Source organism: Mesorhizobium sp. WSM3879, assembly GCF_002294915.1.
Taxonomy (GTDB): domain Bacteria; phylum Pseudomonadota; class Alphaproteobacteria; order Rhizobiales; family Rhizobiaceae; genus Mesorhizobium.
This window is the reverse complement of sequence record NZ_NSFZ01000004.1, coordinates 442173-497851: the sequence shown is the minus strand read 5'-3', so window position 1 is coordinate 497851 and position 55679 is coordinate 442173. Positions and strand designations below refer to the sequence as shown.

The window sequence follows — 55679 nt, the reverse complement described above, 5'->3', positions numbered from 1 at the left end:
CGACGGCGAGTTCGGGTGCCGCCATTGCCGTCCGAAACACCACCGGCGACGGCGGCCGGTCTCTCAGGATGAAATCGGCCGATGCCGGCGCTATCCTGCGCTTCCTCAACATTTACGAGCATATGGAGGGCGGGGCCATCACGCTGTCGCTGGCGGGCGACGCCGACGGGCCAATGAAGGGCCAGGTCGACGCCAGCAATTTCTATGTCGTCAACGAGCCGAAGCTTGCGTCGATCGTGTCGACCAGGCCGGCCGGCGACACGCGCAGCCTCAACCAGGCGGTCAAGGCCAACATCGACACCTCAAGGGTGCAGTTCGAGCGCGGCTATGCCGAGATCGACAAAGGCTCCGGCTATCTCAGACTGGCAAACGGTTTGTTGCGCGGTCCGCGCATAGGCACCACTTTCCAGGGCACGCTCTACGACCAAGACAACAATATGGACATGACCGGCACCTTCATGCCGGTTTATGGGCTGAACCGCATCTTCGGCGAACTGCCGCTGTTCGGCCCGCTGCTCGGCAACGGCCGCGACCGCGGCCTGATCGGCGTCACCTACCGGCTGCGCGGCAACGCCAACAAGCCGACGCTCAACATCAATCCGCTGTCGGTGGTGGCGCCGGGAATTTTTCGCTCAATCTTCGAGTATCGGTGATCAGGCCGACTAGATCGGCCGCACCAGAACGTGCTTCTTCCTGCCGAACGAGAGCTTCACCACACCTTCCGCGCCCAGGTCCTCAAGCGTCACCATGCGCCGGTCATCCGTGACCGCCTGGTCGTTGAGGCGCACGGCGCCGCCCTGGACATGCCGGCGCGCTTCGCCATTGGAGCCGGCGAGTCCGGCGGTCACGAACAGCGACAGGATTCCGATGCCGGCCTCGAGATCAGCCTTGGCGACGTCGATGCTGGGCAGCGTGTCGGCGAGCGCGCCTTCCTCGAAAGTCTTGCGCGCGGTCTCTGCAGCCGTTTCGGCCGCCGCGCGGCCATGCAGCATGGCGGTGATCTCGGTGGCGAGAATCTTCTTCGCCTCGTTGATCTCCGAGCCGCCGAGCTTTTCGAGGCGCGCGACCTCGGCGAGCGGCAGTGTCGTGTAGAGCTTCAGGAAGCGCCCGACATCCGCATCCTCGGTGTTGCGCCAGTACTGCCAGAACTCGTAAGGCGACAGCATATCGCCGTCGAGCCAGACAGCGCCGGAGGCCGACTTGCCCATCTTGGCGCCCGACGAGGTGGTGAGCAGCGGCGTTGTCATCGCAAACAGTTGCACGCCTTCCATGCGATGACCGAGATCGATGCCGTTGACGATGTTGCCCCACTGGTCGGAGCCGCCCATCTGCAGCCGGCAGCCGACGCGCTTGTAGAGCTCGACGAAGTCGTAAGCCTGCAGGATCATGTAGTTGAATTCGAGGAACGACAGCGACTGCTCGCGGTCGAGCCTGAGCTTCACGGAATCGAAGGCCAGCATGCGGTTTACGGAGAAATGCCGGCCGACATCGCGCAGGAAATTGACGTAGTTGATCTCCATCAGCCAGTCGGCGTTGTTGACCATCACCGCGTCGCCGGCGCCGCTGCCGAATTTGAGGTATGGCGCGAAATTGCGGCGGATGCCGACGAGATTGCTCTCAATGTCCTCAGGCGTCAGCAGCTTGCGCGCCTCGTCCTTGAAGGAAGGATCGCCGATCATCGAGGTGCCGCCGCCCATCAGCGCGATCGGCCGGTGGCCGGTCTGCTGCAGCCAGTGGAGCATCATGATCTGGATCAGCGATCCGGCATGCAGGCTCTTCGCCGTCGCATCGAAGCCGATGTAAGCGCTCACCGTTTCCTTGGCGAAGAGCTGGTCGAGGCCGGTTTCATCCGAAATCTGGTGGATGAAGCCGCGCTCGCTCATGATGCGCAGGAAATCGGACTTGAAGGCGGACATCTTTTCTTCCCGGAGGTCGCACGGCATTTGGCCGAGCTTGACGTGAAGGGGCGCGTTTAGCATCCAAGCGCGATCAGCAAAAGTGGTTTCCGGTTTCGCGTAGGATCGCGCTTCAAGAGGCAAACAGGCGATCAGCGACAGTGGCTTCCGGTTTCGCGCAACACCGCACTTCAACCGGCAAACCGGCGATCAGCAAAAGTGGCTGGGGGCTTTGCGTGCTATCGCCTTGCCATGAGCCGCATCCTTGCTTCGCCCCTTTTGCTGGCGTAATGAGGCGCCCGCGCAAGGGCAGCACGCCCCGAGGCGCCGCGACGGGGCTATCCCGCAGATCAGATCGGACAAGCTCCCGCGATGAACAGGAACTATCTCCTCCTCTTTCTGTTCAGCATCCTGATGACCGTCAGCGGGCTGGCAAGCCTGCCGCCGGTCGACCGGGACGAATCCCGCTTCGTCCAGTCGACCAAGCAGATGGTCGAGACCGGCGACTATATCGACATCCGACTGCAGGATGTGACCCGCTACAAGAAGCCGATCGGCATCTACTGGCTGCAATCGTCGGCCGTCGTATTGAGCGGTGAGGGGGCCGAAGCGCCGATCTGGGTCTATCGACTGGTTTCGATGCTCGGCATTGCGCTCGCCGTCGTGGGCATCGGCTGGACCGGTACAAAACTCTTCGGCGCCAATGCCGGCCTTGCCGCCGGCCTCATGATGGCCGCCATCTTCGCCACCGCCTTCGAAGGCCGCGACGCCAAGACCGACGCCATGTTGCTCGCCTGCTGCGTGGCCGCGCAGGGCGCGCTGGCGCAGGTCTATCTGGCCGCGCGCCGCAAGGAGCCGGTTGCCGGCCACCTCCCATGGATCTTCTGGATCGCGCAGGGACTGGGAATTCTGATCAAGGGTCCGGTCGCTCCGCTGTTGTCGCTGCTGACGGCCGGCGCGCTGTTCGCCTTCGAACGCGACTGGCGCTGGCTTTTGAAGCTGAAGCTGGTGCGCGGCGTTGCAATCGTGCTCGTCATCGTGCTGCCCTGGATCATCCTCATCAGCTGGAAGAGCGGCGGCGCCTTCTTCCAGGAGGCGGTCGGCAAGGACATGCTGAACAAGGTGGCGCAGGGCGAGGAATCGCATGGCCTGCCGCCGGGCTTCTATATGCTCACCTATTCGCTGTTCATGTGGCCTTTCGGCCTGATCGCGGTCGGCGCCGGGCTGCAGGCCATCAACCGCTTCTGGGACGACCCGCGCCTGCGCTTCTGTCTCGCCTGGTATATCCCCTTCTGGCTGGTGTTCGAGGCGATCCCGACCAAGCTGCCGCATTATGTGCTGCCGGCCTATCCCGGCATGGCGCTGCTGATCGGCTGGCTGCTCACCTTGCCGGAGGATAAGGCCAATGCGCCGCTCAAGCGCTGGCAGAACTGGCTGTGGTGGTCGACCGCCTTCGGCGTCGTCGTCGTGTCGATCGGGCTAGCCGCAGTATGCATAGGCGCGCCGCTCTATCTCGCAAAAGCCTTTTCCTGGTGGAGCATTCCGGCGGCAATCGCCGCGCTCGTGACCGGCTATCTGGCTTTCCCGCGCCAATTGCAGGTGCCGCTCGAACGCATCGCGGCGATCGCGATCGGCGCGGGCGTAACGTTCAGCCTGCTGTTCGGCGTGATTGCGCCGTCGCTGAGGCCGATCTGGCTGAGCCCGGCCATCAAGGCAGCCGTCGATGCCAACCGTCCTTGCGACACCACGGTGCTCGCCTCGTCCCCCTATCACGAGCCGAGCCTGGTGTTCCTGGTCGGGACCAAGACCGTGCTGACCGACGTCGATGGCGTGGCAAAGCACCTGCTGGCCGATCCGACCTGTGCGCTGGGACTGGCGCCGGTCAAGGAGGAGCAAAAGCTAAACGAGCTGCTTGCCGGGCAGGGCAAGTCGGCGAAGCGACTGACCGAGATCGACGGGCTCAACTATTCGTCAGGAGACAAGCTGGCTCTCGGCCTTTATCGAGTGGCCCAGTGAGGAATAATGTCGGAGCTCGAAGACCCCTATAGAGCCATGTCCGCCGTTTCTCTTTACCGCCGTTCGCTCGGCAACTTCCTCGACACGACGCGCATCGTGCAGCGGCGTTTTGCAGTGCGGCCCGCGCGCTATCCCGAGATTCCCTGGCTCGTCTGGGTCTCTGCATGGCTTCTGCTGGCCATAGCCATTGGCCTCACCCTGGACAGCGCCGCCGGCAGGATGCGCGGCGGGTGGACGCCAAGCTTCGTCCGATTCACCGACTTCTTAACGGATTTCGGCCTGGGCGGCTGGTATCTCATCCCCGCGGTTCTCTGCCTCGTCGCCGCCAACCTGACGGACTGGCGACGGCTTTCCAGGTCGTCGCGTCTGCTCGTCTACAATTGGACCTGCTTCGCTTTCCTGGTGCTTTGCGCGGTTAGTCTTTCCGGGCTGGCCGTCAACTTACTAAAATACGGCATCGGCCGGGCCCGGCCGCTCTATTTCAACGATTACGGGGTGCTGTCGCTGCATCCCTTCGCCATGGATGCGCGCTTCGCCGGCTTTCCGTCCGGCCATGCTACGACGATGGGGGCGGTGTTCGGCGTCCTCTTGCTGCTGTTTCCAAGGCGCTGGCACATCGCGCTTGCGGCCACGGCCTTGATCGCTTCGACGCGCGTCTTCGTCGGCGCGCATTATCCGAGCGACACAGTGGCCGGCTTTGGGCTCGGCCTTGCCTTTGCGATCGCCGCAGGGTTGGTTTTCGCGCGGCTCGGTTTCATCTTCCGGCGGCCGTCGTCGACCAGACCCGTGCCCAAGCGCACGTTCCGGCTGCTGTCTTCCAGCGGATCCAAGGACAAAACATCGCTGGCGAGGCGGAGCCGCGAGCAATTGTCGGCTGACCGCCCGTAGAGCTATTTGGTCTAAGGATTGCCCGAAATCTACCTCAGCCGCTTCGGCCGTGGATCGGCGAGCTCGCCGGCCAGACGCCGGTCGAGGTAATCGGCGCATTCGTCGATCAGCAGTTCGGCGTGGTTGGCGAAGAAATGGTTGGCGCCGGAGATAGTCTTCTGCGTGATGGTTATGCCCTTTTGCGTGTGCAGCTTGTCGACCAGCGTCTGCACGTCCTTGGGCGGCGCCACCTTATCGGCATCGCCATGGATGATGAGGCCGGACGACGGGCAGGGTGCCAGGAACGAAAAATCGTAGGTGTTGGGCTGCGGGGCGACCGAGATGAAGCCCTCGATCTCGGGCCGGCGCATGAGCAGCTGCATGCCGATCCATGAGCCGAAGGAATAGCCCGCGACCCAGCAGCTCTTGGAATCCGGATGCAGCGACTGCACCCAGTCGAGCGCAGCGGCCGCGTCCGACAATTCGCCGGTACCGTGGTCGAACTCGCCCTGGCTGCGGCCAATGCCGCGGAAATTGAAGCGAAGCGTGGTGAAATCGCGCTTCTGGAACATGTAGAAGAGGTCGTAGACGATCTTGTTGTTCATCGTGCCGCCGAATTGCGGGTGCGGATGCAGCACAATGGCGATCGGCGCGCTCTTTTCCTTGGAAGGCTGGTAACGGCCCTCCAGGCGACCAGCCGGACCGGCGAAAATGACCTCAGGCATAAAATACTCCACGTGGCATACGAAGGCGCGAGCCCGGACTCTTCCTTTGGCCCATTCTGTGGCCTTGACGCCGGGCAAGCGTCTTCCTAGAAGCTAGTTTAGAATTGTTCAAAACTGGGTGCCGAGAACGCATTTTCTCGGCCGCCCGCGCCGCAAGCCGGGTAAATAGGACGGCTCGCCTTGCAATTTCAAGGAAATAACGCGCTGTCCTCGCGGAATGGCTGCTGACAGGATCGACTGAAGGAAAATGGCCGCAACTCGCGCCTATCTCGACTACAACGCCAGCGCACCTCTCATTGCAGAGGCGCGGTCGGCTATGGTCGCGGCGCTCGATGCCGCCAATCCGTCGTCGGTTCACAGCGAGGGCCGCGCGGCGCGGCGGCTGATCGAGGATGCCAGGCGTGACGTGGCAAGACTGGTCAATGCCAGGCCCGAGCACGTCGTGTTCACCTCCGGCGCGACGGAGGCCGCATCGACGCTGCTTGCTCCCGACTGGCAGATGGGGCGCGGCTCTGTCCGCATCAGCCACCTCTATGTCTCGGCCGCCGATCATCCCTGCATTCTGAATGGCGGGCGGTTCTCGGCGCCGCAGGTGACGAGGATCGGCGTCGATCGAGACGGCATTGCCGATCTCGAGGCGCTGACTACGGCGCTCTCCGCGCATGACAAGGCTGCGGGCCTGCCGCTGGTGGCGATCCATGCCGCCAACAACGAGACGGGGGTGATCCAGCCGATCGGACGCATCGCCGAGGTCGTCAAGGAAGCGGGCGGCGTGCTGGTCGTCGATGCCGTGCAGGCGGCAGGGCGGATTCCGATCGACATGTCAGCCGGTTATGCCGATTATCTGATCCTTTCCTCGCACAAGATCGGCGGCCCGAAGGGCGCCGGCGCCATCGTCGCCCGGGCCGATCTGATGATGCCGAAGCCGCTGATCAATGGCGGCGGCCAGGAAAAGGGCCATCGCGCCGGCACGGAGAATCTTCCCGGCATTGCCGGTTTTGGTGCCGCGGCGCGGGCAGCACTCGCCGGCCTGGAAGACATGGAAGCGGTCGCGCGCCGTCGCGACAAGGTCGAAGCCATCGTGCGGGAGCTCGTCCCTGATACGGAAATCTTTGGAGCGGCCGCGCCAAGGCTTGCCAATACGACATTCTTCGCTATTCCCGGCGTCAAGGCCGAGACGGCGCAGATCGCCTTCGATCTCGCCGGTGTTGCGCTGTCGGCCGGTTCCGCCTGCTCGTCGGGGAAAGTCGGGCCAAGCCACGTGCTGAAGGCGATGGGCCACGGCGAGAGCCTTGGCGCCTTGCGCGTCTCGATTGGCCGCGCTACCGGCGCCGAGGAGATCGAGGCGTTCCGCGCGGCTCTGGCGGGCATAGCCGCGCGTCGGGCTGGAAAAGAAAAGGCTGCCTGACGGCGGCAAGGCATCGGACAAGAGATCCCCGGAGGCTCTTGAAATCCGGTGCTCGAAAAACGAATTCAGGCCATCCGGCCTGGTAGAGCCGTGCGTTTCGTTTGGACGGGTGAATTTCCGGCCGGAACGCACTATATGGAGCTTACTCCGCAGCCGAGTCCTTCCCCGGGCGCGTTTCTGCGGTGCCATAGTTTGAAAACTGCCGGGCCTTGACCCCGGCGTGGATGGAGAACGCTTATGCCTGCTGTGCAGGAGACGATCGATCGAGTCCGAAAGATCGACGTCGACCAGTATAAATACGGATTCCAGACAGAGATCGAGATGGATAAGGCCCCCAAGGGCCTGAGCGAAGACATCATTCGCTTGATCTCCGAGAAGAAGGGCGAGCCGGACTGGATGCTGGAATGGCGTCTGGGCGCCTATAGGCGCTGGCTGACGCTGGAAGAGCCGACCTGGGCGCGCGTCCACTATCCGAAGATCGACTTCCAGGACATCCACTATTACGCGGCGCCGAAGAGCACGCCGGGACCGAAGTCGCTGGACGAGGTCGATCCCGAATTGCTCAAGGTCTACGAGAAGCTTGGCATTCCTTTGAAGGAGCAGGAGATCCTCGCCGGCGTGCAGAAGACCGACGCTTCGGAGCTGGAGGAGGCCAACGACAACGTCTACAAGTCCGGCCGCGTCGCGGTCGACGCCGTGTTCGATTCCGTCTCGGTGGTCACCACCTTCAAGAAGGAGCTGGCTCAGGCCGGCGTTATCTTCTGCTCGATTTCGGAAGCGATCCGCGAGCACCCTGAGCTGGTGCAGAAATATCTGGGCTCGGTCGTGCCCACTTCCGACAATTTCTACGCCACGCTGAACTCGGCCGTGTTCACCGACGGCTCCTTCGTCTTCGTGCCGAAGGGCGTGCGCTGCCCGATGGAGCTGTCGACCTATTTCCGCATCAACGAGAAGAATACCGGCCAGTTCGAGCGCACGCTGATCATCGCCGAAGAAGGCGCCTATGTCTCCTACCTCGAGGGCTGCACGGCGCCGCAGCGCGACGAGAACCAGCTGCATGCCGCGGTAGTCGAGCTGATCGCGCTCGACGATGCCGAAATCAAATATTCGACGGTGCAGAACTGGTATCCCGGCGACGCCGAGGGCAAGGGCGGCATCTATAATTTCGTCACCAAGCGCGGCGATTGCCGCGGCCATCGTTCGAAGATTTCGTGGACGCAGGTCGAGACCGGCTCGGCGATCACCTGGAAATATCCGAGCTGCATCCTTCGCGGCGACGATTCCAGCGGCGAGTTCTATTCGATCGCGGTGTCGAACGGCTATCAGCAGGTCGATAGCGGCACCAAGATGATCCATCTCGGCAAGAACACGTCGAGCCGCATCATCTCCAAGGGTATTGCCGCCGGCTTCTCGCAGAACACCTATCGCGGCCAAGTCTCGGCGCACCGCAAGGCGACCAACGCCCGCAACTTCACCAACTGCGATTCGCTGCTGATCGGCGACCAGTGCGGCGCGCACACCGTGCCCTACATGGAAGCCAAGAACGCGACGGCGAAGTTCGAGCACGAGGCGACGACGTCGAAGATATCCGAGGACCAGAAGTTCTACGTGATGCAGCGCGGGATTCCCGAGGAAGAGGCGATCGCGCTGATCGTCAACGGCTTTGTCAAGGACGTCATCCAGCAGCTGCCGATGGAGTTCGCCGTAGAGGCGCAGAAGCTGATCGGCATCAGCCTCGAGGGTTCGGTCGGCTGACCGCAGAAGATATTCAGGAAAAAAATATGCTTGAGATCAAGAATTTGCATGCCCGCATCGTCGAGGACGGCACGGAGATCATCCGTGGCCTGAACCTGACGGTCAAAGCCGGCGAGGTCGCCGCCATCATGGGCCCGAACGGTTCGGGCAAGTCGACGCTGTCCTACATACTCGCCGGCCGCGAGGACTACGAGGTCACCGAAGGCGACATCCTCTACAACGGCCAGTCGATCCTCGAAATGGATCCGGCCGAACGTGCCACCGCCGGCATCTTCCTCGCCTTCCAGTATCCGATGGAGATACCGGGCGTGGCGACCATGGAATTCCTGAAAGTCGCGATGAACGAGCAGCGCAAAGCGCGCGGCGAGGAGCCCCTGAAGGTTCCGGAATTCCTGAAGCGCGTGAAGGACGCCGCCGCCTCGCTCAACATGGACATGAACATGCTAAAGCGGCCGCTCAATGTCGGCTTCTCCGGCGGCGAGAAGAAGCGCGCCGAGATCCTGCAGATGAAGCTGCTCGAGCCGAAGCTCTGCGTGCTCGACGAGACCGATTCAGGCCTCGACATCGACGCCCTCAAGATCGTCGCCGATGGCGTCAACGCGCTGCGCTCGCCGGAGCGCGCGATCGTCGTCATCACCCACTACCAGCGCCTGCTCGAGCACATCGTGCCGGACAGCGTGCACGTGCTCTACAAGGGCCAGGTCATCAAGTCGGGCGACAAGTCGCTGGCGCTCGACCTCGAGACCAACGGCTATGCCGGCGTGATCGGGCAAGCCGCGTGAGATGGGGCCAAGTGAGGCAAGAGCAATGAACATGCACGCACAGCCCCAGCGGACATTGGCCGAAACGGCGCTGATCGACGCCTTCGGCGAGCGGCTGTCGCTGCTGCCCGGCGACGGCGCGGTGATGGTCAAGCGCGACGACGCGATCGAGGCGATCAAGCACGGCCTGCCGACGCGCCGCGTCGAATCCTGGCATTATACGGACCTGCGCCGGCTGCTGACCTCGGTGCCGGCCTTCGAGGCCGGGGACATCGCAAAGGCGTTCGATCCGGTCCTCGACGGTTCGGCCGTTCTGCCGGTGCTGAACGGCGTTTCGAGCGCCAAGGCGCCTGCGATCGAAGGCGTCACGGTGCAGCGCCTGTCGGAGAAGCTCACCGACGGCAGTATCGCGCCGGGGCTCGATCGCTATGGCGCCGATGACGCAATCGGCGCGCTGAACACGGCCTTCGTCGCCGACGGCTATTTCGTCGACATCGCCGACGGCGCCGAGCTGGAAAAGCCGATCGAGCTGCAGAACCTGCAGGCCGGCGGCCAGACGCATGTGCGGCTCCTGGCACGTGTCGGTGCCGGCGCCAAGGCAATCATCGTCGAGCGCCAGACGAGCGAGGGCGGCGAGGCCGCGCTCGTCAGCTCGGTCAGCCAGCTCGTGGTCGGCGACGGCGCCGAGGTGACCTGGCTGATCGTGCAGGAGCAGCCGGACACGGCAACGCACCTTGCTCAGTTCAAGGCGCATATCGGCAAGGACGCCAAGCTGACGCTGTTCGTGATGAACGCCGGCGGCAAGCTGGTGCGCCAGGAAGTCGTGGTCAGGACGACTGGTGAGGGCGCCGATTTCAAGCTGCGCGGCATCAACCTTCTGGCCGGCGACACGCATACCGACACCACCATGGTGCTCGATCATGCCGTGCCGCACACCGCCTCGACCGAAGTGATCCGCAACGTTGTGACCGGCAAGGCGCGGGGTGTCTTCCAGGGGCGCATCAACGTCCACCAATACGCGCAGAAGACCAACGCCAAGATGGCGTGCAACACGCTGCTCCTATCGGACGAGGGTGAGTTCTCGACCAAGCCGGAGCTGGAAATCTTCGCCGACGACGTCGTCTGCGGTCACGGCGCGACGGTCACCGAGATCGACCACAACCATCTGTTCTATCTGATGGCGCGTGGCATTGACGAGAAAGCGGCGCGCGGCCTTCTGGTGAAGGCTTTCGTCGCGGAAGTGATCGAGGAACTGGACGACGACGCGCTCGTCGATGCGCTCGAAGCGCGGCTCGACGCCTGGTTTTCGACGCACGGGTAGCGCTTTCCCCTTCTCCTACTTGGGAGAAGGTGGATTGGCGCGGAGCGCCAAGACGGATGAGGGTTGCTGGACGAAGTGAGGCGAAGCCTCGAAAGACCTTGTGATGGACCAGAAGATCGAAACCGCTCCCTACGACGTCGAGGCGATCCGCCGCGACTTCCCGATCCTGTCGCGGCAGGTCTACGGCAAGCCGCTGGTCTATCTCGACAACGGCGCCTCGGCGCAGAAGCCGCAGGTGGTGCTCGACACGATCCAGCACGCCTATTCGCAGGACTACGCCAATGTCCATCGCGGCCTGCATTTTCTGTCGAATGCCGCGACCGATGCTTATGAGAAAGCACGCGAGACGGTACGCCGCTTCCTCAATGCGCCGAGCACCGACAACATCGTCTTTACCTCGAACACCACCTCGGCGATCAACACGGTCGCCTATGGCTACGGCATGCCGAGGATCGGCGAGGGCGACGAGATCGTGCTCTCGATCATGGAGCACCACTCCAACATCGTGCCCTGGCATTTCATCCGCGAGCGGCAGGGCGCGAAGCTTGTCTGGGTGCCGGTCGACGATCTCGGCGCCTTCCATATCGAGGAATTCGAGAAGCGGCTGACGAACCGCACAAAACTCGTCGCCATCACCCATATGTCGAACGCGCTGGGCACGGTGACGCCGATCAAGGAGATCGTGCGCATCGCGCATTCGCGTGGCATTCCCGTGCTCGTCGACGGCAGCCAGAGCGCCGTGCATATGCCGATCGACGTGCAGGACCTCGATTGCGACTTCTTCGTCTTCACCGGCCACAAGGTTTACGGTCCGTCCGGCATCGGCGTGCTCTACGGCAAGAAGCACATGCTGGAAGCGATGCGGCCCTTCATGGGTGGCGGCGAGATGATCGAGGAGGTGACGGAAGACATCGTCACCTACAACGAGCCGCCGCACCGTTTCGAGGCCGGCACGCCGCCGATCGTGCAGGCGATCGGGCTGGGCGCCGCGCTCGAATATATGGAAAAGGTCGGCCGCGAGCACATCGCGGCGCATGAGGCGGACCTCAAGAATTACGCGCACGAGCGGCTGCGCACCATCAATTCGCTGCGCATCTTCGGCGACGCGCCCGGCAAGGGCGCCATCATCTCGTTCGAATTGCAGGGCATCCACGCCCATGACGTGTCGATGCTTATCGACAGGCAAGGCGTCGCGGTCCGCGCCGGCACGCATTGCGCCCAGCCGCTGTTGAAACGCTTCGGCGTAACCTCCACATGCAGGGCATCGTTCGGCATGTATAACACCAGGGCCGAAGTCGACGCTTTGGCCGATGCGCTGGAAAAGGCGCGAAAGTTCTTCGGGTGACGAGGATGGACGATGTGAGCACCACCGCAGAGACCGCGCCGGAAACGGCCGGTAACGGCCTCGTCTCAGCCTCGGCGATCCCGGCCGACGAGTTGGCGCGGCTGACCGACGATATCGTCTCGGCGCTGAAGACGGTCTACGATCCGGAAATCCCGGCCGACATCTACGAGCTCGGCCTCGTCTACAGGATCGACATCGAGGACGACTGGACGGTCAAGATCGACATGACGCTGACCGCGCCGGGCTGCCCGGTGGCCGGCGAAATGCCGGGCTGGGTCGAGAACGCCGTCGGCGCCGTGGAGGGTGTTTCGGGCGTCGAGGTCAATATGGTGTTCGACCCGCCGTGGACACCCGACCGGATGTCGGAAGAGGCGCAGGTCGCGGTCGGGTGGTACTAGCCAGCGACCCACTAAGGTTGGCTGGCTTGCAGCAAAGGTGAAACTTCACCATCTTAAAGGCAGACTCATTCCGCGGGCCTTGAACCCGCGCGAACGTGGAGAACGACATGGGACGCTTCGCCGTCATCACGATGACCGACAAGGCCGCGGACCGCGTGCGTGAGATCGTCGCTACGCGCGACAACGCGCATGGAATCCGCCTTGGCATCAAGAAGGGCGGCTGCGCCGGGATGGAATACACGGTCGATCTGGTCACCGAGCCGAACCCTAAGGACGATCATATCGAGCGCGACGGCGCGCACGTCTATGTCGCGCCGGAAGCGGCGCTTTTCCTGCTCGGCACCGAGATGGATTTCGAGCAGACGACGCTGCGAACCGGCTTCACCTTCAGGAATCCGAACCAGAGTTCGGCCTGCGGCTGCGGCGAATCCGTCGAGTTGAAGCCGGCCGATCTCAAGGCGCTGGCGGAGGCGCGCGCTTCAAGCGCTGCTTAGGTGAGCGCCGAGGCATATCGCTGGCGATGTGCCTGCTGTGACCAGGAGTTCACCGGACTTCCCACCGATATAGCCTTTGGCGCACCGGTGAATCCAGACGCGCTTGACGAGGTAGCTCGGTCGACCTTCCGCAAGAACGACGATTTTTGCGTGGTGAGCTACGCCACGGGGCAAACAGACCGCTTCATTCGTTGCCTGCTGCCCTTGCCCGTACCTCAGTTGTCCGAAGAGTTCTGTTTCGGTGTTTGGATGTCCGTCTCGGAAAGAAGTTGGAATGTCTATCGAGCCGGGTATGATAGCGGCCTATATGAGGACGAGCTCTGCTTCGGGTATCTGATGCACGACATTCCTGAATATCCGAGCTCGATGCACCTGCATGCCAATGTTGTGTTTCAGCCCGGCAATCTGCGTCCCAGGGTTTTTCTGCATGATGCAGACCACCGTTTGGTCGCCGCGCAGCGCGAAGGGGTAGATGTGACACAGATCGAGCGCTGGGTTGCGCTAACCCATCGCCCTTAGATGCAGGCTTAGTTCACCCACAAGCCGGTGCGCTTGTGCCAGTCGGCGATCGATTCTTCGGGATAGAGCTCGAACACCTTGTCGTTCCTGCCGATCGCCGGTTCGACCCAGCTCGCCTTGTATTTCAGCATCAGATGCACCTTTTCCGGCGGCTTCGGCAGGTCGCTGTCGATCGCCGAGGCGAAGGGGTGGACGAGGTCCGGCCAAGTCGGGTCGTAGACCCAGAGCGCGGCGCCGCATGTCTTGCAGAAATTGCGCTCGCCGGTCGAGACCTCGCAGTGCGGATGCTCGTCGTCCTCGATCTCAGCGCGGTAGACGCCGAGATTGGGCTTGCCGGTGACCTTGAGCGTTTGGTTGTTGGCGCCGAGATTGATGGCAAAACCGCCGCCGCCCTGCTGCTTGCGGCAGATCGAGCAGTAGCAGAGCATGAACGGCACGGGCGTATGACTTTCCACCTCGAAGCGGACGGCGCCGCAGCGGCAGGAGCCTTTGAGCAGGACAGGCATGGCGCGAACCTCCATTTCATGTCTCAACCTGTCAGCATGCTGTTGGTTGCTGCGATGACAAGGCCCATGCTGGATGAGATGATTGCGGCATGGACAATGACCGCCTCGAAGAATTGTTCGAGAGCCTGGGGCCGATCAGCATCCGAAAACTGTTCGGCGGCAAGGGAATCTATTGCGACGGCGTCATCGTCGCGGTGGTCGTGCGCGGCGAACTGATGCTGAAGGCCGACGAGGAGACGATCCCCGAATTCGAGGCCGCCGGCTGTAGCCAATGGACCTATACCGGCTCGCGGCACGGCAAGGAGGTGGCGATGCCCTATTGGAGCGTTCCCGACAGCGCCTTCGACGATCCCGACGAAATGGCGGTCTGGGCGCGGCGCGCTTATGAAGCGGGGCGGCGCGCGGGCAGATAAGGCTTACAGCGCCTTCGCGATCTCCGCCGCCAGCCGCGCATTGTTTTCGACCAGCGCGATGTTGGTCTTGAGGCTGCGGCCGCCGGTGAGCTCCAAAATCCACGACAGGAGGAACGGCGTCACGGCTTTGCCGGTGATGTTCTGCGCTTCGGCCGCCTTTTGCGCGGCCTGGATGTAGCCGTCCATCTCGGCTGCCGGGATCTCGTCGTTCTGCGGCACCGGATTGGCGACCAGTATGCCGCCGCCGAGGCCGAGCGCCTGCCGGATATGATAGAAATGCGCGATATCTTCAGGCGCATGCAACGTCAGCGGCGCGCGGAAGGGCGATTGCCTGGACCAGAAGGCCGGCATGGTCTCGCAGCCATGGCCGATGACTGGCACGCCGCGCGTCTCCAGCACTTCCAGCGTCTTTTCGATGTCGAGGATCGCCTTGGCGCCGGCCGAGACGACGACGACCGGCGTGCGCGCCAGCTCGTCGAGGTCGGCCGAGATGTCAAAACTCTTTTCGGCGCCCTTGTGGACGCCGCCGATGCCGCCGGTGGCGAAGACCTTTATGCCGGCCATGTGCGCGGCGATCATGGTGGCGGCCACGGTGGTGCCGCCGGTGCGCTTTTGGGCGACGGCAAAGCCGATATCGGCACGCGACAGCTTCATGGCGTCGCCGGTCATGGCAAGCGATTCGCGCTCGCCATCGGAAAGGCCAATCTTGATGCGGCCATCGACCACGGCGATCGTCGCCGCCACCGCGCCGCCATCGGCGATGATCTGCTCGACCTTGGCGGCCATCGCGCCATTGTCGGGGTATGGCATGCCGTGCGTGATGATGGTGCTTTCCAGCGCCACCACAGGCCGCCCGGCGGCAAGCGCCTCCACCACTGGCGGATGAATGTCGATGAAGGGGCGGGCGGTTTCGGGCGTCATGTCCGTTCTCCACTCCGGAGAAAACACTCCGGCAAGATAGTTTTGTGGCCCTATGCCACCACCCGTGCCTCGGGCACAAGGGCAAGCGCCTGGCCGAAACTGCCGGCGGTGAAAGACGGTACCGCCTCGGCGCTCTCGATGGCGAGCATCGCCGCGGCAACACCTTCGCGCAGTGCCTTCCGCAAAGGCAGCCCGCGCAGCAGCGCGGCAACCGTTGCTCCGGTCAGGGCGTCGCCGGCGCCGGTTACGTCGGCAACTCGTCGCGGGGAGGGCGGGTCGATGGCGAAGACGCCCGATTGGTCGAAGCCGAGCACCGGAGCCCTGCCGGCCGTGATCACGCCTGCCGTCAAGCTCAGCCGCCTGAGTTCCCCGACAAGACCGCGGCCGGAAATATCCGCACCAGCCAGCGCCGCCGCCTCTCGGCGGTTCATGAACAGCAGCGAAAGATTGCCGAGCAGCGGCGCTAGCCGCACCACCTTGGCCGGCGAGATGGCGATGGCGAAAATCGGCCTGTCGCCGGCTTGCGCAACCAGACGCTCGAGGGCCGCCGTCGGCAGGTTCGCGTCGCAGAGGATCGCGTCTGCCTCGGCGATCGCCTCGCGCACCTTGGCGCGGCGGATCTGCTTGGGGAAGGCGAGGTCGTAAAGGCCCATATCGGCAAAGCCGACGATCAGCTCCCCCTCGCTGTCGATCAGCGCAGTGTAGCTCGGCGTCGTGCGGTCGAGGAACACCGCCGAAAGGTCGGCAATGCCGGCCTCGTCGATCGCCGATGCGACGGTCTCACCCGCCGCATCGCCGCCGCGCACCGAAAGCAGCGAGGCCGAGACGCCGCGCTTCACAATGCTGCGCAGCGCGTTGAAGACGCCGCCGCCGACATCCTCGCGCATGATGCCGGGATTGGATGCGGCGGGCACGTAAGGGCCCGAGACCTGGCCGCGCCGGTCGATATGGGCGCCGCCCAGCGCCAGGATGTTTGGGGATGTCGGCATGCCGCGGAGGTGACCTCGTTGATTGTTTGCGTGCGCACACTAGGTTTCCGCGCATCGCCCCGCAATCGGGTCGCGATTCGGGCCGCCCGGATAACGAGATCTCGCTTGGATCAGCAGCACTGGTTCACGCCATCTCTAATGAGACAAAAATAGAACAAATCCAGATATTGTTTGTTTTCCAGTCATTTGCTGCCTCTTGCCAGATGAGAACAAAAAAGGTACAAACTGGCAGGGATCACGGATTGTCCGGCCTTCATTGACGACCAAGGGGTGATGTATCATGGCTCAGAATAGTTTGCGGCTTGTAGAGGATAAGGCAGTGGACAAATCAAAGGCTCTGGATGCGGCGCTGTCGCAAATCGAGCGCGCTTTCGGCAAGGGCTCGATCATGCGGCTCGGTGCCAATGAGCAGGTGGTCGAGATCGAAACCGTGCCGACGGGATCGCTCGGGCTGGACATCGCGCTCGGCGTCGGCGGGTTGCCGCGCGGCCGCATCATCGAAATCTACGGGCCGGAAAGCTCGGGCAAGACGACGCTGGCGCTGCACACGGTTGCGGAAGCCCAGAAGAAGGGCGGTATCTGCGCCTTCGTCGATGCCGAGCACGCGCTCGATCCGGTCTATGCCCGCAAGCTCGGCGTAGACCTCGAAAACCTCCTGATCTCGCAGCCCGACACGGGTGAGCAGGCGCTGGAGATCTGCGACACGCTGGTGCGCTCCGGCGCCATCGACGTTCTGGTGGTCGATTCGGTGGCGGCGCTGACGCCGCGCGCCGAAATCGAGGGCGAGATGGGCGACGCGCTGCCCGGCCTGCAGGCCCGTCTGATGAGCCAGGCGCTGCGCAAGCTGACCGCATCGATCTCGCGCTCCAACACCATGGTCATCTTCATCAACCAGATCCGTATGAAGATCGGCGTCATGTTCGGCTCGCCGGAAACCACGACCGGCGGCAATGCGCTGAAATTCTACGCCTCGGTGCGCCTCGACATCCGCCGCATCGGCTCGGTCAAGGATCGCGACGAAGTGGTCGGCAACCAGACCCGCGTCAAGGTGGTGAAGAACAAGCTGGCTCCGCCCTTCAAGGTGGTCGAGTTCGACATCATGTATGGCGAGGGCGTGTCGAAGACCGGCGAGCTCGTCGATCTCGGGGTCAAGGCCGGCGTGGTCGAGAAGTCGGGCGCCTGGTTCTCCTACAATTCGCAGCGTCTCGGTCAGGGCCGTGAGAACGCCAAGCTTTTCCTGCGCGACAATCCGGACACAGCGCGCGAGATCGAGCTGGCGCTGAGGCAGAATGCCGGGCTGATCGCCGAAAAATTCCTCGAGAACGGCGGCTCCGAAGGCGGTGGTGACGACAGCTTCGAGGACGAGGCTGGCGCGATGTAGGCACTGCCGGAGTTCGGCCATAATCCGGATCCATTATCTAAAGCTGATGTAATCGAGTTCCCTAGTACTGCGTTCGAACCGCCGGCCTTCGTGCCGGCGGTTTACGTTTGGGGGCGAGGGCACAGGCCGCCCAGCCTGAGGATTGGCCTTGGTTCCGTGTTTCTGGACAGGGTCAAGAGCTACGGCTAAAAGGCCAATCTATCTTCTGACACACGAAAGCCCATTTGCCGCCGGCCTGGCCGGCGGTTTTCGCGAAAAGGCAGTATCCATGAGTGGCGTGAACGAGATCCGGTCGACATTCCTCGACTACTTCCGCAAGGAGGGCCATGAGATCGTCGCCTCCAGCCCGCTGGTGCCGCGCAACGATCCGACGCTGATGTTCACCAACGCCGGCATGGTGCAATTCAAGAACGTGTTCACCGGCCTGGAGAAGCGGTCCTATTCGCGCGCCGCGACCGCGCAGAAGAGCGTGCGCGCCGGCGGCAAGCACAACGATCTCGACAATGTCGGCTACACCGCGCGCCATCTCACCTTCTTCGAGATGCTCGGCAATTTCTCGTTCGGCGATTATTTCAAGGAGCACGCGATCGAGCTTGCCTGGAACCTGATCACCAAGGAATTCGGCCTGCCGAAGGACAAGCTTCTGGTCACCGTCTATCACACCGATGACGAGGCGGCCGGCTACTGGAAGAAGATCGCCGGCTTCTCAGACGATCACATCATCCGCATTCCGACCTCTGACAATTTCTGGGCGATGGGCGACACCGGTCCCTGCGGTCCGTGCTCGGAGATATTCATCGATCGCGGCGAGCATATCTGGGGCGGTCCGCCCGGCAGCCCGGAGGAGGACGGCGACCGGTTCCTCGAATTCTGGAACCTGGTGTTCATGCAATATGAGCAGGTGACGAAAGACGAGCGCATCGACCTGCCGCGCCCGTCGATCGACACCGGCATGGGCCTGGAGCGCATGGCTTCGATCCTTCAGGGAGTGGAGAGCGTCTTTGAGACCGACCTGTTCCGGCATTTGATCGATGCGGCATGCTCGGCGCTGGGGCACGGTCACAACCAGGAGAACGCAGCATCCTTCCGCGTGATCGCGGATCATTTGCGCTCGTCATCCTTCCTGGTGGCCGACGGCGTGCTGCCCTCCAATGAAGGCCGCGGCTATGTGCTGCGTCGCATCATGCGTCGTGCCATGCGCCATGCGCAACTGCTCGGTGCCAAGGAGCCGCTGATGTGGAAGCTGGTGCCGGCGCTGGTGCGCGAGATGGGCCAGGCCTATCCGGAACTGGTGCGTGGCGAAGCGCTGATCACCGAGACGCTGAAGCTCGAGGAGACGCGCTTCCGCAAGACGCTGGTCCGCGGTCTCGGCCTGCTTTCGGAGGCGACGGAACAGCTGCACGCCGGCGACATGCTGGATGGCGAGACGGCCTTCAAGCTCTACGACACCTATGGCTTCCCGCTCGACCTGACGCAGGATGCGCTGCGCCAACGCGACATCTCGGTCGATCTTGCCGGCTTCACCGCTGCGATGGAGCGGCAGAAGGCGGAAGCGCGCGCGCACTGGGCGGGGTCGGGCGAAGCGGCGACCGAGACGGTCTGGTTCCCGGTGCGCGAGCAGACCGGCGCCACCGATTTCCTCGGTTACGAGACGGAAGAGGCGGAAGGCCTGATCCAGGCCCTGGTCAAGGATGGCAAGATCGTCGACAGCGCCGGGCAGGGCGACGCGGTTGCCGTCGTCGTCAACCAGACGCCATTCTATGGCGAATCCGGTGGCCAGATGGGCGATACCGGCATGATTTCCGGCGACGGCTTCTCGATCGAGGTCACCGACACGCAAAAGAAGGCCGACGGGCTTTTCGTGCATTTGGGCAAGGTGACGCGCGGTACGATCAAGACCGGCGCTGCCGTGGAGCTAAAGGTCGATCACGCGCGCCGTTCGAAGCTGCGCGCCAATCACTCCGCGACGCATCTCATCCACGAGGCGCTGCGTGAGGTGCTGGGCACCCATGTCGCTCAGAAGGGTTCGCTGGTCGCGCCTGATCGCCTCCGCTTCGACATCTCGCACAACAAGCCGATCTCGGCCGAGGAGCTCGAGGATGTCGAGCGCATGGCCAACGAGATCGTCGTGCAGAACAGTCCGGTGACGACGCGGCTGATGTCGGTGGACGATGCTATTGCCGAGGGCGCGATGGCGCTGTTCGGCGAGAAATACGGCGACGAGGTGCGCGTCGTTTCGATGGGCACCGGCCTGCACGGCGCCAAGGCCAACCGTCCCTATTCGGTCGAGCTCTGCGGCGGCACGCATGTCAGGTCGACCGGCGATATCGGCCTTGTGCGCATCCTGTCGGACAGCGCGGTCGCCGCCGGCGTGCGCCGCATCGAGGCGCTGACCGGCGAGGCGGCGCGCAAGCATCTCGACGAGCAGGACAAGCGCCTGAAGGCAGCCGCGGCGACCTTGAGGATCTCGCCGGCCGACGTTCCTGCGCGTGTCGAGACTTTGCTCGAGGAGCGCAAGAAACTCGAGAAAGAGCTCGCCGAGGCGCGCAAGAAACTGGCCCTTGGCGGCGGCGCGGCCGTTGCCGATGCTCCGGCCACCAACGAGACGGTTGCGGGTGTCGGCTTCCTCGGCAAAGCAGTCAGCGGTGTCGCGCCGAAGGACCTGAAGCCGCTTGCGGATGCCGGCAAGAAGACGCTGGGCTCCGGCGTGGTCGTCTTTATCGGCGCCGGCGAGGACAACAAGGCGAGCGTGGTGGTCGGCGTCACCGACGACTTGACCGGCCGCTTCAGCGCTGTCGATCTCGTCCGTGTTGCGTCCGCCGCGCTTGGCGGGCAGGGCGGCGGCGGGCGTCCCGATATGGCGCAAGCCGGCGGCCCCGACGCCTCCAAGGCGGACGACGCCATCGCGGCGGTAAAGGCGGCGCTCGAAGCCGCTTAGTGTTCCTGTGTCAGGAAGGCTTTGCCGCTTTCAGGGCGCGCGCCATTCTGACAGAGTCGCCCCAGGTGGACAGCCAGATGAGGCAATCCGTGGCGACGGCGATCGCCGCGCGCAGGAGGAGAAGCAGCGGGCCTGGTGCCAGCAGATGCTCCTCGGCGTGACGCAGAGGGCCAGCTCTTCCTCGCGGATCGACAGGATGATGGCGTGCAGTCCGGGATCGCGCCCGGCTAGATAGTAGAGCTGGTCGTCAAGATGGCGGTGCACGGTCGCTTCGACAGCGGCGGTGCATGCCCAGATGCCTTGTGGGCCGAGCAGGGCGGTGAGAAAGCCCAACAGCCAGCCGCCCCAGCTCCAGAACTGCATGACGCGACATGGACGCGAGTTTCGCATTGGCATGGCGGCACGGAAGGCGGCGCAATGCTGGCGCTCGTGTCCAAGCATCTCCGACAAAGACGGCACGCAATCGCGCCAAAAGTGCCGGGCGACAAAGATTTGCGCTGAATAGATCCTGATCGCTCCAAACTCGCCTGCGTGGTTGACCCGGACTATCCTGGCTGTGGTCAGCGCTTCGCGACCGGAAAGCTCATGCATTGGAGAAGCTTGCCCGCCTGACGATGCGATCCCACCGGTCCTGCAAGTCTGGAAAGCGGGCAAGCAGCTTTCGCCCTTCGGCGACCTTGAGGAAATAGCCGATAATTGACGCCCTTTCGGCCGTGAAGATGTCGAGAGGGACGAGCTCGTAGTCGACGCCCTTTTGATTGAGCGCCATTCGCGCGATGCGGACATAGACGCTGTAGTGGGCGCCGTAGAGAAGAGGCTTTGCCACTTCATTCCTCTTTGGCTTGGCTGTCCCGTATCCAGACGCGCAGCGTGGCCGGTGGTCTGAAAGCCGCAGTCCAGTGCGTCATCCAGCCCGCCGCCGCGTTCATACCCGACCAGCGCGCGACTTTCAGCAAACGTATTGGCTGCGGCTTGCACAGCATCTCGATAGGTCGAATTGCCATCCGTGGCAAAGACATTTGACAACCCGATCACGAGCTCGGATCTATTGGCTATGCAGCCGGCGGTGAAGCCGTCGGCCGTCCGTCGGCCAAGGATGGCTATGGCAGGGTCGGCCAGAACTGCGGTCGGAAAGACACGGCCGCTGGAGGAACCTGCGCCATCCGTCCAGGCAAGTTCCCACATCTCCAAGCTGGCTGCGTCCCCAACACGTTCCCAACCGGAGGGGGTCGTCGTTGGACGCCTTAGGTCCATCCAGATCCAGCTTGCTTCGAAGAGTTGGCTGAACCCGAGCGGTCGGAGATCCAGACGGCAGAAGCAATCCTTGACCGAAAAGCTGGTGGCAAGAACAGATGTCAGTCTGGCTATTTCTGCAAGTTGGATCGGTTCGGCATCGGCATCCAAAGTGGCGGCATTGGGGTAGTAAGGAGGTGCTTGCTCATCGCTGGACCAGACGGAGCGGCTCCTCCGGCCGCTTAGCCCGTGCACCTTGAAAATAGCCTGGCAGAGGTCGGCATTGTTGCCAGCGCAAAGGCGACCCCTTTCGCTGGCAGACAAGGCTCGGCACTTCTTACCCCATCGCCTTCTGCAGGTTCTCGTCGATCTTGTCGAGAAAGCCGGTGGTCGACAGCCAGGGCTGGTCGGGGCCGATCAGCAGCGACAGGTCCTTGGTCATGAAGCCGCCCTCGACGGTCTGGATGCAGACCTTTTCCAGCGTCTCGGCAAAGCGCTTGAGCTCGGCATTGCCGTCGAGCTTGGCGCGGTGGGCCAAGCCACGCGTCCAGGCGAAGATCGAGGCGATCGAGTTGGTCGAGGTTTCCTCGCCCTTCTGATGCTGGCGGTAGTGGCGGGTGACGGTGCCGTGGGCGGCTTCCGCTTCCACGGTCTTGCCGTCCGGCGTCATCAGCACCGAGGTCATCAGGCCGAGCGAGCCGAAGCCTTGCGCCACGGTGTCGGATTGCACGTCGCCGTCATAATTCTTGCAGGCCCAGACATAGCCGCCCGACCATTTCAGGCTGGAGGCGACCATGTCGTCGATCAGGCGGTGCTCGTACCAGAGTTTTCTCGCCTTGAACTCGGCCTCGAATTCCTTCTCGTAGACTTCCTGGAAGATGTCCTTGAAGCGCCCGTCATAGGCTTTGAGAATGGTATTCTTGGTCGAGAGATAGACCGGGAAGTTGCGCAGCAGGCCATAGTTCAGCGAGGCGCGAGCGAATTCGCGGATCGACTCGTCGAGATTGTACATGGCCATGGCGACGCCGGCGCCCGGCGCATCGAAGACGTCATGCTCGATCACCTGGCCGTCCTCGCCGACGAATTTGATTGTCAGCTTCCCCTTGCCCGGGAAGCGGAAGTCGGTGGCGCGGTATTGGTCGCCGAAGGCGTGACGGCCGACGACGATCGGCTTGGTCCAGCCGGGCACCAGGCGCGGCACGTTCTTCATGATGATCGGCTCGCGAAAGATGGTGCCGCCGAGGATGTTGCGGATGGTGCCGTTGGGCGACTTCCACATTTTCTTCAGCTTGAATTCCTCGACGCGCTGCTCGTCGGGCGTGATCGTCGCGCATTTCACGCCGACGCCGTATTTCTTGATTGCGTTGGCCGAGTCGACGGTCACCTGGTCATTGGTGGCGTCCCGGTTCTCGATCCCTAGATCGAAATAGTCCAGCTTGATGTCGAGATAGGGGTGGATCAGCTTGTCCTTGATGAACTGCCAGATGATGCGGGTCATCTCGTCGCCGTCGAGCTCGACGACCGGGTTCGCCACCTTGATCTTCGCCATGGAAAAATGCCTCGTTGCTGGGGATCTGAACGGCCTTGCCCGTGGCTTCGGCCGAGGTTGGGCAGCGTATATCAAAGCCTTTTTGAGCGCGCAAACCGCGATCAGCCGATCGCAGACCGGTGTCGCGCTTGTGAATGCTTCATTTTCAGGCCCGGATGTGGCAGGGGACGCCGAAACGCCGCAAACCCCATGTACGGAGAGCCATGCGAGCCGCAAACGACACCGCCAAGACCGCCGGACCGGCGATCATCCTTGTCGAGCCGCAGCTCGGCGAGAATATCGGCATGGTCGCGCGCGCCATGGCGAATTTCGGCCTTTCGGAGCTGCGCCTGGTCAATCCGCGCGACGGCTGGCCGAGCGAGAAGGCGCGTGCCGCCGCCAGCCGCGCCGACCACGTCATCGATGCGACAACGGTGTTCGACGACCTTGCCTCGGCAGTGGCCGACCTCAACTTCGTCTTCGCCACCACCGCCCGCGAGCGTGACGGCTTCAAACCGGTGCGCGGTCCGGTGGATGCGGGCAGGGCGCTCCGGGCCCGCGAGCAGGCGGGGCTGCGCACCGGAATTCTGTTCGGCCGTGAACGTTTTGGCCTCTACAATGAAGAGGTTGGCCTGGCTGACGAGATCGTCACCTTTCCCGTCGATCCCGGCTTCTCCTCGCTCAACATCGCACAGGCCGTGCTTTTGATGTCCTATGAATGGATGAAATCCGGCCTTGCCGAAGAGACCGCGACCAACTTCGCCGGACCGGAGCTCGTTCCGGCGACCAAGGAACAGCTGCACAGCCTGTTCACCTATCTCGAAGGCGCTCTCGAGGCGCGCGGCTATTTCCGCCCGGAAGAGAAGAGGCCTAAGATGGTCGACAATCTGCGCGCCGTGCTGACGCGGGCGGGATTCGCTGAGCCCGAGTTGAAGGTGCTGCGCGGCATCATCTCGTCGCTCCACAGGTTTTCGCCGGCAATGCCGCGCGGCGACGGCTCACCGGGGGATGATCCGAGGCGGGCGCCGGCTACGCGCAAGCGAACAACGGACAAAGAAAGTTAAAATCCGTAAGCTCCGAACCTTCAAGGTAACCGAATATTATGCGGTTTGGTTCATCGTTCTCGAAACGATGGGGCAGCAGATGTTTACGTCCAATATTGGCCGTCTGCATTTCTTCTTCTATTCGCTAGGTCTGTTCATAGCGGAAGCGGTAACGATCGTGCTCTGCATTGCCGCAACGACCGGCTTCGCGGGATTGATCAATTCGATGCCGGGTCCGTCGCGGCAAAGCCTGGCCGGCGCCGCGCTTGTTGTGTCGCTCGTCTTCGTCGCGCTGCGCTGCAACATCGCATGGCGCCGCAGCCGCGATGCCGATGGTTCAGGCTGGATTCTCTGGTCCTATATCGCCTTTTCCGGCATCTATGGATTGCTGCAGGCCGGAACGCTTCTGGTCATCGATTTCGGCAATCCTGAGAGCGCGCCCGGTGGCCTGAACCTGCTCGGCCTTGCCATATTCGGCCTCTGGTGCACGATCCTGTGGGCAAAGCCTGTGGCCGGCAGCAACATCGATGAGCTGACCGAGGCTTTCGACTTTGAAGGCTCGTTGCCGGCGGAGGCGCTCCCCGCGAGGGCGACAGCGAGCGTCGCTCCAGCTGCGCCACGGACTGCTGCGCAACCCGCGCGTCCGGCGCCGGCGCCGGCGCCGCAGCCGTTTGGCCGGGCGCGACCCGCCGGCTTCGGCAAGCGGGGGCTCTGAGTTGCGCAAAAGCTGCTGGCATCTGCCACTTCAAGACCATGATCGTTCAGGATAGAAGCGCGGTTGGCCAAATCTCGGGTCAGCTTCTTCCTGTAGTCGGATGACAATGAACGATCGATCAAACCAGCGTCCGGTCCTGATGTTCGATTCCGGTGTCGGCGGACTGACGGTGCTGCGCGAGGCGCGCGTCCTGATGCCGGATCGGCGCTTCGTCTATGTCGCCGACGACGCGGCTTTTCCTTACGGCGCATGGGAAGAGCCGGCGCTCAAGGAGCACATACTCGCCCTGTTCGGCAAATTGCTCGACCGTCTGCAGCCGGCGATCTCAGTGATCGCCTGCAACACCGCCTCGACCCTGGTGATCGATGCGCTGCGGGAAAAATTTCCCGGTCATCTGTTTGTCGGAACGGTGCCCGCGATCAAGCCGGCGGCCGAGCGCACGCGGTCCGGCCTGGTTTCGGTGCTGGCGACCCCGGGCACGGTTAAGCGTCAGTACACGCGTGACCTGATCAGCAAATGGGCGCAGAAATGCCATGTCCGGCTCGTCGGCAGCGACAGGCTTGCCGCATTGGCCGAGATCTATATGCGCGAAGGTTTTGTCGACGAGGAAGCCGTGCGCGCCGAGATCGCGCCCTGCTTCATCGAGCACGACGGGCAGCGCACCGACATCGTCGTGCTCGCCTGCACGCATTATCCGTTCCTGGCCAACCGCATGCGCAAGACCGCTCCGTGGCCGGTCGACTGGATCGATCCGGCGGAAGCCATTGCCCGGCGCGCCATGTCGCTGCTGCAGCCTATCGGCGAACCGTCGGGCGAGACCGAGCCCGATATCGCCCTCTTCACCTCTGGTAAGGTGGATTTCGCCACGCGCAGGCTCATCCAGGGCTTTGGGCTGACCTCGCGCTAGCTGGAACTGCGATAGCGCCGCAGCGTTTCTCTTCCCACTACCGCACAGGGAGAAATCGCATGCCAGCCAAATCGCAAGCCCAACAGAAGGCAGCCGGCGCAGCCCTTTCGGCCAAGCGCGGCGAGACCAAGAAAACCGAGCTTAAGGGTGCTTCGCGCGAGATGTACGAGTCCATGAGCGAGAAGCAACTCGAGGAGTTCGCCGAGACCAAACGCAAGGGACTGCCTAGCAAGAAGTCATGAACTCCTGCCTGGCTCTCAAGTTGGTGCCTGGATAGGAAACCGCGGCATGCCACGACGTGGCGGATCTGCTTGCGGCCATGCCAATGCCTGCCATCGCCGGCTCCGGCGTCATGACGGCAGAATGGTTGAGGGTGCGTCGCCGACACGAGCTTGACACCGGTTAAATCTCTGTTTAACAGGGCCACCAACACCGGGCGGCGACGTCCGGTGGTTTCTTTTGCATGGGCAAGACCTCACCGGAAGCCAGTCTGTCGGCGGTCTTGTTGAACTGACGTGTCCCGTGGGTTTTCCGTCGCGTTGCGTGGGAAACCCTGTCAGGCCTCGAAAACGGAGGCCAGAGGAGGGCGCGTTTCCTTCACCCGGAGCCAAGGGGTTCCGGGTATATCGTTTTGAAAGGGAATGCGATGAGCAAGCGCGAATCCGCGAAATACAAGATCGACCGCCGTCTCGGCGAAAATATCTGGGGCCGTCCGAAGTCCCCGGTCAACAAGCGCGAATACGGTCCCGGCCAGCATGGCCAGCGCCGCAAGGGCAAGCTTTCCGACTTCGGCCTGCAGTTGCGCGCCAAGCAGAAGCTCAAGGGCCACTATGGCGATGTTTCGGAAAAGCAGTTCCGTAAGGTCTATGAGGAGGCCAACCGCCGCAAGGGCGACACCTCCGAGAACCTGATCGGCCTGCTCGAGTCGCGTCTCGACGCGATCGTCTATCGCGCCAAGTTCGTGCCGACCATCTTCGCGGCCCGCCAGTTCGTCAACCACGGCCACGTCAACGTCAACGGCAAGCGCACCAATATCGGTTCGTACCGCTGCAAGCCGGGCGACGTCATCGAGGTGCGCGAGAAGTCGAAGCAGCTCGTCATCGTGCTGGAATCGGTAGGCTTGGCCGAGCGTGACGTGCCGGACTATATCGAGGCCGACCACAACAAGATGACCGCGACCTACAACCGCGTTCCCGGCCTGGCGGATGTTCCGTTCGCCGTCCAGATGGAACCGAACCTGGTCGTCGAATTCTATTCGCGCTGATCCGACCAATCGGCGACACCCATCCAAGGCCGCCCTCGAGGCGGCCTTTTCTTTGTTTGTCGCGTCGGCCAGGGCGGCAATTCCACCCTGGTCATTTTTTTAGCCGCAATTCCGCGACGGCTAGTGATTCCACTTGGCTGCAAAATGCTCTAAGCGAAGCGGCAACAGAACCGCGGGCACCTGCGCCATGAATATGCTGCCAAACGTCAAATCGCTTGAGCCGATCGCCGACGAGCCGGACGGCGGATTCCATCCGTTGTTCCGCGACGTGCCATCCTCGGTCGAGTTCAACAAGCTGCGCAAGCGGCTGCTGCGGCTCACGCGCCAAGCGATCGAAGACTTCGCCATGGTGAAACCCGGCGAGCGCTGGCTGGTGGCGCTCTCCGGCGGCAAGGATTCTTATGGCCTGCTTGCCTTGCTGCTCGATCTCAAATGGCGCGGGCTGCTGCCGGTCGAGCTGCTTGCCTGCAATCTCGACCAAGGTCAGCCGAATTTCCCGAAGCACATCCTGCCGGACTACCTCGGCGCCAACGGCATTGCGCATCGCATCGAGTACCAGGACACCTATTCGGTGGTCACCGACAAGCTGCCCGAGGGCAGCACCTATTGCTCGCTCTGCTCGCGGCTGAGGCGCGGCCACCTCTATCGCATCGCCCGCGAGGAGGGTTGCACCGCGCTTGTGCTCGGCCACCACCGGGAGGACATCCTCGAAACCTTTTTCATGAACCTCTTCCATGGCGGGCGTCTCGCCGCCATGCCGCCGAAGCTTCTCAATGACGAGGGCGACGTCATGGTTCTGCGCCCGCTCGCCTATTGCGCCGAGGCGGATCTCGAGAAATTCGCCAATGCACTGAAGTTCCCAATCATCCCGTGCGATCTCTGCGGCAGCCAGGAAGGGCTGCAGCGCAACGCCATGAAGGCGATGCTCGACGATATCGAGAAGCGTATGCCTGGCCGCAAGGACACGATGATCCGCGCGATGACCAATGTGCGACCCTCGCATCTGCTCGACCGAAAACTGTTCGACTTCGCCGCGCTCGATGCGCGCCTTACCATGGGAAAAGACATTTCCGATGACGTTTGACATGCAAGCGATCGACTGGCTGGCCGAGCTTCTAGCTGACGCAGCCAAGGCCGAAATCATGCCGCGCTTCCGCCGATTGGGCGAGGGCGATGTTCGCCAGAAGACTTCGGCCGCCGATCTGGTGACGGAGGCGGACGTCAACGCCGAAAGGCTGATCACTGCCAGGCTGCGCGAGCGTTACCCTTCAGCGATGATCGTCGGCGAGGAGGCCTGTTCCGACAATCCGGCCTTGCTCAAAGGGCTCGGCGATGCCGAACTCGCCTTCGTCATCGATCCGGTCGACGGCACCTTCAACTTCGCCTCCGGTGTGCCGCTGTTCGGCGTCATGCTGGGCGTCGTGGTCAACGGCGAGACGGTTGCCGGCATCATCCACGATCCGGTCGGCAACGACTGGCTGATCGGCGCCAAGGGGGCGGGCAGCCATATCCGCCACGCACATGGCGCGCTGGAGAGGGTGCGGGTCGCCGAGCCGGTGCCGATCTCCGAGATGACCGGCGCGATCTCGTGGCAGTATCTGAAGGAACCGGGGCGCTCGCGGCTCGCTCGCAACCACACAAAGGCGCTGTCGCAGTTCGGCTATCGTTGCGCCGCGCACGAATACCGGCTGCTGGCGAGCGGCCATGCGCATTTCGTCGTCTACAACAAGCTGATGCCATGGGACCATCTGGCCGGCGTCTTGATCCATCAGGAGGCCGGTGGTTATGCGGCGCGGATCGACGGCGATGCCTATCTGCCGTCGCATGTCGACGGCGGGTTGTTGGTTGCGCCAGACAAGGATAGCTGGAACGAACTGCGGCGCGAGCTCTGGGCGGAATAGGATCGATTGCGCCAGCGAGGGCCAGCCGGTCGGCTGGAAGATGTCGACCTATGACCTCACGCAAATCCGGAGATGTGAATGGGCACCCAGTCCGCGATGGTCGCTCTGGCTCTCGCCATCACCGTGACGATCACGGGTGCTGACGAAGCAGCGGCACGGGAGCGCGCCTGCGGCAGTCGCGATCCCGTTAACTCCATAGCGGAAATGTCGGCTGCCATTTACGCCTGCTGGCGGCCGCCTCACGGAACTGCCGGCCTGTCCTTGACCCTGCGGTTCTCGCTCCGCCGAGACGGAACGCTCATTGGCAAGCCGCGCGCGACCTTCTCCGCACTCGGATCGAACGATGCATTGAACAGAACCTTCGTTGCCTCAGTCCTCGAGGCTCTCGATAAGGCCCTGCCGTTACCCTTTACCGAGAGCATGGGCGAGGCGATCGCAGGGCGCATACTTTCGCCCCGCTTCACGGTTGCGCTTGAACGAAAATCCTGAGCGGGTGGCCGTAGGCGAGGGTCTCACACCGGCGGATTGTGGGGCTGGAACAGCCTTCCGCGCTCGGCGATCAGGATCATCAGCAGGGCGGCGAGGGAAACGCTGCAGAAGCCGGCGGCCAATGGCGTGACCGTGCCGTTATAGGCCTGGCCTATCAGCGTTCCGAGCAGGCCGCCGAGAAAGGTCTGCATGAAGCCGAGGATGGAGGACGCCGTGCCGGCAAGCTCGCCGAGCGGCTCCATCGCAAGCGCGTTGAAATTCGCGCCGAGACAGCCAAATGGAACCATCGCGCCGGCAAAGAAGGCGATGAACAGCCAGAGCGGCATCTCGATCTTGAGCGAGACGACGAGCCAGACCAGGCTGATGGCGAGGAAGAGCAGCAGCGCGCTCTGCGACAGGCGCCGCATGCCGACCTTGCCGACGAGCCGCGCGTTGAGGAAGTTCGAGAAGGCGAGCACGCCCGCGACGCCGGCGAAGATCAGCGGAAACAGCTCGCCGACATGGAAGACTTCGAGATAGATCTGCTGCGCGGAATTGATGAAGCCGAACATGGCGCCGAAGATGAAGGTGCTGGCAAAGGCATAGCAAAGCGCGATGCGGTTGGTGAGCACGATGCGGAAGCCGCCGACGACGGCGTTGACGGTTAAGGGCCGCCGGTATTCCGGATGCAGCGTCTCCGGCAAGCGCAACAGTGACCATGCCGACACGATCAGCGCGCCGACCGCCATGGTGACGAAGATCCAGTGCCAGGTGGCGAAAAGCATGATGAACTGGCCGATGCCGGGCGCGACGACCGGTATCGCCATGAACACCATGAAGATCAGCGACATGACCTCGGCCATGCGGCGGCCCTCGAAGGTGTCGCGCACGATGGAGACAGCGATGACGCGGGTGGCCGCCGCGCCGATGCCTTGCACGACACGGCAGGCGAGCAGGGTGGCAAAGGTCGGAGCAACAGCAGCGGCCGCTACCGCCGCCACATAGATGATCAGGCCGGCGACCAGCGGCGCACGGCGGCCGAAACGATCGGAAACCGGACCGAAGAAGAGCTGACCGGTGCCGAAGCCAAGGATGTAGGCTGTGATCACATACTGGCGGTGGTTTTCATTCTCGACGCCGAGCGAGGCGCCGATCTGCTGCAGTGCCGGCAGCATGATGTCGATGGCGAGCGAATTGAGCGCCATCAGCGCCGCGCAGAGCGCAATGAATTCCCAGCGCGGAATGGGTAAGCTTTTTGCCGACTGCTGCGCTAGTGCCTGATTGTCCACGGCAAAATCCGATCAATCAAACGAACACGCGCCGGTCGACCGGCGCATCAATTCGTCTCGTTCTCGAGTTCGAAAGCCAAAGTGCCGAGGTGGGGCGGCCCCGGATGTCACGGCGCAGCCGGCTGGGCCGGCCAGCGCAAGCTCAAATCAGGCGGCGCCTTTGACGCTGACGCCTTTTTCGACCAGGAAATCCTGCAGCTCGCCGGCCTGGAACATCTCGCGCACGATGTCGCAACCGCCGACGAACTCGCCCTTGACGTAGAGCTGCGGAATGGTCGGCCAGTTGGAATAGTCCTTGATGCCCTGGCGCAGCTCGGCCGAGGTCAGCACGTTCACGCCTTTGTAGTCGACCCCGACATAGTCGAGGATCTGCACCACCTGGCCGGAGAACCCGCACTGCGGGAAGCCGGGGGTGCCCTTCATGAAGAGCACGACGTCGTTGCTCTTCACTTCGCTGTCGATGTAGTCGTTGATGCCGCTCATGGGGAATCCTTTCACGCCTGTGGGAGTCAGGCTCGAAGCATGTCCATCAAATAAACCCATAGGTTGGCTGAAACAAGACGTTAGCCGCGACGCACCCGAAATGGCGCAAAGCTTTGGTCCGCCATTGGGCCAAATCCGCCAGCCGGAACTCTTCCCACAAGCGGGCCGGCAGGCCGGTTCTCTTGTCCCGGTGCCGCTGACGGTTTCCCAGGTGCGCACGCGCCGGAATTATAGCTATAGCTAAATCTTGAAGCATGCGCTATCCTTGCCGGTGCCTTGGAGGAACGCGGATATGCGCGAAACGAAATCGCTGCTGGAACAAAAGCTCGATCGAAGGCTGCTTCTGGCCGGTGGCCTGGCGGCCGGCGGCACGGCGGTGATGGCGACCGCGGCGCGCGGGCAGACCGACCACGCCGGTCACGGAACGCCAGCGGCGGCCGAGCCGCAGCCGGCGCACCTGTCCGCGCATGGGGCGATGATCACCGTCGGCGAGGTCGAGGATGGCCGCAACGGTTTCGATCCGGTGAAGCTGCTGAGCGACTGGGAGACCGGGACGGTGTCGACGCTGCCGGACGGGCGGACACTGCGCAGCTTCGAGGTCACGGCCGAGGACAAGGAGATCGAGATCGCGCCCGGCATCCTGTTCCCCGCCTGGACCTACAATGGCCGCGTGCCGGGGCCGACGCTGCGGGCCACCGAAGGCGATCGCTTGAAGATCGTCTTCCGCAACAACGGCTCGCATCCGCATTCCATGCATTTCCACGGCATTCATGCAGCACGGATGGACGGCGTTCCCGGCGCCGGTCTGATCGGGCCGGGCGAGGAGTTCGTGTACGAGTTCGACGCCAGGCCGTTCGGCTGCCACCTCTATCATTGCCATGCGCTGCCGCTGAAGCGGCACATCCAGAAAGGTATGTACGGCGCCTTCATCATCGATCCCGATCCCGCCAGGCATCCGGAGCACGAGACGGTCGCCCGCTCGCGCCTGCTCGGCACGCCGGAGAATGCCGGCTGGCAGGAATTCGTAATGGTGATGAACGCCTTCGACACCAATTTCGACAACGAGAACGAGGTCTATGCCGTCAACACCATCGCCCATGCCTACGCGAAGAAGCCGATACGGGTGCTGAAGGACAAGCCTGTCCGGATCTATCTCGTCAACGTGGTCGAGTTCGACCCGATCAACTCCTTCCATCTGCATGCCAATTTCTTCGACTACTACAATCAGGGCACGACGCTGACGCCGACACTCAGGACCGTCGATCTGATCACCCAGTGCCAGGCCGAGCGCGGTATCCTCGAGTTCCATTTCAGGGAGCACGAGCCAGGCCTCTACATGTTCCATCCCCACCAGTCGGAGTTTACGGAACTCGGCTGGTCGGGCATGTTCGACGTCGTGGAGGCCTTGTCGTGACCGATGTCAGTCGCACCTCCCGGGATACACAGGCCGGTCGGCCGCGCTGGCTCTCTCTGCTATGGATCGTACTGCCGTTTGCCGTGCTCGGGCTCGCGGTTGCGTGGATGGTCTCTTCCGACCCGTTGGCGAGCTTTCGCAACGGCGCGCCGCCGGTCGAGAACCTGACCTTCGAGCGGACGATTATCGGAAACGACGGCATTCGAATCCTCGTGCGGGCGGGCGGGTCGGAACCGATGACGATCGCCCAGGTCCAGGTCGACGACGCTTACTGGCAGTTCACGCAGGATCCGCCGGGCCCGATCGCGCGCGGCGCAACGGCATGGATCAGCCTGCCATACCCCTGGGTGCTGGGGGAGGCGCATGCGATCAATGTCGTAACCAGTACCGGGACAACATTCGGGCACGATATCGCCGTCGCCGTACCCACACCGACGCGCAGTTCACCTAGCTTTGCCGCGCAAGCGGTGCTCGGCGGCTTTGTCGGCATCCTGCCCGTGGCGATCGGCCTGATGTTCTATCCGGCACTACGCGGGGTCGGGCGGAACGGCATGGACTTTCTCCTGTCGATGACCGTCGGTCTGCTCGCCTTCCTTTTCGTCGACACGCTCGAGGACGCGTTCGAACTGGCCGGCGAAGCAGCCGCCCTGTTCCAGGGGTCGACCATGATCGTGCTCGCAGCCACCGCCAGCTTCCTTCTGCTCATGGCGGCAGGCCGGCGCAGCGGGACACCGACCGGGCTGGCGCTTGCCACCTTCATCGCACTCGGCATCGGCCTGCACAATCTCGGCGAAGGGCTGGCGATCGGCGCCGCCTTCGTCTCCGGCGCAGCCGGGCTCGGCACGTTCCTGGTGCTTGGCTTCACCTTGCACAACATCACCGAAGGCATCGCCATCGCCGCCCCGATCCTGAAGCAGCGACCGCCGCTCAGGACCTTCGCCATGTTGACGCTGCTCGCGGGAGGTCCGGCCGTCGTCGGCCTATGGATCGGCAGCCTCGCCTATGCGCCACAATGGTCGGCGCTGGCGCTGGCGATCGGCGCCGGAGCGATCCTGCAAGTGATCGTCGAGATGGTTTCGCTGCAGCTTCGCCAGCGCCCCGATGGCTCGCGCGCCTTGCTCGCACCGGCTGCGATGGCCGGGCTGACAGCCGGGGTCGGCTTCATGTACCTCACGGCGATGCTGGTAAAGATCTGAACAACCGCGGCGTCAACACTCAGTCCGGAACGCTGGTCTGCAGGGCGAGCGCATGCAGCACGCCGCCCATATTGCCTTTCAACGCGTCATAGACCATCTGGTGCTGCTGGACGCGGCTTTTGCCGCGGAAGCTCTCGGCCACCACTTCGGCAGCGTAGTGGTCGCCGTCACCAGCCAGATCGCGAATCGTCACCTTGGCGTCCGGAATGCCTTCCTTGATCAGCCGTTCGATGTCGTGCGCATCCATTGCCATGGCAGAAATCCTGTTTTCGAGCGGGCGCAGCCCGTGCGATGAGAGTCGGGGATAAGCGTAGAGCCTTTCCGGTCCGGATTGAAGCCGTTCCATCCGTGACCGAGGCTTCACGGGATATTCCGACCCGGCTGAGCCGCGTCGCCGGCGGACACATCCTCGCGCGTCGAGTAGGCGCGACCGAGGCTGAAGGTCAGCACGTAGAGCGGCACGTTTATCGCGATGCCGACCATCGGCAAGTAGCTCGTCCACTGCCAGACCGGGGAGAAAAACGGCCGGCCGTAGCCATCGCACATAAGCGAAGAACCATACGCCCAAAGCGCTCCGATGGCAGTTGCAATGGCGAAGAGCTTGACGCAAGTGACGATATGCCTTGCCCGAGCCGGCTCCGGCAAAAGGCGCTGCCACAGCACCAGGCACAAAACAGGAATGGCGTAGACGAGGTCCTGAGCGGCCAGCAACGGAATTGCGCCGTTCGCCGCAGCAAGGAACTCGGCTCGCGTTTCGAGCCTTGGACAGACCTCGCTCGAGGTCGTCGACAGCAGCAGAAAGACGAACGGGCCGAGGAACCAGAAAAAGAACAGCGACGGCCAGAAAACCGCTGCAAGCAGCGCCCGGACCGCCAGCCTGGTCAAATGGCCTGATCCATGAAGCGCGGGAACCAGCCCTCATGGGCGGCGGTCAATTCGCTGACCGGAACGGCACGCGCCTCGCCGAGCTTCAGCGTGTCGCCACCGGTCGTGCCGATCCACGGCGCGAAGATGCCGAGCTTGCCCTGCTCCGCGCGGATCCTGTCCCATTCGCCGCTTTGCGGGTCGATCGACAAGGTCAGGAGATAACGTCCTTGGTCCTCGCCGAACCAGACCGGGATCGGATCGGTGCCGGTGAGGCCGGGAATGGTGGCGCCGATGCCGGATGCCATCGCCATTTCGGCCAGCGCCACGGCAAGGCCGCCGTCGGAGACATCGTGCGCGGCAGTCACGATGCCGGAAGCGATCAGCGCGCGCACATGGTCGCCGACGCGCTTTTCATGTTCGAGGTCGACGGGCGGCGGCGAACCGTCGGCGCGGCCGTGGATGTCGCGCATATAGACGGACTGGCCGAGATGGCTGCCCCATGTCGGCGGCGCGCCGACCAGCACGATCATCTGGCCCTCGGCGGCAAAGCCGACGCGGGCCATCTTCGACCAATCGGCGATCAGCCCGACGCCGCCGATGGTCGGCGTCGGCAGGATGCCGCGGCCATTGGTTTCGTTGTAGAGCGAGACATTGCCGGAGACGATCGGGAAGCCGAGCGCGCGACAGGCGTCGCCGATACCCTTAACCGCTCCGACAAACTGGCCCATGATCTCCGGCCGCTCCGGATTGCCGAAATTAAGATTGTCGGTGGCGGCAAGCGGCAGGGCGCCCGTTGCCGTCAGGTTGCGCCAGCATTCGGCGACGGCCTGCTTGCCGCCCTCATACGGGTCGGCCTCGCAATAGCGCGGCGTGACGTCGGAAGAGAAGGCGAGCGCCTTGGTTGGATGACCTTCGACGCGCACCACGCCGGCATCGCCGCCTGGGAGCTGCAGCGAATTGCCCTGGATCAGCGTGTCATACTGCTCCCACACCCAGCGGCGCGAAGAGAGGTCCGGCCCGCCCAGCATCTTGAGCAACGCGTCAGCGACGTCGGCCTTGGGCGCGTCGTTCGCTGCAAGCGGCGCCGGCTTCTTCGTTTCGACCCAGGGGCGATCATATTCCGGCGCCTGGTCGCCCAGTTCCTTGATCGGCAGGTTGGCGACCTCGTCGCCATGGTGCAGCACGCGGAAGCGCAGGTCGTCGGTGGTCGTCCCGACGATGGCGAAGTCGAGGCCCCATTTGCGGAAGATCGCCTCGGCTTCCTCCTCTTTCTCGGGGCGCAGCACCATCAACATGCGCTCCTGGCTTTCCGACAGCATCATCTCGTAGGCGCTCATGCGCTCCTCGCGCACCGGCACCTTGTCGAGATCGAGCTCGATGCCGAGATCGCCCTTGGCGCCCATCTCGACCGCCGAGCAGGTGAGCCCGGCCGCACCCATGTCCTGGATGGCGATGACCGCGCCCGACGCCATCAGCTCGAGGCAGGCCTCCAGCAGGCACTTTTCGGTGAAAGGGTCGCCAACCTGTACGGTCGGCCGCTTCTCCTCGATCTTGTCGTCGAACTCGGCCGAGGCCATGGTGGCGCCGCCGACGCCATCGCGCCCGGTCTTGGCGCCGAGATAGACGACCGGCAGGCCGACGCCCTTGGCCTGCGACAGGAAGATGGCGTTGGTTTTGGCGAGGCCGGCCGCGAAGGCGTTGACCAAGATGTTGCCGTTGTAGCGGGCGTCGAAATTGACCTCGCCGCCGACGGTCGGCACGCCGAAGGAATTGCCGTAGCCGCCGACACCGGAAACGACTCCAGCAACCAGGTGCCGGGTCTTGGGATGGTCAGGCGCGCCGAAGCGCAACGCGTTCATCGCCGCAACCGGTCGGGCACCCATGGTGAAGACATCGCGCAGGATGCCGCCGACGCCGGTCGCGGCTCCCTGATAGGGCTCGATATAGGAGGGGTGGTTGTGGCTCTCCATCTTGAAGACGACGCAGTCGCCGTCGCCGATGTCGACCACGCCGGCATTCTCGCCCGGCCCCTGGATAACCTGCGGGCCGCTGGTGGGAAGCGTGCGCAGCCATTTCTTGGAAGACTTGTAGGAGCAGTGCTCGTTCCACATCGCCGAGAAGATGCCGAGCTCGGTGAAGCTCGGCTCGCGGCCAACCAGATCGAGGATGCGCTGGTATTCGTCGGGCTTCAGCCCATGCGCGGCGACGAGCTCGGGGGTGATCGGCACGGAATTGGATATGGTCATGAGCGGCGATTGGTATCCGTCGGAGAGGGGGCTTTTTCTGAGTCTCCTCTTATCGCAAGCGTTCGAGCGATACACCCCCAAAGCACAACGAAAACGCCGGAAAACCGCTGCGCCGGCACCGGCCGGTAGCGCGAGGCGCTTAGGAAAGGACAGGTCAGGAAAAACTGTCGTAGCCGGCGCGGCCCTCGTCGAGCAGGCGGCGGATGACCGCGACGCCACCGGCGACATCCTTGCTTTGCCGGGGTTGCGAGACACCGAAGCGGACGCCGTGGAAGACTTGTTCGGAACGACCGGCCTTGAACTCATCCTCGTCGTCGATGAGCACGCCCTGCGCAAGGCAGGCATTCTTGAAGGTGCCTGAGAGCCAAGGATCCGGCAAGGTGAGCCAGACGAAGGGCACATTGTCCCGTGCCTTGAAGTCAAAGCCAACCAGCGTCTCGCGCACGACGTGGACACGAGCTTGGATCTCTGCAATGCAGCGCTTGCGGATATCGCTGGCCTGGCCGGACATCACCAGCCTTGTTCCGACTTCCGCCAGCAGAAAGGGCAGCCCGCCGGTCATCATCTTGTGCGCCACGCGGATGCGGTGGCGGTAGGCGGGCGGGCAGGACAGCCAGCCCCCGCGCACGCCGGCCGCGACCGACTTCGACAGGCCGCCGGCGACGATCGTGCGCTCAGGGGCGTATTCGGCGAGCAGTGGCGTCGGATCGTCGGTCAATTCGCCATAGAGATCATCCTCGATCAGGACGACATTGTACTCGCGCGCTATGCGCGCGATCGCCTTGCGCCGCTCCGCCGACAGCGTCACCAGCGTCGGGTTCTTCGCTGTCGGCATCACGAACATCATCTTCGGGTGTTTCTGGGCGCAGACGCGTTCGAGATCGTCGGGATCGAGACCTTCATCGTCCGCCGACACCAGCGCGGTACGGCGCCCGATCAGACCGGCGCTGCGCGAGATCTGCGAATAGGTCAGATGCTCGAAGACGATCGTGTCGCCAGGCGTGGTGAGCGCCGCGATCGCCGCCATCACCGCCGCATGGGTGCCAAGTGTCGGCACGATCGAATCGGGCGAGGGGTGGAAGGAATTGCGCTTGAGCCAAAGGCCGCCGGCCTCGAACCAGCGCTCGGGGAAATCCCTGGTATAGCTTGAAATGTCGTGAGGGTGCTCCTCCGCCGTCCGCGCCAGCAGTTCGGCAATCAGTGCGCCTTGCCCGACATCGGGGGCGGCGGTGCTGTCGAAGCGCAGCTTGCCGCTCGGCGCGTCGATGAGCCGCGTTCCGAGCGCGGCGGGCTGCAGCTCGGGCTTGGGGCTCTCCGCGCGTTGCGCGAGCACATAGGTGCCGCGCCCGACCTCCCCACTCACCAAGCCGCGCTCGCGCAGCAACTGATAGGCCCGGCCGACCGTGCCGACCGTAGTGCCAATGTCGTAGGCGAGGTCGCGCTGCGGCGGCAGTTTTGCACCCGCATCGATGACGCCCTTGTCGATATCTGACTCAATGCTGTCAGCAAGGCGCTGATAGAGAGGGCCGGAACCGGAAGCGAGGTCTGGGAGCCAATTTGTCATGGTGACAATTTTTTATATTGCATCGCGAGACGAGTCAATCGATATGAAAACGCGGGTAACTAGAGTACAATTGATAGAATTGGTTGATCGCAAGATGAATACAATTGATACATTCCGTTATGACAGTGCCGAGTTGCACGGCCGCCCGTCGGGGCGCCGCGGGTTCGTTGACCGGGTCGTATTCGTGCTTCGTGCCATCGCCAGGCAAATCGACCGAATGCTGGAACGCCGTCGCGGACGCCTTGCGCTCTTGGAGATGACCGACGAGCAGCTCAAGGACATCGGCATTTCGCGCTGCGACGCCCATCGCGAAGGTATCAGGCCGTTCTGGGACTAAGCGCGTCGCGACGCCCTTGATTGTTGCAATGCATATCAAATCGCTGCGCGGTTTGGGCATACATCGACCGCGAACAGAGCTTCGATGGTATGTTGATTGACGAGCGCGAAAAGCCGACCGTCAATCCTGCATTTGCAGGAAGTGGGCTACGGCCGAGTCACGCGGCAGCGGCGCAGGATGAATTGCCGGCCTGCCAGCGCGCGATGTCGGAGCCTATGCGCGCGCCCAGCGGTTCGGCCATCAACGGCCCGAACACGTCCACCTTGCGGGAATTGCCTTGTGCTTGCACGACCAGCAGCGGCTTGCCGCCATAGTGCTTGGCGGGCACGAGCAGGAAGCGCGGCGTGCCGCTGTAGGAGTTGAGCTCGTTGGCCATCTGATAGGGCTTGAAAGCCGGATCCTTGCTGGCGATCCAGCATTTGTGAGCGGCGATGGCGACCTGCTCCATGGCAAGCAGGGAAGCGCTCTTGCCAGAGGGGGGCGGCGTGGTCTTCGAGCCGGACTGGCAAGAGGCGAGCGCAAATCCGGCGGCGGCCAGGAGAGCAAGGCGAGCAATCGTCAGTCTCATGGTCAGGCCGCCCCGTTGGTCCGAAAGAATGGTCTGAAGGAATCGTCTGAAAGGATCAAGCGGCGATGCCAAGCGCGCCTTCGAACAGCGCCCGGCCGTCGCTGCCCCCGTGTGCCGCCTCGATCAGGTTCTCCGGGTGCGGCATCAGACCGAGCACATTGCCCTTCTCGCTGACGATGCCGGCGATGTCGTTGATCGAGCCGTTGGGATTGGTGCCTTCGGCATAGCGGAACACCACCTGGCCTTCGCCTTCGAGGCGCGCCAGCGTTTCGGCGTCGGCGAAATAGTTGCCGTCGTGATGCGCGACCGGTGAGCGAATGATCTGGCCGGGCTGATAGCCGCGGGTAAACATCGTGTTGGCGTTGGCGATCTCGAGCTTCACGTGCCGGCAGACGAATTTCAGCGAGGCGTTGCGCATCAGGGCGCCGGGGAGCAGCCCCGCCTCGACCAGGATCTGGAAGCCGTTGCAGACGCCGATCACCATCACGCCCTTGGCCGCCTTTTCGGCCACTGCCCGCATCACAGGCATGCGCGCGGCGATCGCCCCGCAGCGCAGATAGTCGCCGAAGGAGAAGCCGCCGGGAATGGCGATCAGGTCGACGTCCGGGATTTCGGTGTCGGTTTGCCAGACGGTCGCCGGCGCCTGACCGGAAATCTTGGTCAGAGCTGCGATCATGTCGCGGTCACGGTTGAGCCCAGGCAGGAGGACGACGGCTGATTTCATTTGGGTCGTAGGGCCTCTGGTTTTCGGCGAGTTCGCTGGTGATGCACGCGCTTCAGGAGCCTGTACATCAAATCGCTGGTGGCTTCAGGCATAACCTCTGCGCTGCAACCTCAGGTAATGGCCACACTATAATTCTCAATCACCGTGTTCGCCAGAAGCTTGTCGCACATTGCCTTGAGGTCGGCCTCGGCCTTGGCCTTGTCGGTTCCGGTGAGCTCGATGTCGAAGACCTTGCCCTGCCGCACCTGGCCGACGCCGTCGAAGCCCAGCCCTGAGAGCGCGTGCTCGATCGCCTTGCCCTGCGGGTCGAGAACTCCGTTCTTGAGGGTGACGGTGACGCGGGCTTTCATCGATACTCCTGAGTGATCGGTAGTGCGGAGGGCGGGCACGCCGTTTCCGGCAGGCCCGCGCTGGCAGTCAGTGCTTCGTGCTCTTCGAGGGCTCGGAAGAGGCAACGAGCACCGGGCCTGTCGGGCGCGGCGGCTCGTTCTCGTTCATGATGCCGAGGCGGCGGGCAACTTCCTGGTAGGCCTCGACCAGGCCGCCCATGTCGCGGCGAAAGCGGTCCTTGTCGAGCTTGTCCTGGGTGGCGACGTCCCACAGCCGGCAGGAATCCGGCGAGATCTCGTCGGCGACGACGATGCGCATCATGTCGCCCTCGAACAGGCGCCCGCATTCGATCTTGAAGTCGACAAGCTGGATGCCGACGCCCAGGAACAGGCCGGAGAGGAAGTCATTGACGCGGATAGCCAGCGCCATGATGTCGTCGATCTCCTGCGGGCTCGCCCAGCCGAAGGCGGTGATGTGCTCTTCCGACACCATCGGGTCGTCCAGCGCATCGGCCTTGTAGTAGAATTCGATGATCGAGCGCGGCAGAACCGTGCCTTCCTCGATGCCCAGGCGCTTTGCCAGCGAGCCGGCGGCGACGTTGCGCACCACCACCTCGAGCGGGATGATCTCGACTTCCTTGATCAGCTGCTCGCGCATGTTCAGCCGGCGGATGAAATGGGTCGGGATGCCCATACGATTGAGGTGATTGAAAATGTGCTCGGAGATGCGGTTGTTGAGCACGCCCTTGCCGTCGACCACCTCATGTTTCTTCTTGTTGAAGGCGGTGGCGTCATCCTTGAAGAACTGGATCAGCGTCCCGGGCTCAGGTCCTTCATAGAGGATCTTGGCCTTGCCTTCGTAAATGCGGCGGCGATTTTTCATCTGATTTTTTCTCTGGATTGGCGGGCAGGCGGCAAGCGACCGAGTACCTGTCCGTCTGCCTAAATTAGTTGTGGCGACGGGTGCGTTCAATGCCGGTGTCTATAGCAATCGTAATGTTTGCTCAATCGGCAAATCCAGCCGATCAACCGCTTTCGGAACCGAAATGCCGCAGCGCAGCATGGGACGTTGCATATTGACCGGCCCGCGACCTTTTGGTTTGTGCTGGGTAAGCACACATATTCATAGCCAAGCGAATCGATTTGATCGGAGGGACGCATGAGCAGCATGAAAGACCGCGAAGAGGGCTTCGAGCGCAAATTCGTCTTCGACGAGGAGCTCCGCTTCAAGGCCTCGGCGCGCCGCAACAGAGCGCTCGGCCTGTGGGCCGCCGAAAAGCTGGGCAAGAGCGGAGCCGATGCCGAGGCCTATGCCAAAGCGGTAGTCGTCTCCGACATCGAGGAGGCCGGCGACCATGACGTCTTCCGCAAGATCCGCGAGGACTTCGACGCCGCGGGCGTCAACCAGTCGGACCATCAGATCCGCCGCACCATGGACGAGCTGATGGCGCAGGCGATCGAGCAGGTCAAGAACACGTAAAAATCGTTGGACCAATCGACCGCCCGGCTCAGCCGGGCGGTTTTCTTTGCCTTGCCGCCGTTTCCGGCTGAGACTGCGGATCGTTACCAAGGAAGTTCCGATGTCGCTCAAGTCCCGCCTGGCCGCCGACGAAACGCTGTTCACCGCCTGGTCCGGCGTGCCGGACGCGCTGACGGTAGAAATCATCGCCAAGCAGGGCTTTGATGCCGTTACCCTCGACATGCAGCATGGCGGCCACCACGAGGACAGCGTGCTGCGGGGCCTGGTGCCGGTGCTTGCCGCCAATAAGCCGGCGCTGGTGCGCATCCCGGTCGGGCGCTTCGACATGGCGAGCCGGGCGCTCGATTTCGGCGCCGAGGCGGTGATCGCGCCGATGGTCAATTCCGTGGACGACGCCAGGCAGTTCGCCGCAGCGATGAAGTATCCGCCGATGGGCGAGCGTTCCTGGGGCCCGACCTATGCCTTCCCGCGCCATGGGAAGGGTGACCATGCCGAGTGGCTGCGCGACTCGAACCAGCGCACCATGGCCTTTGCCATGGTCGAGACGCGTGCGGCGTTCGAGGCGCTGGATGGGATCCTCGAGACGCCCGGCATAGATGGCATCTTCGTCGGGCCGTCGGATTTCTCGATCGCCTGGTCGAACGGCACCACCGTCAATTCGACGTTGGAAAGCATGATGGAGACGGTCGCCTCGATCGCCGAGCGGACGCGCAAGGCCGGCAAGCACGCCGCGATCTATGTCATCGAGCCGGCCGTTGCCGGCCGCGTCGTGTCGATGGGCTATCGGCTGCTCGCCATGGGTTCTGACCACACGCTGATCTCGCTCGGAGCCAGGACGCTGCTGAAGAGCATGCGGGATTCGATCGGCGCCTGAGGCGCCGGCGTTTCAAGGCTCCTTCAGTTCCGTCAGGAACTTGGCGAAAGTCATCGATCCCTCCGGCCAGGGGCCGAAGCCCGCGTCCTGGTTGAGATGGCCGGCGTCGCCGGCGTCGATGAACAGCGAACCCCAGGCGGCGGCGATGTCCTCGGCAACCTCAAAGGCGCAGAACGGGTCGTTGCGGCTGGCGATCACGATCGACGGAAAGGGCAGGGGCTCGCGCGAATAGGGCCCGAAGGTCATCAGGTGCCTCGGCCTGATCTCCGGATTGGCGACATCAGGCGGCGCCACGAAGAAGGCTCCCGCGACCGGCTTCTGGAATTGCGGGATCGCCTGCACCGCCGCCGCCACCCCCAGCGAATGCGCGACGATGACGACCGGCCGCTCGGCCTCGTTGACAGCTTTCGCTACACTTGCCGTCCAGTCCTCGCGCACGGGTTTCGTCCACTCGGCCTGCTCGACCCGGCGCGCTGTCGATAGCTTCGACTGCCAGCGGGTCTGCCAGTGCTCGGGCCCGGAATTGGTGTAGCCCGGTATGATGAGAATATCGGCGTCCTTGACTTTCATGGCGCCGATGTAGCGAGCACCCTTGTCTGATGCAACCGGCCGGTGGGACGCAGTGGCATCATAAAGGTGAACAACGTGTTCGATTCTTTCAACCTTGTGTGAACGATGGCGATGAACGATCTGGAGGGGGAACAGGAATGACTAATAAACGTCGGCGCGACTGCCCTTCGTGAGATCGGCGCCCGAACGGAGAGTGTGATGAGCGAACTGCCTTTTGCCGCGACCACCCCGGTCAGCGTCGCGCGTGTCGGATTGAGGGCGCGCGATGCCGAAAACCTTGCCGCCTATTATCGCGCCGTCGTCGGCCTGCAGGAGTTGAGCCGCGCCGATGGCGCGATCACCCTCGGTGCCGCGGGACGCCCGCTGCTGGTGCTGGAGCAGGATGCCTCGGCGAAGCCTGACGACCCACGCAGCGCCGGCCTGTTCCATACTGCCTTCCTGCTGCCATCGCGCGCCGATCTTGGCCGGTGGATCAGCTACGCCGCTGCCAACCGGATAAGCATCGAAGGCGCTTCGGACCATCTGGTCAGCGAGGCGCTCTACCTCACCGACCCTGAAGACAACGGCATCGAGATCTACGCCGATCGCCGTCCGCAGGATTGGAAATGGAACGGCGACAAGATCGCAATGTCGACCGAGCGGCTGAACCTCCCCGCGGTCGTCGCCAGCGTGCCCGTCGGTGATGCCGGCTGGCAGGGAGCGCCGGAAAACACCATTGTCGGCCACGTCCACCTGCGCGTCGGGCGTCCGGAAGACGCCGAAGCGTGGTGGCATGACGAATTCGGCTTCGACACGGTCGCCAAATATGGCGGTCAGGCTGTGTTCCTGTCCTCCGGCCACTACCACCACCATATCGGTGCCAATTCCTGGCGCAGCGCCGGCGCCGGCCGCCGCGATCCCTCTCGCTCGGGCCTCGCCTGGGTCGAAATGCGCTCGGATAACGTGAAGGCCGAGACGACGCGTGAAGATCCCTGGGGCACGGTGATCAGGACGGTGCCTGGCAAGGCTTGACTAGGGCTGCGCGACACTAGCGGGCCTTCCCCCGGACTCAGGCCTGTCCAAACACCCGCCTGAAGATCGTGTCGACATGCTTGGTGTGATAGCCGAGGTCGAACTTCTCGCGGATCTCGGCCTCGGGCAGTGCCGCTGTCACGTCCTTGTCGGCAAGCAGTTCCTCAAGGAAATCAGCACCTTGCTCCCATACCTTCATGGCGTTGCGCTGCACCAGGCGATAGGCATCCTCGCGTGACACGCCAGCCTGCGTCAACGCCAGCAGCACGCGCTGCGAATGCACCAGGCCGCGGAACTTGTTGAGGTTCTTCTCCATGTTCTCGGGGTAAACGAGCAGCTTATCGACGACACCGGTCAGGCGTGCCAAGGCGAAGTCGAGCGTCACCGTCGCGTCCGGTCCGATCATGCGCTCCACCGAGGAGTGCGAGATATCGCGCTCGTGCCACAGCGCCACATCCTCCATGGCCGGCATGGCGTAGGAGCGGACCATGCGGGCAAGGCCGGTGAGATTCTCGGTCAACACCGGGTTGCGCTTGTGCGGCATCGCCGACGAGCCCTTTTGTCCCGGCGAGAAATATTCTTCCGCTTCCAGCACCTCGGTGCGCTGCAGATGCCGGATCTCGACGGCCAGGCGCTCGACCGACGAGGCGATCACGCCGAGCGTAGCGAAGAACATCGCATGGCGGTCGCGCGGAATGACCTGCGTCGAGACCGGTTCCGGCTTCAGGCCGAGTTTCTTCGCCACATGCTCTTCGACATAGGGATCGATGTTGGCGAAGGTGCCGACCGCGCCCGAGATGGCGCAGGTGGCGACGTCTTCGCGCGCGTGCAGCAACCGCTCGCGGCAACGCGAGAATTCGGCATAGGCCAGAGCCAGCTTGACGCCGAAGGTGGTCGGCTCGGCATGGATGCCGTGGCTGCGGCCGATGGTGATGGTATCCTTGTGCTCGAAGGCGCGGCGCTTCAGGGCCCCAAGCAGCGCGTCAATGTCGGCAAGCAGGATGTCGCTGGCGCGTGTCAATTGCACCGCAAGACACGTGTCGAGAACGTCCGACGAGGTCATGCCCTGGTGAATGAAGCGGGCGTCCGGTCCGACGAATTCGGCGAGATGGGTCAGGAATGCAATCACGTCATGCTTGGTGACGCGCTCGATCTCGTCAATTTTGCCAACGTCGAATTTGGCCGCGCCGCCCTTCTCCCAAATCGTCTTAGCGGCTTCCTTCGGGATGACGCCGAGCTCGGCCAGCGCATCGCAGGCATAAGCCTCGATTTCGAACCAGATGCGGAACCGGGTTTCGGGCGACCAGATGGCGACCATTTCCGGCCGGGAATAGCGAGGGATCATGGTTTCTTAGTCCTGCTGGGAGAAGCTTTGGCCGCGTCCTAACAGAGGCCGGCTCAATGCTCAACGCCGCCGGCGTGCAAACCAGATGCTGGCGGCGGCAAGTGCGGCAAAGCCGAACGGAAAATAGAGCCGGATGCCAAGGACGACGAACTGGTAGAGCGCAGCGAGGATCGTGAACACGAACTCAGACCCCCAGGTCCGCGTGAAGGCCGGCGCGTGCCACTCGGCGTAGTAAGAACGGTATTGCAGGGCAAACAGCCCGCCGGTGAAAGCGAGCGTCGCGCCGAGCAGGCATACGAAAGCTGCGGCGAGCGCGGTTTCCCAGTGGCGGCCGCGCGTTACCAGCGCGGCGAACGTCAGCCCGACCGGAAAAGCAAGCGCGCCGCCGAGCGCATAAAGCAGCACGACGAAGCGGGCGCTGTCCGGCGTCTCCCAATAATACAGATTGAGGAAAGCGCTTGCCGCCATCGCAAGCCCCCACAGCAAGGCGCCGACAATTGCCGTGCCGGTCGAAGGCAGAGCGTCGCGCAGGCGGTTTGCCAGGCGCAGACGCAAGGAGGCCGGCTGCAGCGGCGTTACGGTCACTGGGCCACGTTCCGCGGCGAAAAGCGGTTCGGCTTGCGTGGTGTTGGCAATGCTCCCTGTCTCATTGGCGTCATGGCTATCACGCCATGGTGAACAAGACGTGCCGCTCGATGCATCCAATCCGGCGGCCGTTTGTTATTGTGGGCGCCCGACAGGGACGCGCGGCCACCCACCGGAGGGACCAGCATGACCACCGATGTCAGCAAGATACGCGAGCATATGGAAGTAGTCGGCGCCGATGGCGTCCATGTCGGCACCGTCGACAAGGTCGAGGGGCAGCGCATCAAGCTGACCAAGGCCGACAGCGGCATGGGCTCGCACAAAGGCCACCACCATTATGTTCCGCTGGCTCTGGTCGCGGAGATCGAAGGAAAGAAGGTCTGGCTCTCGGCGAATTCGGAAGTCGCGGTGACGTTCGAGGAAGAGAAGTCCGACCCGACCTGACCGGCGTCCAGAACTCTAGCGGGACGACCAGACCGGAAAGAGATCACCGTCGGCCGGCGTCGCCGCGTGGACGCCGCGGCTGATGGCGCGGGCCATCGTAGACCCCGCTGCGGCATAGAGATCGATCGCTGCATCGGCGCTGAGTTCGATGCCGCTCCTGCCGGTCGCGATCGCGAAAACGAGATCGCCGTCGGCCGGTGTGTGCGTCGGCCAAATGGCGCGGGCAAATCCGTCATGCGCCGAAATCGCCAGCCGTTTGGCGGCCGACTTGGAAAGCACGGCATCGGTCGCAATGACGGCAATCGTCGTGCTGGCGCCCTCTGGCGGTTCCCCTGCGCGCCTGTCGCGGTACTTCAAGAGTATCTTCCTGGCGTCTTCAGGTATCGGGTCGGGATAACCCAAGCCGCCGAATTCATCGCCGATCTCGAAGGGAGCGGCCCAGAAATGGCGGCTGCGTCCGACCGTCACCGAACCGGTCGGGTTGACGGCGGCTAGCGCGCCGATGGTGACGCCGCTGCCGAGCATCGTCGAGGCCGAACCCAGCCCGCCCTTCAGACCGGAAGTCAGCGCGCCGGTACCGGCGCCGACCGTACCGAGCGGGAAGTCGGTCGTTGTCGCCTGAGCCGCCTCGTAGCCAAGCTCGCGATAGGGCGGATAGCGGCCCCAATCCTTGTCGCCGCCATTGCGCAGGTCGAAGAGGATCGCGGCCGGCACGATCGGCACGCGAAAACCACCCACGTCGACGCCGATGTTTTTCTCCCGCAGCGCCGCCTGGACGCCGGAAGCGGCATCGAGGCCGAAGGCCGAGCCGCCGGACAGCACGACTGCGTGAATGGTCGCGATCGAGTTTTGCGGCTCGAGCAGGTCGGTCTCACGTGTGCCCGGTGCGCCACCCAGCACCTGGACTCCGGCCACCGCCGGCTCCTCGCAAAGCACTACCGTGACGCCGGACTTCAGCCTGGCGTCGGCGGCATTGCCGACGGTGAGTCCGGCGACGTCGGTGATCAGGTTGCGTGGACCGGTGCGGAACATCAGTTTTCCTCCAGCGGCACGAAATGGGAGCCGTCGAAGCGGAAGGCGCGGAATGGGTTTTGGCTGAGATCGCCCTTTTCGTCGAAGCGGACGGTACCGATAGCGGTCGCGAAATCATGGTCGGTCAGCGTCTTGGCGAGCGGCTTGCCGGAGCTTTCTGCGTCGACCGCTGCCGCCTTGGCGACTTCCACCGCGGCATAAGCCGGCAGCGTGTAGCCGTCGGTCACGATCTTCCTTTCGCCAAAGGCCTGCACGACCTTGGGGTCCGCGACTTCTGACCACTCCGGCAACGCGATCATCAGTGTGCCGGCCGCATAGGGCACATCGCCGGGTGGCGTGCGCAGCGTCTCGCCGCCGGCGAAGGTGATGCCGGCATTGAGCGAGGCAGCGTCGCGCCCCATGATGGCGATGTCGTCGCCGTCGCCGCCGGCAAACACTTTCGTAGCCCCCGCTTTCTTCAGGCGGCCGATCAGCCCGATCTGGTTGTCGAGCTGCGGCCGGAACGTGTCGACGAAGACCGGTTTCAGCGCCGCCTGCTCGGCGGCCGCGCGGAAAGTCTCTGCGATCTCTCGGCCATAGATGGTGCCGTCATCGATAACGGCGAACAATTCGTTCTGCCAGAGCCGAGTGAGGATCGTGGCCACCGCATTGCGTTCGTCGTCGCCGCGCGGGCCAAGCCGGTAGACCGGCCAGCCGGTCTTGGCGCGGCGGTCCGTCAGGCTCTCGGTGCGCACGCCGATCGCGATGACCGGAATGTTGGCATCCTTCAGGATCGGCAGCGCCGCCTCGATCGCTTCGGTGCACAGAAAACCGACAACGATGTTGACCTTGGCATCCACGAACTGCCTGGCAGCCGCTGCACCGCCGTCGGCCGTGCAGGCGTCGTCAACGGTTCGGACCGCCACGCCTTCGGCGTCCGCCGCCAGCGCGGTCCCCGCCTCGATCTGCTTGCCGAGGATCGCCGACGGCCCGGACAGCGGTGCGGCGACGCCAACCAGCGTCTCGGCATGGACGCTCGCGGCCAGCCAAAGCAGCGCGGCTAAAGTCGTCGTGAGAAGGCGCATTCGGGCGAAGAGGTCCTCCGTGCCGGGAGTATTGTTCCGGCACTATTCCAGCAAAGACCTAAAGGCTGCCTAATCCCGGTGCAACACGCGAATTCAGGATTGCGCTCAAGCACTTCGCTTGTGTCATACAATATGCAGCCATATATAACGAGCTTCCGTTTGGCAGGTGGATCATCGGGTGCTGAAGATTAATGATATCGGGCCGCAAGCCTATCGCGATGCGATGGCGCATTTTGCCGGCCATGTGCATGTGGTGACCACGGACGGCCCGGCCGGGAAACGAGGCGCAACGGTGATTGCCGCCTGCTCGGTCTCGGATACGCCGCCCGCCGTGCTTGTCTGCCTCAACCGCGAAAATCCCAAGAACGAGGCCTTCATCCGGAACGGCAATTTCGCGCTGAACACGCTCGCCTCGGACCAGGAGGCGCTGTCGGTCGGCTTTTCCGGCATCACCGGCCTGCCGTCCGAGGAGCGCTTCGGGCTCGGCGAATGGGACGTGATCTCGACCGGCGCGCCGACGCTGAAAGGCGCGCTCGCCGTCTTCGATTGTCAGATCATCGATACCAAGGATTTGGCCACCCACCGTGTGCTTTTTGGCAAGGTGACAGGCCTGCGCATCGGCGATAATTTGCGGCCGCTGATCTACCACAACCGCGACTACCACGTTCTGTGAAAACCCCTCTTGCGTTTGATGGGTCGAGGCGCGGCCCCGCGTAGTGAAGGCGATACTGCCGCGTGTCGACGAGTTCCGCGCCGTGCACAATGTCGGACGCGCTGGCCGATCCTTGCGCCTCGCTCGACCAGCGGCCGGCCGCAGCGGTTGACCCGCGCTGGCTGCGAACTGGCGACAGGCGGGCCGCGTAGCCATATGTTTCGCAGCGATATATTGCTCTGGGAGTTCCCCGGGAAAACAGACTTTGTGAGAAGCGACGATGGACGAGAGCATTTATCTCGATGAGCTCCGCGATCCCCTGATCATCGCGGAAGGCTGGATGAGGGACGGCAAGAATGTCGCCATCGCGACCGTGGTCGAAACCTGGGGTTCGGCGCCGCGCCCGGCCGGCAGCCATCTGGTCATCGACGCCGAAGGGAATTTCCACGGTTCGGTTTCCGGCGGCTGTGTCGAGGGCGCGGTGGTGACCGAGGCGATCGACGTGATCGGCTCGGGCAAGCCGCGGATGCTGGAGTTCGGCGTCGCCGACGAAACCGCCTGGCAGGTAGGCCTGTCCTGCGGCGGCCGCATCAAGGTCTATGTCGAGCGGCTGGGTTGATTGCGGATGGACCCATATGTTCTCAAAACATTGAACGAAGAGCGCCGCGCCAGGCGCGCCGCGGTGCTGGTCACCGACCTCGGTGACGGCCGCGACCGCATCGTGCGTGAAGGCGACCGCGTCGCGGGCGAGCTCGGCGCGGCGATCGCCAGTGCGTTCCGCACCGGCATTTCTCGATCGGTGGAAGCGGAAGGGCGGACTTTCTTTCTCAATGCGCATCTGCCGCGCCCGCGCCTTGTGGTGATCGGAGCGGTGCATATCAGCCAGGCGCTCGCGCCAATGGCCAGAATCGCCGGCTATCCGGTCGAGATCATCGATCCGCGCACCGCCTTCGCCACGCCGGAGCGCTTTTACGGTGTGGCGCTGCATGCCGAATGGCCGGAAGATGTGCTGAAGCTCCAGCCGCTCGACAGCTACACCGCGCTTGCCGCCGTCACCCACGATCCGAAGATCGACGATTTCGCGCTGAAGGCGGCGCTCGACGCCAGGTGCTTCTATGTCGGGGCGCTTGGCAGCAGGAAGACTCACGCCAAGCGGGTCGAGCGTCTGCTGGCGATGGGCGCCAGCGCCGACCAGATCGCCCGCATCCATGCACCGATCGGGCTGGACATCGGCGCCGCGAGCCCGGCCGAGATCGCCGTCGCGGTGCTGGCACAGACCATCCACGCCTTCCGCTCGCGCGGCCTGGAAAGCAAAGGCGCGGTGGCGTGAAGTTCGGGCCGGTTGCGATCGATGAGGCCGAAGGCGCGGTGCTGGCGCATGCGACCACTGCCGGCGAGCGGCGATTCCGCAAGGCGCATCGGTTGAACGGCGAGGACGTTGCGGCGCTGAAGGCGGCCGGCATCAGCGAAGTCGTCGTGGCCGTTCTGGCTCCCGATGATCTCGATGAAGATACTGCGGCCGAAAAGATCGCGTTGAGCATGTCCCATCGCGACGTCGAGACGAAGCCCTCTGCAACGGGACGCGTGAACTTGCATGCCGAAACCGCAGGCGTCTTCACCGTCGACGCCAAGATGATCGACGCCATCAATGCCATCGACCCGGCGATCACCATCGCTACCCTGGCGCAGCACGCGCCTGTCGAGGCGGGCCAGATGGTGGCGACGGTGAAGATCATTCCGTTTGCCGTCGCTGCGAGCCTAGTAGAGGCGGTGGCCAGGATTTGCGCCGGCGGCGAAATCTTCGCCGTCAACGCCTATCGCCCGGTCAATGTCGGCGTCATCCAGACGACGCTGCCCGGCTTGAAGCCGAGCGTGCTCGACAAGACGCTGCGGGTCACCGAGGCGCGGCTGGCGCGCTCCGGCGGCCGGCTGAAGGCGGAGCGGCGCACGCCGCATGACGTGACGCTTGTTGCGGAAGCAGCAAGCGCGCTGGCGCGCGACAACGACATGGTGGTGATCTTCGGCGCCTCGGCGCTGGCTGATTTCGCCGATGTCATCCCTGCCGCGATCGAGAAGGCGGGCGGCAAAGTCATTCGAGCCGGCATGCCGGTCGATCCCGGCAATCTGCTGGTGCTCGGAACGCTCGACGGCAAGCGCGTCATCGGCGCGCCCGGCTGTGCCCGCAGCCCGAAGGAAAACGGTTTCGACTGGGTGCTGGACCGGCTGATCGCCGGGCTTGATGTGACGGCGAGCGACATTGCCGGCATGGGCGTCGGAGGCCTGTTGATGGAAATCCCGTCCAGGCCGCAGCCGCGCGAGCCGCTGCCGTCGCGGTCGGCAAAAGCGGAGCCGAGGGTCGACATCGTGCTTCTCGCCGCCGGGCGCTCCAGCCGCATGGGCGGGCCGAACAAACTGCTGGCGCTGTTCGACGGCAAGCCGCTGGTGCGGCGCACCGCCGAGCGGGCGCTGGGATCGAAGGCGGCCAACGCCATCGTCGTCACCGGCCATCAGCGCGAGCGGGTGCGCTCGGCGCTCTCAGGTCTCGATATCACGCTTGCCCACAATCCGGACTTCGCCGACGGGTTGGCCTCGTCGCTTAAGGCGGGCATCGCGCGGGTCGCGCCCGACGCGGCCGGCGCCATCATCGTGCTCGGCGACATGCCTGGTATCTCGTCTAAGGATCTCGATAGCCTGATCGATGCGTTCCGCCGATCCGGAGGCCGCGCGGTGGTGCGCGCGGCGCATCACGGCAAACGCGGCAACCCGGTGCTGCTGCCGCGGTCGCTGTTTGCCGCCGTCGCGCAGCTCGAAGGCGATACAGGCGCGCGCCATCTGGTCGAGGCCGAAGGGCTCGACGTCATCGATGTCGAAATCGGGCAGGGCGCTTCGATCGACGTCGATACGCGCGAGGCGCTGGAACGCGCGGGCGGCGTGCTGCAGGATTGACAAACCGAAGCCGAATTTCGCATGGCTTCGGAATGTCTTTGCGCTGCCGAACTTTCCTCACTTTGCTCGCCGCAACAGCTTTTTCGCTCTCTGCCGCCGAGGGCCAGACGTTGTCGCTGAAACCCTTCAAGGACGAGCTTTTCGCTTATCCGGCGACGCTGTCGAGCGGCGACAACGGTGCCTATACGGTGCTCGACTATCGCGAGATGCGCGACATCAATCAGCGCGACGAGGTGCCGGAAAGGCGTGTGCATGCCCAATATACCGACCCCGGCGTGCGCAAGATGCAGCAGGACTTGATGCTGAAGACCGATGTCGGCGATGTCCGGCATGTCGCGGTCGGCAAGACGCAAGGTGCCGCCATCATCGTGCTTTATCTGCACGGGCAGGGCGGCAGCCGCAAGCAGGGCGTCGACGACTTCACCTTCGGCGGTAATTTCAACCGCCTCAAGAATTTGATGGCCGAAAATGGCGGTCTTTATCTTTCGCCGGACTTTCCCGATTTCGGCGACAAGGGCGCCGCCCAAGTCGCGGCGTTGATCGACCACTATGCAGAGACATCGCCCGGCGCGAAAATCTTCGTCGCTTGCGGCTCGATGGGCGGCATTCTCTGCTGGAAGCTGGCCGACCGCAAGGATATTGGCGCCCGCGTCAGCGGGCTGCTGCTCCTCGGCTCGCTCTGGGACGAAAGCTTCTTGACCAGCCCGGCGTTCAAGCGCCGCGTGCCGGTGTTCTTCGGCCAGGGCAGCCGTGACGTGGTTTTCCAGGTTGAGAAGCAGGAAGCCTTCTTCCGCTCGATCCTCGCCAAATCGAAGACCTATCCGACCCGCTTCGTGCGGTTCGAGACCGGCACGCATGGGACGCCGATCCGCATGGTCGATTGGCGCGGCACACTGAACTGGATGCTGACGAAAGCGCCCTGATCAAGGCGGCGTGTTGTAGTCCAGGACGGTCTCGGGATTGATCTCGCCGTCATACGAAGCGTCGACATCATACTGCACCAGCGAGAAATTACCGTGGCGGAACAGATAGGTGCCGGTCGATGAAGCGTCGCCGACGCCGCGCCATTTGTTCATCGAGGTGATCGTCTTGGTCTTGTCGTCATATTCGGAATTGACCAGCTGGTCGTCGGTCTGGAAGCCGATGATGTGGATGCCCTCGACCTTGCCTTCGCTGTTGTTGTTCTCGTAACGGATGTCGAGTTCCGGCGCGGCGAACTGCAACTGCCGGACGCCGGACACATCGTCATAGATGTAATAGACCGCGCTTTCATTGTAGGCGGCCATCGAACAGAAGAAGCGGAAGAGCCGCGTCTCGCGCTCCGGCTCGTCGGCTCCGGCGTCCTTGTCCTTGTAATGGATCGAGTAGGCGTCCGGCTCGCCGGCCGGCTTGCCTTCCGGGTTCTCCTTGTCGCACTGCTCGCCATAGGCGGCGAGGAACGACTTCCTGGCCTGTTCCAGCGCCTCGTCCTTCTTGGGCGGCGGCGGGCCGTCGCCGCAGCTTGTCGGCACGGCATCCTGGAAATCCGAAGTCGACGGCTTCAGGGCGCCCTTGTCGATAAAGATCGGCTGGAACGGCGGTTCCTGGATCTGCGCGTTGACCTGGCGAAGCGTGTAGCAGCCGGCAAAGATCTTGGCTTCGCCCTTCTTGTCGGTGGCCTGGATGGCGACAGGGACGCTGTAGTAGATGCTGCCGGCAGCACCTTCGTCCGATACCGCGCCGGTCTTGACCTCGACCGCGTCGGTGCTGTCGTAGCCTTTAACGAAGGCATCGAAATCTTTTGCCGGCTTGGTGTCGCCGAAATAACCCCAGGCGCGGGCGAATTCATGCCGGTTGATCGCGCTGTAGAGCGAGCGAACGACAGCCTCGGCACTGGACCGGTCGTCGATATAAGGGGCTTCGGCCGCAAGCGCCGACCGGCCGATGCCCGCAAGGGAGAACAAGGCAGTCGCTGCGATAATGGCAGGTCTCATGGGGAATCTCCGCTCGATAACGAAAATACTACCACCGCGATTGCGGCGAGGCGGTGACGCGGGCGCACGGTCTGCTTGAAGAATCGAGCCGGGAAGCGCTAGCTCACGCCCCGCGGCGCTGACGCCGCCTGGGGAGATAACTCACGTGACCATATCCATGTACGATATTTCCGTAGCCGTCTTTTCGGCCCGGCTGAAGGCGCTGGCCAGCGTGCTGTCACTGGCCGAACAGAACGCCGCCGATCGCAAGATCGACCCGCAGGTGTTTCTGACCGCGAGGCTGGCGCCCGACATGTTCGCGCTGACCCGGCAGGTGCAGATCGCCACCGATCATGCCAAGGGCGCGCCGTCGCGGCTCGCCGGCCGCGAAGTGCCGAAATACGAGGACAACGAGTCCAGTTTCGCAGAGCTGCACGCCCGAATCGCCAAGACGCTCGATCATCTGGCGACATTCTCGGCCGCCGATCTGGACGGGTCGGAGGAGCGGACGATCGAATTGAGGCTTGCCGGACGCGAGGTCTCGATGGCCGGACTGCAATATCTGCTCGACGCAGCCATGCCGAACTTCTACTTCCACATCACCACGGCATACGACATCCTGCGGCACAATGGCGTGCCGCTGGGCAAGTCGATTTTCCTGGGACGCTGAACACGGAGAGGTTTCCCGGCGCGGCCGAGAACCCTCTTTTTCATCGTTGAATCAGCGTATCGACATCTCGCGGGCGATACGCGGAAAGTCGGCCGGCTTGATGCCGATATCGGCGCGGTCGGCGTTGCTCATCGCGTTCAGCAGCGCGAGCGCCGATCGGTAACGCTGTTGTTCCTGCGGCCGCGGCCGCGCGAACATTTCGGTGAAGAACCCCATATTCCAGCCCCTTGTTTGTCCTCCACACGCCGAGAATATAGGTGATTTGTTACAATTGTGCAGTGCAGCAAGTGCATGGCAGCCATGCCTGGTGAATTTTTTCCGCCAAA

The 55679-nt window shown here is 63.5% G+C and carries 58 protein-coding genes and 3 pseudogenes (1 of these 61 only partly in view); 36 read left to right on the top strand and 25 right to left on the bottom strand.

Features of this window, described 5'->3' with window-relative positions:
• Positions 1–653, top strand: partial view of a DUF3971 domain-containing protein gene (locus CK218_RS12410; protein ID WP_095827861.1) — the 3' end only. It extends 2758 nt beyond the left edge of the window; only the last 653 of its 3411 coding nucleotides appear in the window; its start codon lies off the left edge, out of view; it ends in the stop codon at positions 651–653.
• A 9-nt stretch (positions 654–662) separates the two neighbouring features.
• On the opposite strand, the gene tyrS is transcribed toward CK218_RS12410, so the two are convergent.
• Entirely contained in the window at positions 663–1916 is a 1254-nt protein-coding gene (gene tyrS / locus CK218_RS12405; protein ID WP_095827992.1) for a tyrosine--tRNA ligase, read from the bottom strand.
• A gap of 351 nt (positions 1917–2267) precedes the next feature.
• Between tyrS and CK218_RS12400 the strand changes: the two genes are divergently transcribed.
• Together CK218_RS12400 and CK218_RS12395 are read left to right on the top strand one after the other, a co-directional pair.
• Positions 2268–3911: a glycosyltransferase family 39 protein gene (locus CK218_RS12400; protein WP_095827860.1), complete on the top strand. Its 1644-nt coding sequence runs from the start codon at positions 2268–2270 to the stop codon at positions 3909–3911.
• Positions 3912–3917: 6 nt separating this feature from the next.
• The gene (locus tag CK218_RS12395; RefSeq protein WP_179294480.1) at positions 3918–4799 is read left to right on the top strand and encodes a phosphatase PAP2 family protein; all 882 of its coding nucleotides are present in this window, start codon (positions 3918–3920) and stop codon (positions 4797–4799) included.
• A 29-nt stretch (positions 4800–4828) separates the two neighbouring features.
• On the opposite strand, the gene CK218_RS12390 is transcribed toward CK218_RS12395, so the two are convergent.
• Positions 4829–5503, bottom strand: a complete 675-nt coding sequence (locus CK218_RS12390) for an alpha/beta hydrolase (RefSeq protein ID WP_066995082.1) — start codon at positions 5501–5503, stop codon at positions 4829–4831.
• 247 nt (positions 5504–5750) lie between these two features.
• Between CK218_RS12390 and CK218_RS12385 the strand changes: the two genes are divergently transcribed.
• The 8 genes from CK218_RS12385 to CK218_RS12350 all read left to right on the top strand — a co-directional run bounded on the left by CK218_RS12385 (position 5751) and on the right by CK218_RS12350 (position 13504).
• Complete coding sequence (locus tag CK218_RS12385) at positions 5751–6911, top strand: cysteine desulfurase family protein (protein ID WP_095827859.1); 1161 nt, start codon at positions 5751–5753, stop codon at positions 6909–6911.
• 237 nt (positions 6912–7148) lie between these two features.
• A complete protein-coding gene (sufB, locus tag CK218_RS12380) occupies positions 7149–8666 on the top strand; it encodes a Fe-S cluster assembly protein SufB (protein ID WP_067328280.1) in 1518 nt (505 codons plus the stop codon).
• 26 nt (positions 8667–8692) lie between these two features.
• Positions 8693–9448 carry a Fe-S cluster assembly ATPase SufC gene (sufC, locus tag CK218_RS12375; protein WP_066995090.1) on the top strand — a complete coding sequence of 252 codons (756 nt, stop codon included), beginning with the start codon at positions 8693–8695 and terminating at the stop codon, positions 9446–9448.
• 25 nt (positions 9449–9473) lie between these two features.
• Positions 9474–10748 carry a Fe-S cluster assembly protein SufD gene (gene sufD, locus CK218_RS12370; RefSeq protein ID WP_095827858.1) on the top strand — a complete coding sequence of 425 codons (1275 nt, stop codon included), beginning with the start codon at positions 9474–9476 and terminating at the stop codon, positions 10746–10748.
• A gap of 103 nt (positions 10749–10851) precedes the next feature.
• Entirely contained in the window at positions 10852–12093 is a 1242-nt protein-coding gene (locus CK218_RS12365) for a cysteine desulfurase (protein ID WP_095827857.1), read from the top strand.
• Between the two features lie 5 nt (positions 12094–12098).
• On the top strand, positions 12099–12491 hold the full coding sequence (locus CK218_RS12360; RefSeq protein WP_095827856.1) for an SUF system Fe-S cluster assembly protein: 393 nt from the start codon (positions 12099–12101) through the stop codon (positions 12489–12491).
• Between the two features lie 107 nt (positions 12492–12598).
• Positions 12599–12985 carry a Fe-S cluster assembly scaffold SufA gene (sufA, locus tag CK218_RS12355; protein WP_066995098.1) on the top strand — a complete coding sequence of 129 codons (387 nt, stop codon included), beginning with the start codon at positions 12599–12601 and terminating at the stop codon, positions 12983–12985.
• Positions 12986–13504: a DUF2199 domain-containing protein gene (locus tag CK218_RS12350; protein WP_095827855.1), complete on the top strand. Its 519-nt coding sequence runs from the start codon at positions 12986–12988 to the stop codon at positions 13502–13504. It abuts the gene before it with no gap.
• Between the two features lie 8 nt (positions 13505–13512).
• On the opposite strand, the gene CK218_RS12345 is transcribed toward CK218_RS12350, so the two are convergent.
• A complete protein-coding gene (locus CK218_RS12345; RefSeq protein WP_095827991.1) occupies positions 13513–14010 on the bottom strand; it encodes a GFA family protein in 498 nt (165 codons plus the stop codon).
• An 89-nt stretch (positions 14011–14099) separates the two neighbouring features.
• Here CK218_RS12345 and CK218_RS12340 point away from each other — a divergent pair, with 89 nt between their 5' ends.
• Positions 14100–14423 (top strand): TfoX/Sxy family protein, encoded by a 324-nt coding sequence (locus CK218_RS12340; protein WP_066995104.1) that lies wholly within the window; start codon positions 14100–14102, stop codon positions 14421–14423.
• Between the two features lie 3 nt (positions 14424–14426).
• Here the strand turns inward: CK218_RS12340 and CK218_RS12335 are convergent, their stop codons facing one another.
• The gene (locus CK218_RS12335) at positions 14427–15344 is read right to left on the bottom strand and encodes a pseudouridine-5'-phosphate glycosidase (RefSeq protein WP_095827854.1); all 918 of its coding nucleotides are present in this window, start codon (positions 15342–15344) and stop codon (positions 14427–14429) included.
• A gap of 50 nt (positions 15345–15394) precedes the next feature.
• Positions 15395–16333, bottom strand: a complete 939-nt coding sequence (locus CK218_RS12330; protein WP_095827853.1) for a carbohydrate kinase family protein — start codon at positions 16331–16333, stop codon at positions 15395–15397.
• Between the two features lie 280 nt (positions 16334–16613).
• On the opposite strand from CK218_RS12330, the gene recA reads away from it, so the two are divergent.
• A complete protein-coding gene (gene recA, locus CK218_RS12325) occupies positions 16614–17714 on the top strand; it encodes a recombinase RecA (protein ID WP_067328293.1) in 1101 nt (366 codons plus the stop codon).
• Positions 17715–17982: 268 nt separating this feature from the next.
• Positions 17983–20652 (top strand): alanine--tRNA ligase, encoded by a 2670-nt coding sequence (gene alaS / locus CK218_RS12320; RefSeq protein ID WP_095827852.1) that lies wholly within the window; start codon positions 17983–17985, stop codon positions 20650–20652.
• 10 nt (positions 20653–20662) lie between these two features.
• Here the strand turns inward: alaS and CK218_RS12315 are convergent.
• From CK218_RS12315 to CK218_RS12305, 3 genes and pseudogenes are all read right to left on the bottom strand, one after another.
• A pseudogene (locus CK218_RS12315) lies at positions 20663–21243 on the bottom strand (demethoxyubiquinone hydroxylase family protein).
• Positions 21244–21361: 118 nt separating this feature from the next.
• Positions 21362–21478 (bottom strand): annotated as a pseudogene (locus tag CK218_RS31470) (glutathione S-transferase N-terminal domain-containing protein); the annotation flags it as partial.
• A gap of 744 nt (positions 21479–22222) precedes the next feature.
• A complete protein-coding gene (locus CK218_RS12305) occupies positions 22223–23434 on the bottom strand; it encodes an NADP-dependent isocitrate dehydrogenase (RefSeq protein ID WP_095800849.1) in 1212 nt (403 codons plus the stop codon).
• Positions 23435–23637: 203 nt separating this feature from the next.
• On the opposite strand from CK218_RS12305, the gene CK218_RS12300 reads away from it, so the two are divergent.
• The 8 genes from CK218_RS12300 to CK218_RS12265 all read left to right on the top strand — a co-directional run bounded on the left by CK218_RS12300 (position 23638) and on the right by CK218_RS12265 (position 29732).
• Positions 23638–24477 (top strand): RNA methyltransferase, encoded by an 840-nt coding sequence (locus CK218_RS12300; RefSeq protein ID WP_095827851.1) that lies wholly within the window; start codon positions 23638–23640, stop codon positions 24475–24477.
• A 79-nt stretch (positions 24478–24556) separates the two neighbouring features.
• On the top strand, positions 24557–25171 hold the full coding sequence (locus tag CK218_RS30590) for a DUF805 domain-containing protein (protein WP_179293651.1): 615 nt from the start codon (positions 24557–24559) through the stop codon (positions 25169–25171).
• Positions 25172–25277: 106 nt separating this feature from the next.
• Positions 25278–26078, top strand: a complete 801-nt coding sequence (murI, locus tag CK218_RS12290; RefSeq protein WP_095827850.1) for a glutamate racemase — start codon at positions 25278–25280, stop codon at positions 26076–26078.
• A 59-nt stretch (positions 26079–26137) separates the two neighbouring features.
• On the top strand, positions 26138–26320 hold the full coding sequence (locus tag CK218_RS12285) for a DUF3008 family protein (protein WP_066995133.1): 183 nt from the start codon (positions 26138–26140) through the stop codon (positions 26318–26320).
• Positions 26321–26724: 404 nt separating this feature from the next.
• On the top strand, positions 26725–27342 hold the full coding sequence (gene rpsD, locus CK218_RS12280) for a 30S ribosomal protein S4 (protein WP_066995136.1): 618 nt from the start codon (positions 26725–26727) through the stop codon (positions 27340–27342).
• Between the two features lie 187 nt (positions 27343–27529).
• The gene (gene ttcA / locus CK218_RS12275; RefSeq protein ID WP_095827849.1) at positions 27530–28426 is read left to right on the top strand and encodes a tRNA 2-thiocytidine(32) synthetase TtcA; all 897 of its coding nucleotides are present in this window, start codon (positions 27530–27532) and stop codon (positions 28424–28426) included.
• Positions 28416–29243 (top strand): inositol monophosphatase family protein, encoded by an 828-nt coding sequence (locus tag CK218_RS12270; protein WP_095827848.1) that lies wholly within the window; start codon positions 28416–28418, stop codon positions 29241–29243. Before ttcA ends, CK218_RS12270 begins: the two co-directional genes overlap by 11 nt.
• Before the next feature lie 78 nt (positions 29244–29321).
• Positions 29322–29732 (top strand): hypothetical protein, encoded by a 411-nt coding sequence (locus CK218_RS12265; protein WP_095827847.1) that lies wholly within the window; start codon positions 29322–29324, stop codon positions 29730–29732.
• 23 nt (positions 29733–29755) lie between these two features.
• On the opposite strand, the gene CK218_RS12260 is transcribed toward CK218_RS12265, so the two are convergent.
• Together CK218_RS12260 and grxD are read right to left on the bottom strand one after the other, a co-directional pair.
• Positions 29756–30955: a multidrug effflux MFS transporter gene (locus CK218_RS12260; protein WP_179294500.1), complete on the bottom strand. Its 1200-nt coding sequence runs from the start codon at positions 30953–30955 to the stop codon at positions 29756–29758.
• Positions 30956–31147: 192 nt separating this feature from the next.
• Positions 31148–31483, bottom strand: a complete 336-nt coding sequence (grxD, locus tag CK218_RS12255) for a Grx4 family monothiol glutaredoxin (protein ID WP_066995148.1) — start codon at positions 31481–31483, stop codon at positions 31148–31150.
• 292 nt (positions 31484–31775) lie between these two features.
• On the opposite strand from grxD, the gene CK218_RS12250 reads away from it, so the two are divergent.
• Positions 31776–32897 (top strand): multicopper oxidase domain-containing protein, encoded by a 1122-nt coding sequence (locus CK218_RS12250; protein WP_095827845.1) that lies wholly within the window; start codon positions 31776–31778, stop codon positions 32895–32897.
• Positions 32894–34093: a ZIP family metal transporter gene (locus tag CK218_RS12245; RefSeq protein WP_095779607.1), complete on the top strand. Its 1200-nt coding sequence runs from the start codon at positions 32894–32896 to the stop codon at positions 34091–34093. Before CK218_RS12250 ends, CK218_RS12245 begins: the two co-directional genes overlap by 4 nt.
• A 19-nt stretch (positions 34094–34112) precedes the next feature.
• Here CK218_RS12245 and CK218_RS12240 read toward each other — a convergent pair whose 3' ends face one another.
• From CK218_RS12240 to CK218_RS12225, 4 genes are all read right to left on the bottom strand, one after another.
• Positions 34113–34346 (bottom strand): BolA family transcriptional regulator, encoded by a 234-nt coding sequence (locus CK218_RS12240; protein WP_023674714.1) that lies wholly within the window; start codon positions 34344–34346, stop codon positions 34113–34115.
• 107 nt (positions 34347–34453) lie between these two features.
• Positions 34454–34978 (bottom strand): hypothetical protein, encoded by a 525-nt coding sequence (locus tag CK218_RS12235; protein ID WP_095827844.1) that lies wholly within the window; start codon positions 34976–34978, stop codon positions 34454–34456.
• Positions 34975–37206 carry a phosphoribosylformylglycinamidine synthase subunit PurL gene (gene purL / locus CK218_RS12230; RefSeq protein ID WP_095827843.1) on the bottom strand — a complete coding sequence of 744 codons (2232 nt, stop codon included), beginning with the start codon at positions 37204–37206 and terminating at the stop codon, positions 34975–34977. Before purL ends, CK218_RS12235 begins: the two co-directional genes overlap by 4 nt.
• Before the next feature lie 154 nt (positions 37207–37360).
• Positions 37361–38770, bottom strand: coding sequence for a PLP-dependent aminotransferase family protein (locus tag CK218_RS12225; RefSeq protein ID WP_095827842.1), 1410 nt, complete (start codon positions 38768–38770; stop codon positions 37361–37363).
• 94 nt (positions 38771–38864) lie between these two features.
• Between CK218_RS12225 and CK218_RS12220 the strand changes: the two genes are divergently transcribed.
• Positions 38865–39107 (top strand): DUF1127 domain-containing protein, encoded by a 243-nt coding sequence (locus tag CK218_RS12220; RefSeq protein ID WP_095827990.1) that lies wholly within the window; start codon positions 38865–38867, stop codon positions 39105–39107.
• Positions 39108–39264: 157 nt separating this feature from the next.
• On the opposite strand, the gene CK218_RS12215 is transcribed toward CK218_RS12220, so the two are convergent.
• The 4 genes from CK218_RS12215 to purC all read right to left on the bottom strand — a co-directional run bounded on the left by CK218_RS12215 (position 39265) and on the right by purC (position 41611).
• On the bottom strand, positions 39265–39675 hold the full coding sequence (locus CK218_RS12215) for a hypothetical protein (RefSeq protein WP_067328325.1): 411 nt from the start codon (positions 39673–39675) through the stop codon (positions 39265–39267).
• 55 nt (positions 39676–39730) lie between these two features.
• Positions 39731–40399 carry a phosphoribosylformylglycinamidine synthase subunit PurQ gene (purQ, locus tag CK218_RS12210; RefSeq protein ID WP_067328327.1) on the bottom strand — a complete coding sequence of 223 codons (669 nt, stop codon included), beginning with the start codon at positions 40397–40399 and terminating at the stop codon, positions 39731–39733.
• A 110-nt stretch (positions 40400–40509) separates the two neighbouring features.
• On the bottom strand, positions 40510–40749 hold the full coding sequence (gene purS, locus CK218_RS12205; RefSeq protein ID WP_066995172.1) for a phosphoribosylformylglycinamidine synthase subunit PurS: 240 nt from the start codon (positions 40747–40749) through the stop codon (positions 40510–40512).
• 67 nt (positions 40750–40816) lie between these two features.
• Positions 40817–41611 (bottom strand): phosphoribosylaminoimidazolesuccinocarboxamide synthase, encoded by a 795-nt coding sequence (purC, locus tag CK218_RS12200; protein WP_040969563.1) that lies wholly within the window; start codon positions 41609–41611, stop codon positions 40817–40819.
• 276 nt (positions 41612–41887) lie between these two features.
• Here purC and CK218_RS12195 point away from each other — a divergent pair, with 276 nt between their 5' ends.
• Together CK218_RS12195 and CK218_RS12190 are read left to right on the top strand one after the other, a co-directional pair.
• Positions 41888–42208 carry a DUF1476 domain-containing protein gene (locus CK218_RS12195; RefSeq protein ID WP_066995175.1) on the top strand — a complete coding sequence of 107 codons (321 nt, stop codon included), beginning with the start codon at positions 41888–41890 and terminating at the stop codon, positions 42206–42208.
• Positions 42209–42308: 100 nt separating this feature from the next.
• Entirely contained in the window at positions 42309–43082 is a 774-nt protein-coding gene (locus CK218_RS12190) for an HpcH/HpaI aldolase/citrate lyase family protein (protein WP_095779612.1), read from the top strand.
• 12 nt (positions 43083–43094) lie between these two features.
• Here the strand turns inward: CK218_RS12190 and CK218_RS12185 are convergent, their stop codons facing one another.
• Positions 43095–43652, bottom strand: a complete 558-nt coding sequence (locus CK218_RS12185) for an alpha/beta hydrolase (protein ID WP_066995180.1) — start codon at positions 43650–43652, stop codon at positions 43095–43097.
• A gap of 198 nt (positions 43653–43850) precedes the next feature.
• Between CK218_RS12185 and CK218_RS12180 the strand changes: the two genes are divergently transcribed.
• A complete protein-coding gene (locus tag CK218_RS12180; protein ID WP_095827841.1) occupies positions 43851–44663 on the top strand; it encodes a VOC family protein in 813 nt (270 codons plus the stop codon).
• A gap of 37 nt (positions 44664–44700) precedes the next feature.
• Here the strand turns inward: CK218_RS12180 and purB are convergent, their stop codons facing one another.
• Positions 44701–46008, bottom strand: coding sequence for an adenylosuccinate lyase (gene purB, locus CK218_RS12175; protein WP_095827840.1), 1308 nt, complete (start codon positions 46006–46008; stop codon positions 44701–44703).
• A 60-nt stretch (positions 46009–46068) separates the two neighbouring features.
• Entirely contained in the window at positions 46069–46527 is a 459-nt protein-coding gene (locus tag CK218_RS12170; RefSeq protein WP_179294499.1) for a hypothetical protein, read from the bottom strand.
• A 252-nt stretch (positions 46528–46779) separates the two neighbouring features.
• Between CK218_RS12170 and CK218_RS12165 the strand changes: the two genes are divergently transcribed.
• The gene (locus CK218_RS12165) at positions 46780–47037 is read left to right on the top strand and encodes a DUF2171 domain-containing protein (protein WP_095780608.1); all 258 of its coding nucleotides are present in this window, start codon (positions 46780–46782) and stop codon (positions 47035–47037) included.
• 15 nt (positions 47038–47052) lie between these two features.
• On the opposite strand, the gene CK218_RS12160 is transcribed toward CK218_RS12165, so the two are convergent.
• Positions 47053–48069, bottom strand: a complete 1017-nt coding sequence (locus tag CK218_RS12160; RefSeq protein ID WP_095827839.1) for a P1 family peptidase — start codon at positions 48067–48069, stop codon at positions 47053–47055.
• Entirely contained in the window at positions 48069–49133 is a 1065-nt protein-coding gene (locus CK218_RS12155; protein ID WP_095827838.1) for a branched-chain amino acid ABC transporter substrate-binding protein, read from the bottom strand. Before CK218_RS12155 ends, CK218_RS12160 begins: the two co-directional genes overlap by 1 nt.
• Before the next feature lie 178 nt (positions 49134–49311).
• Between CK218_RS12155 and CK218_RS12150 the strand changes: the two genes are divergently transcribed.
• The 6 genes and pseudogenes from CK218_RS12150 (at position 49312) to CK218_RS12130 (ending at position 53654) form a co-directional block, all read left to right on the top strand.
• Positions 49312–49806, top strand: coding sequence for a flavin reductase (locus tag CK218_RS12150; protein ID WP_095827988.1), 495 nt, complete (start codon positions 49312–49314; stop codon positions 49804–49806).
• A gap of 3 nt (positions 49807–49809) precedes the next feature.
• Positions 49810–49997: pseudogene (locus tag CK218_RS31075) on the top strand (VWA domain-containing protein); the annotation flags it as partial.
• Between the two features lie 68 nt (positions 49998–50065).
• Positions 50066–50404, top strand: coding sequence for an XdhC family protein (locus tag CK218_RS12145; protein WP_095827837.1), 339 nt, complete (start codon positions 50066–50068; stop codon positions 50402–50404).
• Between the two features lie 6 nt (positions 50405–50410).
• Positions 50411–51115: an XdhC family protein gene (locus CK218_RS12140; RefSeq protein ID WP_095827836.1), complete on the top strand. Its 705-nt coding sequence runs from the start codon at positions 50411–50413 to the stop codon at positions 51113–51115.
• Positions 51112–52731, top strand: a complete 1620-nt coding sequence (locus tag CK218_RS12135) for a molybdopterin-binding/glycosyltransferase family 2 protein (RefSeq protein ID WP_095827835.1) — start codon at positions 51112–51114, stop codon at positions 52729–52731. The genes CK218_RS12140 and CK218_RS12135 overlap by 4 nt, the downstream gene beginning before the upstream one ends.
• A gap of 32 nt (positions 52732–52763) precedes the next feature.
• Complete coding sequence (locus CK218_RS12130) at positions 52764–53654, top strand: alpha/beta fold hydrolase (protein ID WP_095827834.1); 891 nt, start codon at positions 52764–52766, stop codon at positions 53652–53654.
• Here the strand turns inward: CK218_RS12130 and CK218_RS12125 are convergent, their stop codons facing one another.
• Positions 53655–54704: a DUF1176 domain-containing protein gene (locus tag CK218_RS12125; RefSeq protein ID WP_095827833.1), complete on the bottom strand. Its 1050-nt coding sequence runs from the start codon at positions 54702–54704 to the stop codon at positions 53655–53657.
• A gap of 145 nt (positions 54705–54849) precedes the next feature.
• Between CK218_RS12125 and CK218_RS12120 the strand changes: the two genes are divergently transcribed.
• A complete protein-coding gene (locus CK218_RS12120) occupies positions 54850–55353 on the top strand; it encodes a DUF1993 family protein (protein ID WP_095827832.1) in 504 nt (167 codons plus the stop codon).
• Positions 55354–55404: 51 nt separating this feature from the next.
• Here the strand turns inward: CK218_RS12120 and CK218_RS12115 are convergent, their stop codons facing one another.
• Positions 55405–55569: a DUF1127 domain-containing protein gene (locus CK218_RS12115; RefSeq protein ID WP_082954041.1), complete on the bottom strand. Its 165-nt coding sequence runs from the start codon at positions 55567–55569 to the stop codon at positions 55405–55407.
• Between the last annotated feature and the right edge of the window lie 110 nt (positions 55570–55679).

Bases quoted from the DNA above. Each gene is read 5' to 3' on its own strand.
- tyrS (WP_095827992.1), bottom strand. From the start codon at position 1,916: ATGTCCGCCTTCAAGTCCGATTTCCTGCGCATCATGAGCGAGCGCGGC.
- CK218_RS12400 (WP_095827860.1), top strand. From the start codon at position 2,268: ATGAACAGGAACTATCTCCTCCTCTTTCTGTTCAGCATCCTGATGACC.
- CK218_RS12395 (WP_179294480.1), top strand. From the start codon at position 3,918: ATGTCGGAGCTCGAAGACCCCTATAGAGCCATGTCCGCCGTTTCTCTT.
- CK218_RS12390 (WP_066995082.1), bottom strand. From the start codon at position 5,503: ATGCCTGAGGTCATTTTCGCCGGTCCGGCTGGTCGCCTGGAGGGCCGT.
- CK218_RS12385 (WP_095827859.1), top strand. From the start codon at position 5,751: ATGGCCGCAACTCGCGCCTATCTCGACTACAACGCCAGCGCACCTCTC.
- sufB (WP_067328280.1), top strand. From the start codon at position 7,149: ATGCCTGCTGTGCAGGAGACGATCGATCGAGTCCGAAAGATCGACGTC.
- sufC (WP_066995090.1), top strand. From the start codon at position 8,693: ATGCTTGAGATCAAGAATTTGCATGCCCGCATCGTCGAGGACGGCACG.
- sufD (WP_095827858.1), top strand. From the start codon at position 9,474: ATGAACATGCACGCACAGCCCCAGCGGACATTGGCCGAAACGGCGCTG.
- CK218_RS12365 (WP_095827857.1), top strand. From the start codon at position 10,852: ATGGACCAGAAGATCGAAACCGCTCCCTACGACGTCGAGGCGATCCGC.
- CK218_RS12360 (WP_095827856.1), top strand. From the start codon at position 12,099: ATGGACGATGTGAGCACCACCGCAGAGACCGCGCCGGAAACGGCCGGT.
- sufA (WP_066995098.1), top strand. From the start codon at position 12,599: ATGGGACGCTTCGCCGTCATCACGATGACCGACAAGGCCGCGGACCGC.
- CK218_RS12345 (WP_095827991.1), bottom strand. From the start codon at position 14,010: ATGCCTGTCCTGCTCAAAGGCTCCTGCCGCTGCGGCGCCGTCCGCTTC.
- CK218_RS12340 (WP_066995104.1), top strand. From the start codon at position 14,100: ATGGACAATGACCGCCTCGAAGAATTGTTCGAGAGCCTGGGGCCGATC.
- CK218_RS12335 (WP_095827854.1), bottom strand. From the start codon at position 15,344: ATGACGCCCGAAACCGCCCGCCCCTTCATCGACATTCATCCGCCAGTG.
- CK218_RS12330 (WP_095827853.1), bottom strand. From the start codon at position 16,333: ATGCCGACATCCCCAAACATCCTGGCGCTGGGCGGCGCCCATATCGAC.
- recA (WP_067328293.1), top strand. From the start codon at position 16,614: ATGGCTCAGAATAGTTTGCGGCTTGTAGAGGATAAGGCAGTGGACAAA.
- alaS (WP_095827852.1), top strand. From the start codon at position 17,983: ATGAGTGGCGTGAACGAGATCCGGTCGACATTCCTCGACTACTTCCGC.
- CK218_RS12305 (WP_095800849.1), bottom strand. From the start codon at position 23,434: ATGGCGAAGATCAAGGTGGCGAACCCGGTCGTCGAGCTCGACGGCGAC.
- CK218_RS12300 (WP_095827851.1), top strand. From the start codon at position 23,638: ATGCGAGCCGCAAACGACACCGCCAAGACCGCCGGACCGGCGATCATC.
- CK218_RS30590 (WP_179293651.1), top strand. From the start codon at position 24,557: ATGTTTACGTCCAATATTGGCCGTCTGCATTTCTTCTTCTATTCGCTA.
- murI (WP_095827850.1), top strand. From the start codon at position 25,278: ATGAACGATCGATCAAACCAGCGTCCGGTCCTGATGTTCGATTCCGGT.
- CK218_RS12285 (WP_066995133.1), top strand. From the start codon at position 26,138: ATGCCAGCCAAATCGCAAGCCCAACAGAAGGCAGCCGGCGCAGCCCTT.
- rpsD (WP_066995136.1), top strand. From the start codon at position 26,725: ATGAGCAAGCGCGAATCCGCGAAATACAAGATCGACCGCCGTCTCGGC.
- ttcA (WP_095827849.1), top strand. From the start codon at position 27,530: ATGAATATGCTGCCAAACGTCAAATCGCTTGAGCCGATCGCCGACGAG.
- CK218_RS12270 (WP_095827848.1), top strand. From the start codon at position 28,416: ATGACGTTTGACATGCAAGCGATCGACTGGCTGGCCGAGCTTCTAGCT.
- CK218_RS12265 (WP_095827847.1), top strand. From the start codon at position 29,322: ATGGGCACCCAGTCCGCGATGGTCGCTCTGGCTCTCGCCATCACCGTG.
- grxD (WP_066995148.1), bottom strand. From the start codon at position 31,483: ATGAGCGGCATCAACGACTACATCGACAGCGAAGTGAAGAGCAACGAC.
- CK218_RS12250 (WP_095827845.1), top strand. From the start codon at position 31,776: ATGCGCGAAACGAAATCGCTGCTGGAACAAAAGCTCGATCGAAGGCTG.
- CK218_RS12240 (WP_023674714.1), bottom strand. From the start codon at position 34,346: ATGGCAATGGATGCGCACGACATCGAACGGCTGATCAAGGAAGGCATT.
- purL (WP_095827843.1), bottom strand. From the start codon at position 37,206: ATGACCATATCCAATTCCGTGCCGATCACCCCCGAGCTCGTCGCCGCG.
- CK218_RS12225 (WP_095827842.1), bottom strand. From the start codon at position 38,770: ATGACAAATTGGCTCCCAGACCTCGCTTCCGGTTCCGGCCCTCTCTAT.
- CK218_RS12220 (WP_095827990.1), top strand. From the start codon at position 38,865: ATGAATACAATTGATACATTCCGTTATGACAGTGCCGAGTTGCACGGC.
- CK218_RS12215 (WP_067328325.1), bottom strand. From the start codon at position 39,675: ATGAGACTGACGATTGCTCGCCTTGCTCTCCTGGCCGCCGCCGGATTT.
- purQ (WP_067328327.1), bottom strand. From the start codon at position 40,399: ATGAAATCAGCCGTCGTCCTCCTGCCTGGGCTCAACCGTGACCGCGAC.
- purS (WP_066995172.1), bottom strand. From the start codon at position 40,749: ATGAAAGCCCGCGTCACCGTCACCCTCAAGAACGGAGTTCTCGACCCG.
- purC (WP_040969563.1), bottom strand. From the start codon at position 41,611: ATGAAAAATCGCCGCCGCATTTACGAAGGCAAGGCCAAGATCCTCTAT.
- CK218_RS12195 (WP_066995175.1), top strand. From the start codon at position 41,888: ATGAGCAGCATGAAAGACCGCGAAGAGGGCTTCGAGCGCAAATTCGTC.
- CK218_RS12190 (WP_095779612.1), top strand. From the start codon at position 42,309: ATGTCGCTCAAGTCCCGCCTGGCCGCCGACGAAACGCTGTTCACCGCC.
- CK218_RS12185 (WP_066995180.1), bottom strand. From the start codon at position 43,652: ATGAAAGTCAAGGACGCCGATATTCTCATCATACCGGGCTACACCAAT.
- CK218_RS12180 (WP_095827841.1), top strand. From the start codon at position 43,851: ATGAGCGAACTGCCTTTTGCCGCGACCACCCCGGTCAGCGTCGCGCGT.
- purB (WP_095827840.1), bottom strand. From the start codon at position 46,008: ATGATCCCTCGCTATTCCCGGCCGGAAATGGTCGCCATCTGGTCGCCC.
- CK218_RS12165 (WP_095780608.1), top strand. From the start codon at position 46,780: ATGACCACCGATGTCAGCAAGATACGCGAGCATATGGAAGTAGTCGGC.
- CK218_RS12160 (WP_095827839.1), bottom strand. From the start codon at position 48,069: ATGTTCCGCACCGGTCCACGCAACCTGATCACCGACGTCGCCGGACTC.
- CK218_RS12155 (WP_095827838.1), bottom strand. From the start codon at position 49,133: ATGCGCCTTCTCACGACGACTTTAGCCGCGCTGCTTTGGCTGGCCGCG.
- CK218_RS12145 (WP_095827837.1), top strand. From the start codon at position 50,066: ATGGACGAGAGCATTTATCTCGATGAGCTCCGCGATCCCCTGATCATC.
- CK218_RS12140 (WP_095827836.1), top strand. From the start codon at position 50,411: ATGGACCCATATGTTCTCAAAACATTGAACGAAGAGCGCCGCGCCAGG.
- CK218_RS12130 (WP_095827834.1), top strand. From the start codon at position 52,764: ATGTCTTTGCGCTGCCGAACTTTCCTCACTTTGCTCGCCGCAACAGCT.
- CK218_RS12125 (WP_095827833.1), bottom strand. From the start codon at position 54,704: ATGAGACCTGCCATTATCGCAGCGACTGCCTTGTTCTCCCTTGCGGGC.
- CK218_RS12115 (WP_082954041.1), bottom strand. From the start codon at position 55,569: ATGGGGTTCTTCACCGAAATGTTCGCGCGGCCGCGGCCGCAGGAACAA.